The sequence below is a fragment of the Caballeronia calidae genome (genome assembly GCF_900044055.2).
Lineage (GTDB): Bacteria > Pseudomonadota > Gammaproteobacteria > Burkholderiales > Burkholderiaceae > Caballeronia > Caballeronia calidae.
In genome coordinates this window covers 224996-266124 of sequence record NZ_FCOX02000005.1, presented here as the reverse complement: position 1 = coordinate 266124, position 41129 = coordinate 224996, and the positions used below count along the sequence as shown (strand labels likewise).

The 41129-nt window shown below is 63.9% G+C and carries 44 protein-coding genes and 1 pseudogene (1 of these 45 cut by a window edge); 18 read left to right on the top strand and 27 right to left on the bottom strand.

Annotated features, from left to right (window positions below; translation table 11 throughout):
• Nucleotides 1–76: 76 nt before the first annotated feature.
• Nucleotides 77–397, bottom strand: a pseudogene (locus AWB78_RS08055) (nitrile hydratase subunit alpha); the annotation flags it as partial.
• Nucleotides 398–520: 123 nt separating this feature from the next.
• Between AWB78_RS08055 and AWB78_RS08050 the strand changes: the two are divergent.
• The gene (locus tag AWB78_RS08050; protein WP_062603951.1) at nt 521–715 is read left to right on the top strand and encodes a DUF1059 domain-containing protein; all 195 of its coding nucleotides are present in this window, start codon (nt 521–523) and stop codon (nt 713–715) included.
• Between the two features lie 16 nt (nt 716–731).
• On the opposite strand, the gene AWB78_RS08045 is transcribed toward AWB78_RS08050, so the two are convergent.
• From AWB78_RS08045 to AWB78_RS08025, 5 genes are all read right to left on the bottom strand, one after another.
• A complete protein-coding gene (locus tag AWB78_RS08045) occupies nt 732–1562 on the bottom strand; it encodes a GNAT family N-acetyltransferase (protein WP_374729450.1) in 831 nt (276 codons plus the stop codon).
• A 200-nt stretch (nt 1563–1762) separates the two neighbouring features.
• Complete coding sequence (locus AWB78_RS08040) at nt 1763–1999, bottom strand: DUF3622 domain-containing protein (protein WP_062603947.1); 237 nt, start codon at nt 1997–1999, stop codon at nt 1763–1765.
• 288 nt (nt 2000–2287) lie between these two features.
• A complete protein-coding gene (locus tag AWB78_RS08035; protein WP_062603946.1) occupies nt 2288–2794 on the bottom strand; it encodes a cupin domain-containing protein in 507 nt (168 codons plus the stop codon).
• Nucleotides 2791–3612, bottom strand: coding sequence for an alpha/beta fold hydrolase (locus AWB78_RS08030; RefSeq protein WP_062603944.1), 822 nt, complete (start codon nt 3610–3612; stop codon nt 2791–2793). The genes AWB78_RS08035 and AWB78_RS08030 overlap by 4 nt, the downstream gene beginning before the upstream one ends.
• Nucleotides 3609–4646, bottom strand: coding sequence for a M14 family zinc carboxypeptidase (locus tag AWB78_RS08025; RefSeq protein ID WP_062603942.1), 1038 nt, complete (start codon nt 4644–4646; stop codon nt 3609–3611). Before AWB78_RS08025 ends, AWB78_RS08030 begins: the two co-directional genes overlap by 4 nt.
• A 252-nt stretch (nt 4647–4898) precedes the next feature.
• Between AWB78_RS08025 and AWB78_RS08020 the strand changes: the two genes are divergently transcribed.
• Nucleotides 4899–5150, top strand: a complete 252-nt coding sequence (locus AWB78_RS08020) for a DUF4148 domain-containing protein (RefSeq protein WP_062603940.1) — start codon at nt 4899–4901, stop codon at nt 5148–5150.
• 12 nt (nt 5151–5162) lie between these two features.
• On the opposite strand, the gene AWB78_RS08015 is transcribed toward AWB78_RS08020, so the two are convergent.
• Together AWB78_RS08015 and AWB78_RS08010 are read right to left on the bottom strand one after the other, a co-directional pair.
• Entirely contained in the window at nt 5163–6344 is a 1182-nt protein-coding gene (locus AWB78_RS08015) for an acyl-CoA dehydrogenase family protein (protein ID WP_062603938.1), read from the bottom strand.
• A gap of 83 nt (nt 6345–6427) precedes the next feature.
• On the bottom strand, nt 6428–6808 hold the full coding sequence (locus AWB78_RS08010; protein ID WP_062603936.1) for a nucleotide pyrophosphohydrolase: 381 nt from the start codon (nt 6806–6808) through the stop codon (nt 6428–6430).
• A gap of 295 nt (nt 6809–7103) precedes the next feature.
• On the opposite strand from AWB78_RS08010, the gene AWB78_RS08005 reads away from it, so the two are divergent.
• Nucleotides 7104–8309 carry an NAD(P)/FAD-dependent oxidoreductase gene (locus tag AWB78_RS08005; protein WP_062603935.1) on the top strand — a complete coding sequence of 402 codons (1206 nt, stop codon included), beginning with the start codon at nt 7104–7106 and terminating at the stop codon, nt 8307–8309.
• A 7-nt stretch (nt 8310–8316) separates the two neighbouring features.
• On the opposite strand, the gene AWB78_RS08000 is transcribed toward AWB78_RS08005, so the two are convergent.
• Together AWB78_RS08000 and AWB78_RS07995 are read right to left on the bottom strand one after the other, a co-directional pair.
• A complete protein-coding gene (locus AWB78_RS08000) occupies nt 8317–9300 on the bottom strand; it encodes a 2-dehydropantoate 2-reductase (RefSeq protein ID WP_062603932.1) in 984 nt (327 codons plus the stop codon).
• Between the two features lie 70 nt (nt 9301–9370).
• Nucleotides 9371–9559 (bottom strand): DUF2970 domain-containing protein, encoded by a 189-nt coding sequence (locus tag AWB78_RS07995; protein WP_062603931.1) that lies wholly within the window; start codon nt 9557–9559, stop codon nt 9371–9373.
• 214 nt (nt 9560–9773) lie between these two features.
• Between AWB78_RS07995 and AWB78_RS07990 the strand changes: the two genes are divergently transcribed.
• The 10 genes from AWB78_RS07990 (at nt 9774) to AWB78_RS07945 (ending at nt 17964) form a co-directional block, all read left to right on the top strand.
• Complete coding sequence (locus tag AWB78_RS07990) at nt 9774–11531, top strand: nitrite/sulfite reductase (RefSeq protein WP_062603929.1); 1758 nt, start codon at nt 9774–9776, stop codon at nt 11529–11531.
• The gene (locus tag AWB78_RS07985) at nt 11528–11905 is read left to right on the top strand and encodes a DUF934 domain-containing protein (protein WP_062603927.1); all 378 of its coding nucleotides are present in this window, start codon (nt 11528–11530) and stop codon (nt 11903–11905) included. Before AWB78_RS07990 ends, AWB78_RS07985 begins: the two co-directional genes overlap by 4 nt.
• Before the next feature lie 204 nt (nt 11906–12109).
• Entirely contained in the window at nt 12110–12544 is a 435-nt protein-coding gene (locus AWB78_RS07980) for an Hsp20/alpha crystallin family protein (protein ID WP_062603924.1), read from the top strand.
• 13 nt (nt 12545–12557) lie between these two features.
• Nucleotides 12558–12962 (top strand): Hsp20/alpha crystallin family protein, encoded by a 405-nt coding sequence (locus AWB78_RS07975; protein ID WP_062603922.1) that lies wholly within the window; start codon nt 12558–12560, stop codon nt 12960–12962.
• Between the two features lie 146 nt (nt 12963–13108).
• A complete protein-coding gene (locus AWB78_RS07970) occupies nt 13109–13888 on the top strand; it encodes an ABC transporter substrate-binding protein (protein ID WP_062603920.1) in 780 nt (259 codons plus the stop codon).
• Nucleotides 13889–13895: 7 nt separating this feature from the next.
• Nucleotides 13896–14684, top strand: coding sequence for a class I SAM-dependent methyltransferase (locus AWB78_RS07965; RefSeq protein ID WP_062603917.1), 789 nt, complete (start codon nt 13896–13898; stop codon nt 14682–14684).
• 197 nt (nt 14685–14881) lie between these two features.
• Nucleotides 14882–16420, top strand: a complete 1539-nt coding sequence (gene hpnR, locus AWB78_RS07960; RefSeq protein WP_062603915.1) for a hopanoid C-3 methylase HpnR — start codon at nt 14882–14884, stop codon at nt 16418–16420.
• Between the two features lie 42 nt (nt 16421–16462).
• On the top strand, nt 16463–17113 hold the full coding sequence (locus AWB78_RS07955; RefSeq protein WP_062603914.1) for an H-NS histone family protein: 651 nt from the start codon (nt 16463–16465) through the stop codon (nt 17111–17113).
• A 79-nt stretch (nt 17114–17192) separates the two neighbouring features.
• The gene (locus AWB78_RS07950; protein WP_198399235.1) at nt 17193–17468 is read left to right on the top strand and encodes a hypothetical protein; all 276 of its coding nucleotides are present in this window, start codon (nt 17193–17195) and stop codon (nt 17466–17468) included.
• A 235-nt stretch (nt 17469–17703) separates the two neighbouring features.
• Nucleotides 17704–17964: a hypothetical protein gene (locus tag AWB78_RS07945; protein ID WP_062603910.1), complete on the top strand. Its 261-nt coding sequence runs from the start codon at nt 17704–17706 to the stop codon at nt 17962–17964.
• A gap of 43 nt (nt 17965–18007) precedes the next feature.
• Here the strand turns inward: AWB78_RS07945 and AWB78_RS07940 are convergent, their stop codons facing one another.
• Complete coding sequence (locus AWB78_RS07940) at nt 18008–19435, bottom strand: aminotransferase-like domain-containing protein (protein WP_062603909.1); 1428 nt, start codon at nt 19433–19435, stop codon at nt 18008–18010.
• A 147-nt stretch (nt 19436–19582) separates the two neighbouring features.
• Between AWB78_RS07940 and aptA the strand changes: the two genes are divergently transcribed.
• Nucleotides 19583–20911 carry an omega-aminotransferase AptA gene (gene aptA, locus AWB78_RS07935; protein ID WP_062603907.1) on the top strand — a complete coding sequence of 443 codons (1329 nt, stop codon included), beginning with the start codon at nt 19583–19585 and terminating at the stop codon, nt 20909–20911.
• A 55-nt stretch (nt 20912–20966) separates the two neighbouring features.
• Here the strand turns inward: aptA and AWB78_RS07930 are convergent, their stop codons facing one another.
• The 5 genes from AWB78_RS07930 to AWB78_RS07910 all read right to left on the bottom strand — a co-directional run bounded on the left by AWB78_RS07930 (nt 20967) and on the right by AWB78_RS07910 (nt 26665).
• A complete protein-coding gene (locus tag AWB78_RS07930; RefSeq protein WP_062603906.1) occupies nt 20967–21416 on the bottom strand; it encodes a PaaI family thioesterase in 450 nt (149 codons plus the stop codon).
• On the bottom strand, nt 21413–22876 hold the full coding sequence (locus AWB78_RS07925; protein ID WP_062603905.1) for an efflux transporter outer membrane subunit: 1464 nt from the start codon (nt 22874–22876) through the stop codon (nt 21413–21415). The genes AWB78_RS07930 and AWB78_RS07925 overlap by 4 nt, the downstream gene beginning before the upstream one ends.
• Nucleotides 22877–22903: 27 nt before the next feature.
• Complete coding sequence (locus tag AWB78_RS07920) at nt 22904–24478, bottom strand: DHA2 family efflux MFS transporter permease subunit (protein WP_062603903.1); 1575 nt, start codon at nt 24476–24478, stop codon at nt 22904–22906.
• Between the two features lie 11 nt (nt 24479–24489).
• Entirely contained in the window at nt 24490–25581 is a 1092-nt protein-coding gene (locus AWB78_RS07915) for an HlyD family secretion protein (protein WP_062603901.1), read from the bottom strand.
• A gap of 172 nt (nt 25582–25753) precedes the next feature.
• On the bottom strand, nt 25754–26665 hold the full coding sequence (locus AWB78_RS07910; protein WP_062603899.1) for a LysR family transcriptional regulator: 912 nt from the start codon (nt 26663–26665) through the stop codon (nt 25754–25756).
• Nucleotides 26666–26844: 179 nt separating this feature from the next.
• On the opposite strand from AWB78_RS07910, the gene AWB78_RS07905 reads away from it, so the two are divergent.
• On the top strand, nt 26845–27381 hold the full coding sequence (locus AWB78_RS07905) for a carboxymuconolactone decarboxylase family protein (protein WP_062603897.1): 537 nt from the start codon (nt 26845–26847) through the stop codon (nt 27379–27381).
• On the opposite strand, the gene AWB78_RS07900 is transcribed toward AWB78_RS07905, so the two are convergent.
• From AWB78_RS07900 to AWB78_RS07890, 3 genes are all read right to left on the bottom strand, one after another.
• Nucleotides 27378–28139, bottom strand: coding sequence for a slipin family protein (locus AWB78_RS07900; RefSeq protein WP_062603895.1), 762 nt, complete (start codon nt 28137–28139; stop codon nt 27378–27380). The genes AWB78_RS07905 and AWB78_RS07900 overlap by 4 nt on opposite strands.
• Nucleotides 28140–28142: 3 nt before the next feature.
• Nucleotides 28143–29558 (bottom strand): NfeD family protein, encoded by a 1416-nt coding sequence (locus AWB78_RS07895; protein WP_062603893.1) that lies wholly within the window; start codon nt 29556–29558, stop codon nt 28143–28145.
• Nucleotides 29559–29634: 76 nt separating this feature from the next.
• Complete coding sequence (locus AWB78_RS07890; RefSeq protein ID WP_062603891.1) at nt 29635–30126, bottom strand: hypothetical protein; 492 nt, start codon at nt 30124–30126, stop codon at nt 29635–29637.
• A 121-nt stretch (nt 30127–30247) separates the two neighbouring features.
• On the opposite strand from AWB78_RS07890, the gene AWB78_RS07885 reads away from it, so the two are divergent.
• The 3 genes from AWB78_RS07885 (at nt 30248) to AWB78_RS07875 (ending at nt 32424) form a co-directional block, all read left to right on the top strand.
• Entirely contained in the window at nt 30248–30667 is a 420-nt protein-coding gene (locus tag AWB78_RS07885; protein WP_062603890.1) for a secondary thiamine-phosphate synthase enzyme YjbQ, read from the top strand.
• Between the two features lie 88 nt (nt 30668–30755).
• Nucleotides 30756–31997, top strand: coding sequence for an aspartate carbamoyltransferase (locus AWB78_RS07880; protein WP_062604031.1), 1242 nt, complete (start codon nt 30756–30758; stop codon nt 31995–31997).
• A gap of 94 nt (nt 31998–32091) precedes the next feature.
• Nucleotides 32092–32424 carry a hypothetical protein gene (locus AWB78_RS07875; protein WP_062603888.1) on the top strand — a complete coding sequence of 111 codons (333 nt, stop codon included), beginning with the start codon at nt 32092–32094 and terminating at the stop codon, nt 32422–32424.
• A 4-nt stretch (nt 32425–32428) separates the two neighbouring features.
• Here the strand turns inward: AWB78_RS07875 and AWB78_RS46365 are convergent, their stop codons facing one another.
• The 8 genes from AWB78_RS46365 to AWB78_RS07840 form a co-directional block, all read right to left on the bottom strand.
• On the bottom strand, nt 32429–32605 hold the full coding sequence (locus tag AWB78_RS46365) for a hypothetical protein (protein ID WP_157697435.1): 177 nt from the start codon (nt 32603–32605) through the stop codon (nt 32429–32431).
• Entirely contained in the window at nt 32589–32864 is a 276-nt protein-coding gene (locus AWB78_RS43340; RefSeq protein WP_074173411.1) for a BrnT family toxin, read from the bottom strand. Before AWB78_RS43340 ends, AWB78_RS46365 begins: the two co-directional genes overlap by 17 nt.
• A 107-nt stretch (nt 32865–32971) precedes the next feature.
• Nucleotides 32972–33736 carry a CDP-diacylglycerol diphosphatase gene (locus AWB78_RS07865; RefSeq protein ID WP_232477635.1) on the bottom strand — a complete coding sequence of 255 codons (765 nt, stop codon included), beginning with the start codon at nt 33734–33736 and terminating at the stop codon, nt 32972–32974.
• A gap of 124 nt (nt 33737–33860) precedes the next feature.
• On the bottom strand, nt 33861–35324 hold the full coding sequence (gene hydA / locus AWB78_RS07860) for a dihydropyrimidinase (protein WP_062603882.1): 1464 nt from the start codon (nt 35322–35324) through the stop codon (nt 33861–33863).
• A 695-nt stretch (nt 35325–36019) separates the two neighbouring features.
• On the bottom strand, nt 36020–37507 hold the full coding sequence (locus AWB78_RS07855; protein WP_062603880.1) for an NCS1 family nucleobase:cation symporter-1: 1488 nt from the start codon (nt 37505–37507) through the stop codon (nt 36020–36022).
• Nucleotides 37508–37573: 66 nt separating this feature from the next.
• Entirely contained in the window at nt 37574–38860 is a 1287-nt protein-coding gene (preA, locus tag AWB78_RS07850) for an NAD-dependent dihydropyrimidine dehydrogenase subunit PreA (protein ID WP_062603878.1), read from the bottom strand.
• A gap of 19 nt (nt 38861–38879) precedes the next feature.
• A complete protein-coding gene (locus tag AWB78_RS07845) occupies nt 38880–40214 on the bottom strand; it encodes an NAD(P)-dependent oxidoreductase (RefSeq protein WP_062603876.1) in 1335 nt (444 codons plus the stop codon).
• Between the two features lie 87 nt (nt 40215–40301).
• Nucleotides 40302–41129, bottom strand: partial view of a Zn-dependent hydrolase gene (locus tag AWB78_RS07840; RefSeq protein ID WP_062603874.1) — the 3' portion only. The gene runs 453 nt beyond the window's last position; the window shows 828 of its 1281 coding nt (coding positions 454–1281); its start codon lies off the right edge, out of view — the gene reads right to left on this strand; its stop codon occupies nt 40302–40304.

Below are 41129 nucleotides of genomic sequence, written 5' to 3'. Positions count from 1 at the left end.
TCGCAATCTCTTTAAGGAAAGACACGTCCGTTACGCTGCCTGAGAAAAAAGAGCACTATTTGATGCACCAGTCAGTATGTACGTCCTCCGTGTTCTCGAGCGCGACCATGTGCTCGCCTTGCCGTCCGCTGTAGCCGAGCGATGCGATGGCCGCAGTGGCGTCATCCAGCAGCCATGCGCGATAGTCCGGATCGCGCCACGCCTTCGCGACGACGCGTGCGCCGTTGCGCGGCCCGACCTTGTGCTCGTAGGTTTCGACGAACACATCGAGCGCTTGCGGATCGATATAGCCTTTCTCGACCAGAAGCGATTCGAGCGCGCGCACGCGCAGGTCCATCTCCGGCAACGCGCTGCCGGCGTGATCGTGATCGTGATGATGAGGATGATCGTGGCTCATGGACAGGCTCGCGATTGGCACAGACGTCACACGTTACCGGAGTGCGCGCGCGCGTGCAAACGTCGATACGGGCCGCCGCGCGCCGCCTATACTGGGATCAGCGTCTCATGTGAGGAGGACGCCATGACACGCAAGTACATCGACTGCCGCGAATGCCCGAGCGATGTGAAGTGCAGCATCGTTCTGTCCGCCGATACCGAAGACGAGCTGATGGAAGCGGCCGTGCAGCACGCGGTCGCCGTGCATCAGCACACGGACTCGCCGGAACTGCGTTCGCAACTGAAGACCTTCTTCCACGAAGGCACGCCGCCGGGCTGATCGCGCTTTCCGGTCCTCAGCCGAGCTCGAAGGTCGTCACGCCGAACACCTTCACGAGCGGCACGTCCGGGGCCGCGCGCGTGTACATGCGCGCCGTCTCGAAGACGCTCTTCATGTCGTGCTCGACGGCGAGCGCGACCGCCGCCGGATTGCTTTCCGGCACATCGAGAAACACGGGCTCGCCCGGCAGCACGGACACGAGCGCGCGATAGAGCGCGCGCGCCGCATGCAGATCGTCGGCGAAGAGCGGGCCGATCTTGTGGCCCGTGCCGCAGCGCCGGATCACGGCGAGACCGCGCAACGCATCGCCGTCGAGCGCGGCGAGTGCGCGCGCATGCTCCGGCGGCAGCGACAGCCAGGCGCGCAGAAACGCGGCGCGATCGCAGGCGAACATGCGCGTGTCGTAGTCGAGCAGGCGCTCGAAGGGAACGCTTGCCGCGTCGGCGATCGTCACGCCGTCGACGACGTCTTCATCCGCGGACGCGACGCCCTCATAGCGCACGTTGCGATACGCGAGCACGAAGCCGGATTTCCGATAGTTGGGCTGTTGCGCGAGCACGCCGTCGAGCCCGATGTTGCGCCCGTCGAGATAAGTCATGCCGCTGTTCCACAAGCGCATGCCGAAGCCCTTGCCGCGCCATTCCGGATGCACGATATAGAGGCCGATGAAGCCGAACGCATCGCCATACGCGACCGCCGAAATGCAGCCGATGGGTGCACCGTCCCACGTGCCCACGAAAAAGCCGTGCGGGTCGGCACAGAAGAACGCGCGTGCGTCGTCGAGGCCGGGGTTCCATCCTTCGGCGGCGGCCCAGTCGAGGGCGACGTCGACATCGGACGGATTCATGCGGCGCACGACGTAGCGCGGATCATCGGGCGTCGCGCCGGATGGACAAGGAATGGACGACATATGCAGCGCCTTGTCGAAACGAAGGTGCGCTCAGTGTCGCGCGTTTTTGGTGCAGGGGAAAGATACAGCGAGGGGTGAGTGCAACGGGGGTGAGGAGAACAGCAGAAAAACATCGAGGCGAGCGCGTGCCGCCCCGATCAGGGATAACCTTGACGCCGCTCGCTGCGGCTGAAGCTCTGGCGCGAGCGCCAGTCTTCCGAGCGCAGCACGTGCTCGCCGTCTTCGCGCGCTTCTTCCTCGGAATCGAAGCCCTCGTCGCTATAAGCGACGACCTTCATTCCACCCGCAGCCCGTTCGACGGTGATGCCCCAATGCCACCCGCCTTCCTGATTGAAGACGTGCAGCGTCGGCTTCGACGATGTGCTCAGATCCATATTTGCGACTCCTTCAGGCAAATGCCCGTAAGGCTTACCGGCCCCCGCCCGATGAAACGCTGCTTGATCAACGGCGTTCGATTGTTCGTGTTGATGCATCCAGGCGGCGCTTGCCACCCAACCATGAACAGCATACGCAAGGCGATGCTGCGTTGCAACAGAGGTTTCCCTTAGGCGTCGCGCGATTGGCACGGGCTTAACAAGAATTAACAAGAAAGTCCGGACTGTTACGCGTCGTTACGCGCGATATGACGGAAGCGACGGCCGCGCGTCATATCACTGCCTGCTTCATTCACCGTCCCAGTAACCGAGCGAATCGCTGGCGCGAAACACCGCGCGCAAGCCTTTCACGCCCGGCTCGTCCGCGACGAGCACCGCCTGACGCCCCGTATCGGGATACTCGACGACTTCGGGCGATTGCATCGTACTGACCGCAAGGTAACGCAACGGCTCGCTGCCGGTATTGACGATCTGATGCGCCGTTTCGGCATCGCCCGGGACGCAGGCGATGACATCGCCCGCGCGGATCGCATGCGTCGCGCCGCCGATACGCACTTCGCCCTCGCCTTCGACGATGAAGAACATCTCCTCGTTCACCCGATGGTGATGAAACGGAAACGCGCGCTTGCCCGGTTCGAGCACGATGAGGCTATACCCTAGCTTCTTCGCACCGAGCATGCCGCCGATACGCGCGATGCGCGGCGCATAGCGTTCCGCCGCAGGGCCGGTCGGCGCGAATTCGGGCGGCAGCGGCTGCGGATTCAACGTGTCGAGATTGACGATGGGCGGTTTCATGTTCCGGTCAGATGTGAGTTCGTTGTCACGTGGTTGTCACATGCGCTCTCATTCTCGCGCGCTTCATCGAGCCATGCGGCGATGCTTCGGCACGTCCATTGCGCATCGTCGTGCGGCAGATCGTGGCCAGCCCACGGATGCACCGCATGCGAAGCGCGCCATCGACTCGCGATGCGTACGGAGCATACCGGATCGACGAGCCGGTCAGCCGCCGACGATAGCAGCAGCACCGGACAGCGCGGCGCGTCGCATGACGCACGAAAACGCGCCGCCGCCGCGAGCTGCCGCAGCGCGTTCGACGCGCTCGCGCCGTGCGTGCGGCGCAGCCCCGTCCATTGCGTGATGTCCGCGTCGCGCGTGTCGGCGCGATTGCATGTCAGGCGATATATCAGCGTTTCGCATCGTTCGGGCTGCGGCCAGTTCATCGCAATACGTGCAAGCATCGGCCATGCCGCGGGCCGCAGCCGTTCGTGCATGCGCGCGAACGGACGCATGCTCGTGTTGATGAGCACGAGCCGCTCGATGTCGTCGGCGTGATGCTGCGCCCACGCGGTCGCGACCATCGCGCCGAGCGACATCGCGAGCACACGGCACGGCAGGCGCACGTTCAGCGCGGCGGCGCGCGCGCGCACGAAGTCCATCATCGCGAGGACGGATCGCGGCGACGCATACGCGTGTTCGGCGCCATTGCCCGGCAGATCGATGCACACGGCATGCTCATCCGCACCGACGAGCCCATGCGCCGCGAGCGCCGCCTCGAACGCGTCCCAGTGGCGCGCTTCGCGTGTGAGGCCGCGCAACAGAATCCACTGGCTCATGACGCGCCCGTGCGCTGCCAGTGTTCACGCGCGCGCCTCAGCACTTCCTCGCGGAATTCGCCGTTCGGCAGCCAGCGGCGCGACGAGAAGGCGGCGCGCGTCAGGAAATCGAAGAAGTTCGGATGACGGCGCAGCACCCGCCGCGTGCGATGCGCCTTGATGGGATTGAAGATGCCGAGGCGCGAGAACAACTGCATCGGATTCTTGCGAATCCAGCGCCATGAGCCGAGCTCGAGCGTCATCGGCAAAAAGATGCTGGGCGCGCGCGAGCGGTCATACGCGAAGTCCCACAAGTCGCCGTGCAATAGATATTGATGGCTCTGCGGCTCGAATGCGTAGCCATGATGCGGATACGATTCCTCGAACATCGTCTTCAGCAGAAACATTTCGGGCAGATGCGCCATGTGCCGATCCGAGCCCGCGTAGGGAAACCAGATGCTGTCGTCCCAGCCGAAGCCCGAATGACAATCGAGCGCGAAGCTGAGCGGCCGCGACATCAACTGCTCTTCGACCACCGAAAGCAGCGCCGCGCTCTCCACTTCCATGCGGCCGTCGACGGGCCCGCGATACCACGGCAGCCACGGCCCGATGCGCTGCCCGCCCGCGAGAAACGGCACGCGTCCCTCGGCGCTTTGCGGCGCGTTGCGCATCAGATCGACGCCATTCGGATTCGCACGGGTGCGCGCGAACATGCCGCCGGGATTCACGATCGGCATGAAGATGAGACGAATCGCGCGCAATTGCTGATGCAGCGTGTCGTCCCATTCGAGGCGGCGCAACAGCGCACGCATATATTCGAGCACGAGTTGCGTGCCGATGCATTCGAGGCCGTGCACGCCGCCGAAAAAGCCGATCGCGGGCGCTTGCGGATCATCACAGCCGATCGATGCGGTCAGCAGCGGAAACGCATGCTTGCGCGCGTGCACTTCGCCGACGGTGCGCCACGCGAAACGCGCTCCGCCCGCGACGCGGATCGCGTTCAGTTCGTCCATCTCCGGAAAACTGCTGGTGACGGCAACGCCCGACGTGCTCATGACTGCGGCCTGTTTGTCTTGTGATCGTTCTTGTTCGCGATGTCAGGCCGTGGTTCCTTGCTTCGCTGCGTTCGATGAAAACGCGCCGGCACGTCCCGCCCGAAAAAATCGAGTATAGGGTGGACGGCCGGCAGGCGACATCGAATATCACGAGGCATGCCGTATGCGGCGCACCGGTGAAAGGTCTTCTGCCCTTTTCCGTCCTGTCACCTAGAATCAAATGACCGTGCTACGCGGTATGAGGTATTCGTCATGACATCCATCCCCCGTTTCATTCTCGGCGCGCTGACGTTGTGCTGCGCCGTATCCGCGCTCGCGCAACCGCAGGTTCAGACGAGCGATCCGAACGCGCCCAAAACGCGCGCCCAGGTCAAGCAGGAATTCCTGCAGTGGCGCGCGGCGGGCTACGATCCCAACGACTGGCTGAACTATCCCGAGAACGCGCAGCGCGCGAGCCGCATCGTCGCGCAACGGCAGGCGAGCGGCGACACCAGCGTCCACTGAGCCGGCGATTCGTCAGACGGACTCCTTGCGCGGCTTCTCGCCGCGCAGGATGCGCCGTGCGATGCTCCAGCGATGCACTTCCGACGGACCGTCGTAGATCCGGAATGCGCGCATGTCCGCGAAAATCCGCGCGACGACCGTTTCATGCGTGACGCCTTGCCCGCCGAGCACCTGCACGGAACGATCGACGACGCGCCACAACGCCTCCGACGACACCACTTTCGCGATGCTCGATTCGTGCTTGCCGAGCACGTCCTGATCGAGCACCCACGCGCAGTGCCAGATGGCGAGCCGCGTCACGTGCAGATCCATTTCGTTGTCCGCGAGCATGAAGCCGACGCCTTCGTGCTCGCCCAGTGCACGGCCGAACGCCTGGCGTTGCCGTGCGTGAGCCGTCGCGACATCGTGCGCGCGCCGCGCGGCGCCGAGCCAGCGCATGCAGTGCGTGAGACGCGCGGGCGATAGCCGCACCTGTGCATAGCGAAAACCTTCGCCCGGCTCGCCCAGCACGTTTTCCTTCGGCACGCGCAGGCCCTCGAAGCGCACGACGCCATGACCGCCGGGAAAGCACGTGTCGAGCGAATCCATCGCGCGCTCGATCACGATGCCGGGACTCGACATGTCGGCGAGGAACATCGTCGCGGGGCCGTCGGCGAACTTCGCCATGATGATCGCGACCGCCGCGCCTTCCGCGCCCGTGATGAACCACTTGCGGCCGTCGATCACGTAGTCGTCGCCATCCTGCACGGCGAGGGTCTGCAGCATCGCGGGATCGGCGCCCGCGCCCGGCGGCGGCTCGGTCATGCAGAAGCACGAGCGGATCGCGCCCGCCGCGAGCGGACGCAGCCAGCGCTCCTTCTGCTGCGGCGTGGCGATGGCTTCGAGCAGATGCATGTTGCCTTCGTCCGGCGCGGCGATGTTGAGCGCGACCGGCCCGAGCGGCGAATAGCCCGCCTCCTCGAACAGAATGGCTTTCGCGACGTGGTTCAGCCCGAGGCCGCCGAACTCCGGCGACACATGGCTCGACAGCAGCCCTGCCTTGCGGCCCTTCGCGATCAGCTCGGCACGCAGCGACTCGTTCGGGCCATGCGGCGTGCAGCGCGGATCGCGCTCGAGCGGCACGATTTCTTCAGCGATGAAGGCGCGCACGCGCGCCTGCAGATCGGTTAGCTCCGGCGAAAGCGAAAAGTCCATCGGCAATCCTCCAAGGAAACGAGCGGTCAGAGCCAAGCTTAACCGCGCGGGCGTGCCGCGCGCCAGAGGCTTTCCGCGCCGGGTTATTCGTCGTACTCGGTGTACTTGCGCGCGTCGCCCTTCACCTTGTGGGCCGGATACTTCGAGCGGTTCAACGCCATCTTTTCGATCAGCGCGCGATGCAGATCGACGTCGAGCGAATCCGCGAGCATCACGAGATAGGCGAGCACGTCCGCCATCTCGTGGCGGATGGCGCGCAGCTTCGTGTCGTCGAGCTCGGTCCTGTCGCCGGTGGCGAGCCACGTGAACGGTTCGAGCAGCTCGCTCGCCTCGACGGAAAGCGCCGCCGCCAGATTCTTCGGCGAATGAAAGCGGCTCCAGTCACGCTCGCGGACGAACTCGCGCAGCATGTCGCGCATCTCGATGAGCTCGCTTCCGCTTTCCTGCTGGTTTTGCTGTTCCATTCGCTTCCTCTGATGTTTCGTTGCGTGCGTTGCATAGATTAGCGCGGTGGGCGCCACATTGCGGCCTGTTCGCTTCGTCTACGCCTTTCCTTATCTCAGTTTCGGCATGTCTCGATATCAATATGCCCGGAACTCGCCTGAAATTTCGCCTTCGCCCCGCGAATCGGACAGATTTACATCCATCGAGTAAACCTCTTGCGTTTATCATCTACGACTCATAGAATCGCAGTTAAGTGATGTCGACGACAATCGTCCGTCGAACGAATCCAACATCGAATTCCCAAGGAGCATCGAAATGTCCAAGCGCATTCTCGTAGTCGGAGCCGGTTTCGCCGGCATGTGGAGCGCCCTTTCCGCCGCGCGGCTCATCGATCAGCACGGCAGGACGGATATCGAAGTCGTGCTGATTGCGCCGGAGCCGCATCTGCACGTGCGTCCGCGTCTCTATGAAGAAAATGCCGCGGGCATGAAGGCGCCGTTGCTGGACATCTTTGCGTCCACGGGTGTCGGGTTCATTCAGGGCACGGTCGAGCGCATCGATATCGAGCGCAATCAGGTCGACGTGATCGGCGCCGACGGCTCGCCATCGAAGCTGAACTACGATCGTCTCGTTCTGGCTACCGGCAGCCGCCTGTTCCGTCCGCAGATTCCGGGGCTCGCGCAACATACGTTCAGCGTGGATCAGGTCGACGAAGCCGCCGCGCTCGAAGCGCATATCAAGCATCTCGCGACGCAACCCGATACGCCCGCGCGCAACACGGTCGTCGTCGCGGGCGGCGGCTTCACGGGTATCGAAACGGCGGCGGAGATGCCGGCACGGCTGCGCGCGGCGCTCGGCGAAGAGGCCGATGTGCGCGTCATCATCGTGGAGCGTGACGAGGAACTCGGGCCGGATCTCGGCGCGGGGCCGCGTCCGGTCATCGTCGAGGCGCTCGAATCACTCGGCGTGCAGCGGCGGCTCGGCTCGGCCGTGGCATCGGTCGATGCGAACGGACTCACGACATCGGACGGCGAGCGCATCGAAGCGAGCACGGTGATCTGGACCGCCGGCGTGCGCGCGAGCGCGCTGACAGCGCAGATTCCCGCCGAGCGCGATGCGCTGGGCCGCCTGCATGTGGATCGCAATCTGCGCGTGCTGGGCGTCGACACGGTCTATGCGACGGGCGATGTCGCCTACGCCGCCACCGACGACGAAGGCAACCACGCACTGATGTCCTGCCAGCACGCGATGAACCTCGGCCGCTCGGCGGGCCACAACGTCGCGGCGGATATGCTGGGCGAAGCGCCGATTCCGTACAGCCAGCCGAAATACGTGACGTGTCTCGATCTGGGACCGTGGGGCGCGGTCTATACGGAAGGCTGGGAGCGTGAGGTGAAGATGTCGGGCGCGCAGGCGAAAGCACTGAAGACGCGCATCAACACCGAGTGGATTTATCCGCCGAGCGCGGAGCGGGCCGAAGCGTTCGCGGCTGCGGACCCGCTGCGTATCGTCGTCGCGTGATGCAGGCTCAGTCGGCGGGATAGAGGCCGAGCGTGCGGGCATGCAGGCGCGCGAGCCCGAGCAGAGCATCGGTGAACGGCGTGGGCACGCCGGTCATCGCACCCAGTTCGCGCACCGAAGCGACGAGCGCATCGAGCTCGACCGCCTTGCCCGCCTGCACGTCCTGCAGCATCGATGTCTTCATCGCGCCGAGCTTGAGCGTCACGGCGTGACGGTCTTCCGGGTCCTGCTCGATCGGAATGCCGAAGCGCGCGCCGATTTCCTTCGCCTCCAGCATCACGCCGGTCACGAAGCCGCGCACGAGATCGTCGCTCAGGATGCGGTCGGTGGTTGCGCCGGTGATCGCGCTGATGGGGTTCATCGTCATGTTGCCCCACAGCTTGAACCAGACATCGCGTTGAATCTGCCGCGAGAGCGTGGCGTCGAAGCCCGCCTTCGCGAAGAGCGATACGAGCGCTTCGGTGCGTGCGGTGGGCGCGCCTGTCGCTTCGCCGAGAATGAGTCCCTTGCCCTGGTGATGGCGAATGACGCCCGGCGCCTCGACGAAGCAGCTCGCATGCACGACGCAGCCGACCGTCTGCGCGCCTGGTATAGCGCCGGCGATCGCGCCGCGCGGATCGACCGACGAAAGACGCTTACCCGTGAACGGCGCGCCGAGGCCGTCGCAGAACCACCAGGGGACGCCGTTCATCGCGGTCAGCACGGCCGTGTCGCCGGAAAGGAGCGGCGCGATATGCGCGGCGACCGATTCCATCGCGGGCGCCTTAACCGCCACGACGACGAGGTCCTGCGCGCCGAGGTCCGCGGGCTCGGCGCTCGCGGCGACCTTCACGATATGCGTCGCATCCTTCTCGACGAGCTTCAGCCCTTCCTTCCTCAACGCGTCGAGCGTGGCGCCGCGTGCCACCACGCTCACATCGCAGCCCGCCTGCGCGAGCTTCACGCCGATCCATCCGCCGATGGCGCCCGCGCCATATACGCATACTTTCATCGTCCCGGTCCTCGCTCGTGGCAATCATCCGATCGCCATTGTAAGAGCGGGATGCGAGGCGTGCCGCAAATCAATGCGCGATGCCCGTGGCGATTTTCGCGACCATCAGCAGCGTCAGTCCGAACGTGCCCGCGAGCATCACGGCGATGACGGGCAACAGCGGCAGCTTCACTTGCGCGAAGTCCGCGTTGTGCGACGCGCGCTTGCGCACGCCGAAAAAGCTCCACAGCACGATGCGCATCATCTTCAAGAGTTCCATGACCGGCTCCTTCCCTCAGCTCTGAATTGATCTTCCACGCGTTCATGATGAGCGTCGCGCCGCATGAAAAACAGCAGCAGTTGCGATGTATTCGGCGATAGCAGAATGGCGCGCGCTCCGGCACTGCTACCGTCGAATCGATCGCAACTGCTGCTTGTCGCGATGCCGCCCAGCGCTCTATCGTTGGTCCTCTCTCCGATAAGCCGCCGCATCCATGTACCGATACACCGAGTTCGACAAATCATTCGTGAAGAGCCGCGCCGCGCAGTTTCGCGACCAGCTCGAGCGCTGGCAGGATGGCCGCCTGAGTGAAGACGCATTCCGTCCGCTGCGCCTGCAGAACGGCTGGTACGTGCAGCGTCATGCGCCGATGCTGCGCGTGGCCGTGCCCTACGGCGAACTGTCGAGCGCGCAGTTGCGGGTGCTCGCACGCATCGCGCGTGAATACGACGATCCCGATCCCGAGGTCTATCGCGCGGCGAGCATCGCGCAAGGCAAGCTCGGCACCGCTCGCCTGCCGACGCATTGCGCGCACTTCACCACGCGCACCAACGTTCAATTCAACTGGATTCCGCTCGACAAATCCGCAGACGTGATGGACCTGCTCGCGACCGTCGACATGCACGGCATCCAGACGAGCGGTAATTGCATCCGCAACATTTCCTGCGATGAACGCGCGGGCGTCGCGCCCGATGAAGTGGCCGATCCGCGCCCCTTCGCGGAGATCATGCGGCAATGGACGACGCTGCATCCCGAGTTCGCGTTTCTGCCGCGCAAGTTCAAGATCGCGATCTCGGGTGCGAGCGAAGATCGCGCGGCGACCGCATGGCATGACGTCGGCCTGCAACTGGTGCGCGACGAACAAGGAGAACTCGGCTTTCGCGTGAGCGCGGGCGGCGGCATGGGACGCACGCCCGTGATCGCCACACCGATGCGCGAGTTTCTTCCGTGGCGGCACATCATGAATTACATCGAGGCGATCGTGCGCGTGTACAACCGCTACGGCCGCCGCGACAACAAGTACAAGGCGCGCATCAAGATACTGATGAAGGCCGAAGGCCAGCGCTATATCGACGACGTGGACGAGGAATTCCGGCAGATCGTCGAGCATGACGGCGCGCCGCATCTCATCACCGAAGAGGAACTGGCGCGCGTGAGTGCCTCGTTCGTGCCGCCTGCGTTGAATGCCCACGACGCGGCATTCGATGCAACCGATGCCGATGCCCATCCGCTCTTCGCGCGCTGGCTGCAACGCAATGTCGCGCGGCACAAGGACCCGGCGCTGCGCATCGTGACGCTGTCGTTCAAGCGTCTGCTGCAATCGCCGGGCGACGCGACCGGCGATCAGCTCGACATCATCGCGGATCTCGCCGAACGGTTCTCGGCGGGCGAAGCGCGCGTCACGCACACGCAGAATGTCGTGCTGCCGTGGGTGCGTGCAAACGAGCTCTTCGCGCTATGGCAGGCCGCGCGCGATGCGGGCTTCGCGAGCGCGAACGTGCAGCTTCTCACCGACATGATCGCGTGCCCCGGCGGCGACTTCTGCGCGCTTGCGAATGCGCGTTCGCTGCCGATCGCGCAGGCCATCGCCGAGCGCTATCAGGATCTCGACGAACTCGACGATATCGGCGAAATCGATCTGCATATCAGCGGCTGCATCAACTCGTGCGGCCATCATCACAGCGGGCATATCGGCGTGCTCGGCGTCGACAAGGACGGACGCGAGTGGTATCAGATCACGCTCGGCGGATCGGACGGCAGCGCGGCAAGCGGCGCGCCACAACCGGGCAAGGTGATCGGGCCATCGTTCAGCGCGGCGGAAGTGCCCGATGTGATCGAGGCCATCCTGACGACGTATCGCGACATGCGCGAGCGCGATGAGCGTTTCATCGGAACCGTGCGGCGCGTGGGACTCGATCCGTTCAAGGCCGCGGCCCATGCAGCCCGCATGAACGATGAGGTGACGGCATGAATGGCGTACAACGCATGCGCATTCTCACGCAGCAGGATCACGATGCCGATAAGAACGAACACGTCGCAAGCCTCGCGAACGAGGACGATCCGCTCACGCTGAAGGATCGATTGGCCGCGCTCGATCGTATCGAGCTGCACTTTCCGCATTTCACCGATGGCCGCGCGTATAGCCAGGCTTATCTGCTTCGTAGAAGACTCGGCTTCAAAGGCGATTTGCGCGCGACGGGCGATGTGCTGATCGATCAGCTCGTGCAGATGGAACGGACGGGGTTTTCGAGCGCGGTGCTCAAGGAAGGCGCGGATGCCGCGGATGCCGAACGACAGTTCGCGCGTTTCGCGGGCTACTATCAGGATGATCTGGCTGCGCAGTGAGCGCGCATTCGAACTGATATAAGCTCGCTCCGACATCTTTCAAGAGCCGCCTCGCGAAAATAAATCGCACTGGAAACATAGGCCTCCGGTATTGAAACGATAGCCTTCGCACCTACCTTGGATGCACAGGCAGCGATAACAACCGCGCTGTCGTTTCAACTTTCCTGCTGCCGGCCGTCGGGCCGCACTATCGGAGACTGGACCATGAGTGACTTCTATTTTGGCGGCGATGTTTTCTCGGAGCTGGACCGCATGCAGCGGCACATGTCCTCGCTCTTCGGCAATCTTCCTTCGAGCATTCGTTCGAGCCGAACGGATACGTTTCCTCAACTGAATATCGGCAGCACGGACGATGCGATTCATATCGTCGCATTCGCGCCGGGCGTCGAGCCTGCTTCGCTCGATGTGACCGTCGACAAGGGCACGCTCACCATCAGCGGCGAGCGTCGGGCGCAAGCCAGCGTCGAAGGCGCGCGCACTTACGCGAAAGAGCGCTTCACCGGCAGTTTCCGCCGCGTGATCGAGCTGCCGCAGAACGCGGATGCCGACAAGGTCGAAGCGCGCTATGAGAACGGCACGCTGTCCATCACCATCGGCAAGCGCGAAGCGTCGAAGCCGCGTGCGATCACCATTCAGTAAGAGGGAGCTCATCATGACCGACAACACGCAAGTCACCCCGCAAAACATGAACGAAGTGGCGCGCAAGAACGAAGACACGGTGCGCCGCGCGACGGTGACGCCCGCTGTCGATATCGTCGAGGATAGCCACGGCATCACGCTGTGGGCCGACCTTCCCGGCGTGCCGCGCGAGAAGCTCGACGTGAAGGTGCACGATGCGCGCCTCACCATCGAAGCCGAAGCGGAATTGCCGGTGCAAGGCGCGGTGCGCGTGCATCACGCCGAATTACGCGCGCCGCGTTTCGCGCGTGCCTTCAGCGTGAGCGATGACTTCGACACCACGAAGATCGATGCGAATCTCACGAACGGCGTGCTCAGGCTCACGATTCCGCGTCGCGAGGAAGCGCGTCCGCGCCGCGTCGAAGTGCGCGCGGGTTGAGCGCCGGAAGCAGCCGTAACTTTTCATTCGAACGGCCGCGATCTTTTCGCGGCCGTTTTTCTTTTGCGCCACACGCCCGCCTCTATAATCGTCAGCGGCGGCGCATGCTGTCCACACTTATAAACTCAGAGAATGAAGGGACTATCGTGAAGAGGCTGTTGACGGTGTTGTTGGGTTCGATGCTGGCCGTATCGGTCGGAGCGCATGCAAAAGAATGGTCGACCATCCGCTTCGGCGTCGATGCAAGTTATCCGCCTTTCGAATCGAAAGCACCCGACGGCACACTCGTCGGCTTCGATATCGATGTCGGCAACGAATTGTGCCGGCGCCTCGAAGCGAAGTGCGTGTGGGTCGAAAATGCATTCGACGGCATGATTCCGGGCCTCAAGTCGCGCAAGTTCGACGGCGTGCTCTCCACGATGTCGATGACCCCGGCACGCGTCAAGCAGATCGCGTTCTCCAGCAAGCTCTTCCACGTGCCTACTCGTCTCGTCGCGAAGCGCGATTCGAACATCCAGCCGACCGCGGAATCGCTCGCGGGCAAGACGGTCGGCGTCGAGCAGGGCTCGATGCAGGAAACCTATGCGAAGGTGCACTGGGGCGCGAAGGGTGTGAAGGTCGTGTCCTACGCGGATCAGGATCAGGTCTATGCGGACCTGCTGGCGGGCCGCCTCGATGCATCGCTGCAAAACGCCGTGCAGGCGGAACGCGGCTTTCTGGAAACGCCGCGCGGCAAGCCCTACGGCTTCGCGGGCGGCGCTCTCGAAGACAGCGCGATCTTCGGCCCCGGCACGGCGATCGGCTTGCGCAAGGAAGATACCGACCTGAAGGAAAAGCTCGACGGCGCCATCGCTGCGATGATCAAGGACGGCACTTACAAGCGTATCGAGAAGAAGTACTTCGACTTCGATATCTACGGCGAGTAATCCACTCATGACCCAGCCCGCGCACAACCCATCCAATGTGCACCGCGCAGCCGCCGAAGGCTATACGGCCAACGCGGACAGCTACGTGCGCGGGCGGCCGGACTATCCGCCTGAACTCGCGGGCTGGCTCGTCGATGCGCTCGGGCTCGGACCCGGTGCGAGCGTCGTCGATCTCGGCGCGGGCACCGGCAAGTTCACACCGCGCCTCGTGCAAACGGGCGCGCGCGTCATCGCGATCGAGCCGGTCGACTCCATGCGCGCGAAGCTCGCCGCCGCGCTGCCCGAGGTTCAGGCGCTCGCGGGCACGGCGCAATCGATGCCGCTCGCCGATGCATCGGTCGATGCCGTCGTGTGCGCGCAGTCGTTTCACTGGTTCGCCAATCGCGCGGCGCTCGACGAGATTCATCGCGTGCTGAAGCCGGGCGGCAAGCTCGGCCTCGTGTGGAATCTGCGCGATGCGCGCGTGCCGTGGGTCGCGAAGCTCGACGCAATCGTCAACCGGTACGAAGGCGATACGCCGCGCTATTACAACGGCGCCTGGCGCAACGCGTTTGCGCATGAAGGCTTCGGCCCGCTCGTCGAAACGCATTTCTCGTTCGGCCATACGGGCTCGCCGGAAGACGTCATCGTGCATCGCGTGCGCTCGACGAGCTTCATCGCTTCATTGCCCGACGCAGCGCGCGACGGCATCGATGCGGCTGTGCTCGCGCTGATCGATGCAGAGCCGGAGCTGAGCGGCAAGCATGAAGTAACCGTGCCTTACGAAACGGCGGCGTTCGTCGCGACGCGCGGATAGCCCATCGGCGCATCGGTTCATCGGGACGTTTCGGCACGCAATCGGGCAGCGCGCCCGAGCCGACAGTAGAATGAACATGGCCTCGGCATTCCCTTGCGCCGAAGGCCCCGTCAGGACAACGGCCCTGCTTCAGAAGAGGCCGCGCACGAATGGAGATTTGATCCGCACGATGTGATTCTTTCTCGCGAGGAGAGTCCATGAAGGTGCTCGCCGTTCATCCCAGTGGCCTGATGTACACCCGCGTATTCCTCCGACTCGAGCCGCTCGGGCTCGAAACCGTGGCGGCAGCCGTGCGTCAGGCCGGTCACGATGTCCGCCTCATCGATCTGCAAGTCGAAACCCACCGCGACCTTCACCGGCTCGTGCGCACATGGCGCCCCGACGCGCTCTGCTTCTCCGGCAACTATCTTGCCAACATTCCCGAAATCATCGACCTCGCCAAGGCGGTGAAGACGCGCTTGCCGCAATGCTTCATCTTCGTCGGCGGACACAGCGTATCGTTCACCGCGAACGACATGCTGCGTCACGCGGAAGGCGCGATCGATTGCGTGCTGAAGGGCGAAGGCGAGGCATCGGTGAACGCGCTGCTGCATGCCGTTGCGACGAAAAGCGATCTGCTCGCCGTTCCGGGCGCGGTGACGAGCGACGGCTCGGGACCGCCGCCGCATTTCGTCGAAAGCCTCGACGATATCCTTCCCGCGCGCGATCTGCTGCGGCATCGCCGCAAATATTTCATCGGCACGCTGGACCCGTGTGCGTCGATCGAATTCGCACGCGGCTGCCCGTGGGACTGCACGTTCTGCAGTGCATGGACGTTCTATGGCCGCAGCTACCGCTCGCGCAGCCCGGAAGTCATCGCGAACGAGCTGGCGTCGATCCGCGAGCCGGGCGTGTTCATCGTCGATGACGTCGCGTTCGTGCATGCGGAGCACGGCATGGAGATCGGCCGCGCGATCGAGCGGCGCGGCATCCGCAAGCAGTATTACCTCGAAACGCGCGGCGACGTGCTCCTGCGCAACAAGGACGTGTTCCGTTTCTGGCGCACGCTCGGCTTGCAGTACATGTTCATCGGCATGGAAGCGATCGATGCGGAAGGACTGAAAGCATTTCGCAAGCGCATCACGATCGACAAGAACTTCGAGGCGCTGGCGTTCGCGCGCTCGCTCGGCATCACCGTCGCGATCAATCTCATCGCCGATCCCGAGTGGGACCGCGCGCGCTTCGAGACCGTGCGCCAATGGTGCCTGGAGATTCCGGAGATCGTGAATATCAGCGTGAATACGCCCTATCCCGGCACGGAAATCTGGCTGCGCGAACAGCGGCGTCTCACGAGTCTCGATTACCGCCTCTACGACATTCAGCACGCGGTGCTGCCCACGCGCCTGCCGCTGCCCGAGTTCTATGCGGAGCTCGTGCGCACGCAGCAAGTGCTCAATCGAAAGCACATGGGCTGGGCCGCATTGCGCGGCGCGGCGGGCCGGGCCATGCATTTGCTGATGCATGGGCAGACGAATTTCATCCGCATGCTGTGGCGCTTCGATTCCGTGTTCGACCCGCGCCTGCAACTGGCCGATCACGCGCGCGAGCTTCGTTATGCGATGACACCGCCGCCCGCGCCCGACGCATCCGCGGACGTCAAGGCCGTCTATGTGCACGGGCCTGCCGGACGCAAGTCGCGCCGCATCGACGATGCGACGGAGAAGTTCGTCGACGAAACGAGAATGGGCGCGGGTTAGCGCCTTCACGAAGACGCGGCATCGATCCGAGAGGAGACAGCCATGGCGACACTCAAGCAAATACAAGCCAGATTGAAGAAACTGCAGGCGCAGACCGAGCGGCTGATCGCAGCGCGCGCGCAAGCCGTGCTCGACGATATCCGCGCGATGATGGAACGGCACGGCCTCACCACCGCGGATATCGACCGCCACGGCAACAAGGCCGGGCGCGCCGCGAAGCCGCACGTCGCTTATCCCGCCCCGGCGGGCCGTCACGAAGCGATGACGAAGCTCGCGAAGAAGGGCAAGCTGCCCGCGAAGTACCGCAATCCGAAGACGGGCGAAACGTGGAGCGGCTGGGCGCGCCCGCCCGCGTGGATCGCGAACGTGAAGGACCGCAGCAAGTTTCTGATCGATGCGGAGAGCGCCGAAAGCTCGGTCGAGCCGAAGACGGCGGCCAGGAAGGCCGCGGTCAAGAAGGCGACTGCCTCTGCGGCTGCAGTGAAAAAAACCAAGGCGCGCGCCCCCGAAGCGAAGAAGAAGGCAGCGGCGCCCGCCGTGAAAAAAACGAGCGCGACAAGGCCGGCTACGAAGCGCAGTGCGCCACGCAGGCAAATCGAGGAAGCCGCGCCGAACCCGATGGCCGACGCCCCTTCCGAACCGGAGACGACGAGCACGCAGCCCATGCCTGCGAGCGACAGCGCATCCGCATGATGCGCAACGCAACGCAACTCGACCTCGGCACGGTGTTTGCGTGAATGTTGATGCACATGCCGAGTATGTCGAGGACATCATGCATCATTCGATCGAACCTCATGAACTAACGAAGATCGATCTCGCGCGCTATCAGGTCGTCCAGGTTTCCGACGGCACCTTCACCGTCGTGCTGTGGGAAGCGCCCGAGCCCGACGCGGACGATCCGCCGATGCTGCACGCGACGACGTCCACGCTCACGATTCGTCTATGCGATCCGCTCAATCCCGTGCGTAGAAAAGACGTCTGCGAGCATTTGCAGGCACATCTCGCGGCGACGCGTGCAAAGCGGTCGCAAGCCGAGGCCGTCGCGTAACAGCGCGAGCGATTCGTGAAACGCCGCGTGAATACGCGCGGCGCTATCCCATTGTTTGAGATCGGCGAAAACTCAATTGGCTTCTCGCGCGATTAAAAATCGGCGAAGGGCTTCTACACTGCGTTCTCATGTCGGGGGCGTTTCTTATCTTCTTATCGAACGACTCGCTTCTCCGATTGCGGTTGCTGCATGCCGGACAACTGCCTCTCCTCATTTATTTCGTTGGAGCATTCTCGTGAACAAGCGACTCGTAGTGAGCTTTGCCATTGCATTGAGTTCTCTCTTCGCCGCTTCGGCTTTTGCGAGCGGCTATGGTCCCGCGCCGCATTATCGGCCCGATGTCGGCGCGCCTGCTTCGCAACATGGCGTCAGCGCGCAAACCTTCGCGGCGGAAGAAGCCGCGCAAGGACGCAGTGATTTCGGAAATACGGAACGCACCGCGCAGATTCATCGCGGACAGGTTTCGGCATCTGCTTCTTCTCAGGTCGCGCAATAGCAATGCATGGCGGACACGGCGCTTTCGATGCGCCGTGTCCGCTTTAAAGATCTTTAATCGTTCTTTGCAGAAAAGTCCAAAGCGCATCGTCCACTGAATAAGGGACGTTGAATCGAAAGCACGCGCTTTCCGCGTCATCCGGACGAAAATAAGAACCCGGCGCGAGCCATATGCCGTGTTGCAATGCGCGCGTGGCAACGGCGCTTCCCTCAGCCGGATCGATCGGCAACGCGGCCCACACGAACAGGCCCGCGCGCGGGCGTCGAAACAAGTCGATGCCCAACGCGTCCATGCGTTCTTCGACGAGCGCATGCGCATCCTTCAGCTTCTCGACGACATATTCCACATGCCGCACATAGCGCCCTTCGGTGAGCACTTTCTCGACGATGCGCTCCGTCGCTTCCGATGACGTGAGGCCCACGGCCATCTTCGTGCGCGCCAGCTCGCGCAACACGTCGCGTTCGGCGACGACATAGCCGCAGCGCAACGCGGGCGTGATCGTCTTCGCGAAGCCGCCGACATACAACACGCGATTCAGCCCTTCCATCGACGCGAGCAAGGGCGCGCCGGGCGGTGCGAGCTCGCGGTTCACATCGTCTTCGACGACCCACAGGCCGTGACGCTCCGCGATCTGCATCAGACGAAACGCCGCCGCCATGCCGAAGGTCGCGCCGGTCGGATTCTGCAAAGTCGTGTTGAGGAAGACAGCTTTCGGCCGATGCTCGATCACGATGCGCTCGAACACGTCCGTATCGATGCCCGCGACGGTGCGCGGCACGCCATGCACCTGAAGGCCGGCGAGCCGCAGAATCTGCAGCAGATTGCAGTAGCCGGGATCTTCGACGACCACGGCATCGCCCGGACGCAATAGCGTACGCACGATGAGATCGAGCGCTTGCGTCGCGCCCGCGGTCAGCAGCACGTTCGACGATGCATCGACCGGCAGGCCGTGATGATCCAGTTGCTCCGCGATCCGCTCGCGCAAGGGCGCGAAACCGTACGGATGTCCGTAATCCGCGATGCGCGCCGCCGGCACGCGACTCACCGCGCGCAGCGCATGCTGCAGGCCGCTTTCGTTGACCCATTCGTTCGGCAGCCAGCCGCAGCCGGATTTGATCGGCACGGAATGATCGGCGAAGACGTCGGAAAGCAGCCAGGTCGCGGTGAGGCTCGGCGGCTGCCAAACCGGCTGCAATTCGACTTCGCGCACACGCTCGCTGCGCCCGCGCACCGCCACGCGATAGCCGGAGCCGCGCCGCGCGGTGACGAGTCCCATCGACACGAGCCTGCCGTACGCTTCCGTCACCGTGAATGTGCTGAGGCGCTCGGCCTCGGCGAGCCGCCGCACCGACGGCAACAGCGCGCCGGCGCGCAGCGTCTGCTCCTCGATCGCCGTGGCGAACGCGCGCACCAGTTGTTCGACGAGCGTCGGCGCCTGACGCGAGCCGCGCTCCAGCTTGAATTCGATCATGGATTCGAGAATAGCGCGGCACACGCGCGCGAGCCAATACAGTTTGCAGCATTTTGCCAGCACAGTTAGCAGCGCAGTGAAGCAACTGTCTATGCCGTGCAAATTTGCGCAGGAATACAGTGGCCGTACTTCTTCAGGAGACCCGTTATGAATGCTCGCCCCGTCATCGACGACCTCTCGTCGTTCTGGATGCCGTTCACCGCCAATCGCCAGTTCAAGGCCGCGCCGCGCCTGCTCGAAAGCGCGAAGGGCATGTACTACCGCTCGACCGATGGCCGCGACGTGCTCGACGGGACCGCGGGCCTCTGGTGCGTGAACGCAGGCCATTGCCGCGATGAGATCGTCGATGCGGTGCAAAAGGCGCTCGGCACGCTCGATTTCGCGCCGACCTTCCAGATGGGCCATCCGCTCGCGTTCGAAGCGGCGACCAGGGTTGCCGAAGTGATGCCCGAAGGCCTCGACCGCATCTTCTTCACGAACTCGGGTTCGGAGTCGGTCGATACGGCGCTGAAGATCGCCCTCGCCTATCATCGCGCGCGCGGCGAAGGCCAGCGCACGCGGCTGATCGGCCGTGAGCGCGGCTATCACGGCGTCGGCTTCGGCGGCATTTCGGTGGGCGGCATCGCGCCGAATCGCAAGACGTTCTCGGGCGCGCTGCTGCCGTCGGTCGATCATCTGCCGCATACGCACGATCTCGCGCGCAACGCGTTCACGAAGGGCCAGCCGTCGTGGGGCGAGCATCTCGCCGAGGACCTGGAGCGCATCGTCGCGCTGCACGATCCGTCGACGATCGCGGCCGTGATCGTCGAGCCGCTCGCGGGCTCCACGGGCGTGCTCGTGCCGCCGAAGGGCTATCTGCAGAAGCTGCGCGAAATCTGCACGAAGTACGGCATTCTGCTGATCTTCGATGAGGTCATCACCGGTTTCGGCCGTCTCGGCAAGGCGACCGCGAGCGAGTACTTCGGCGTGACGCCCGACCTCATCACGATGGCCAAGGCGATCAACAACGCGGCCATTCCGATGGGCGCTGTCGCCGCGCACCGCAACGTGCACGACACGGTCGTCAATGCGGGCGCGGCCAACGCCATCGAGCTGTTCCACGGCTATACGTACTCGGCGCACCCGGTTGCGATGTCCGCGGCCATCGCGACGCTCGATCTGTATCAGCGCGACAAGCTGTTCGAGCGCGCTGCCTCGAAGGCCGAGAAGTTCGAAAGCGCCGTCCACGCGCTGCGCGATGCGCCGTTCGTGAAGGACATCCGCAATCTCGGACTCGTGGCGGGCATCGAGCTCGAACCGCGCGAAGGCGCGCCGGGCGCGCGTGCGTACGAGGTGTTCGTCAAGTGCTTCGAGGCGGGCGTGCTCGTGCGTTACACCGCCGATATTCTCGCGTTCTCGCCGCCGCTCATCATCGAGGACGATCAGATCGATCAGATCTTCGGCACGGTGAGAAAGGCGCTGGAAAGCGTGAAATAAGCGGTTTTATCGACTATCGACCAGCCCGGCTTCTCGCGATGAGAAGCCGGGCTTTTTATCGCTCCATGACGAGCAACGTCGATGTCGCCGATGCGAACAATCGCCCGCTCATATCCTTGAGCGTCGCTTCGGCGAATGCGGCGCGACGTCCGATCGACAGCACGCGCCCTTCCGCCTTCAGCAAACCCGAATCGCGCGTGGCGGCCTTGTGATACGCGACCTTCAGTTCGAGCGTCGTATACGCCTGCGTCGCGGTGAGGCACGAATGCACCGCGCATCCGCACGCGGAATCGAGCAAGGTCGCGGCATAACCGCCGTGCACCGTGCCGATCGGGTTATACGCGTGATCGCCGGGCACGCCCGCGAACACCGCCCTGCCCGCTTCGACCTCGATGAAATCGAAATCGAGCGACACGAGTATGCCCGGCTTGCGCCCGCACGCGATCAGCTTGCGCAGTTGCGCGAGACCGTCGAGTCCGGCGGCGGTTTCTTCGATCAGGCTCATTTCGTCGCCTCCGCTTTATTGCTGGCCGTCCTGATCACATCGTCATCGCCGGCCGTGCTCCATCCACCGCCCAGCGAGCGATAAAGCGCCACCGCCGCGAGCGCATGCTCACGCTTCGACTGATTGAGCGCATCGGCGTCGCGCAGATAGGATTGCTGCGCGTCGAGCACATCGAGAAAGCTCGCCGCGCCGCCCTTGTACAACTGCGTCGACAACGTGAGCGATTGATCCGATGCCGCGAGGGCATCGGTCAAACGCGCCGTCGATTCGGTCGTGCTGACGAGATCGCTGCGCGTATCCTCGACATCCTTCAGCGCTTCGAGCATCGTCTGACGCAGATGCAGCTCCGACTCGCGCAGCTTGCTCTCGTTCTGCTCGATCTCCGCCGTGATGCGGCCCGCGTTGAAGATCGGGCTCGTCGCGTTGAGCGCGGCGGAAAAGAGGTTGTCGGTGAGCGTCGGCAAGCCGAGATACGACGACGCCAGCAAGCCATCCGACAAACGCAGCGAGAACTTCGGATAGCGCTCCGCACGCGCGACGCCGACTTCCGCCGCGCGCTGCTGCACGGTCGCATAGGCAACGAGCACGTCCGGGCGGCGCAATAAGGCTTCGGAAGGCAGCATCTGCGGCGCGCCGTTCGCGGGCACCGGAATGACGGGCGCCGTGCCCGCATTCGCGAGCATCAGCTTGTCGATGGACTCCGGCGTGCGGCCCGAGTACACCGCGATCAGGCTCAGCTGATGCTGGATCGTCGCCTGCGTGCGCGGGATGCGCGACAGCAGATCGCTCAACTGGTTCTGCGCGCGCGCGACATCGAGCTTCGTCGACAAGCCATATTGCAGGCGGCGTTGCGTGAGCCTCAACGCGCGCTCGCGAATCTCCCGGTTGTCTTGCAGGATCTTCAGCTCGGCTTGCGCCCAGCGCAGATCGACATACGCGGCGGCCGTGTCGGCGGCGAGCGCGAGCCTGATCTGATCCGCCGCATGTTCACGGCCGACGAGCTGCGCCTGCGATGCCAGCAACTCCAGACGCTCGCCGCCGAACACGTCCGGCGTCCAGCTGAGCGTCAGGCCGAAGCCCGCCTGCTTCACATAGCCGAGCGGCGGCGGCGTGTTCTGACGCGAGTACGATCCGCCTGCGCCCGCGTCGAGTTGCGGCAGGAGCGCGGCGCGTCGTTGCGTCGTGAGCGCCTGCGCCTGCTTCACGCGCTCGACGGCCGCCTGAACGTCGAGGTTGTCATTGAGCACCGACGCGACGAGTTCATGCATCACAGGGTCGTTGAACTGATTCCACCACGCCGTGGGATCGACGGCCTGTCTCGGCGCATCGACGCTCCAGTCCGCGGGCGCGGTCGCGTTGACCGTCGCGGGAAGATCGGCGTGCGTGGCGGGCTGCACCGCGCACGCGGCAAGCGCCAGCAATGTCACACCTGCAAGTATGTCGGCGAAAAGTTTCTTCATGATCGAAGTATCCGGATAAGGCCTGGTTCAATGCGCATCGGACGAAGGCGGCGCGCTCGTGATCGGCTTCGCGAACATCACCGTCATAAGGCCGAAGAGAAAGCACAGCGCGAGCACGTAAAAGCAATCGGCGAAGGTCAGCACGAGCGCCTCGCGCATCACGAGCGCATGCAGCGATGCGAGACCCGCTTGCGACGCATCCAGCGCATCGCCCGCGACGGCTGCAAGATGCGCCGACGAGCGCGCGAGCAGATCGTCGATGACAGGCCGGCCGATCGTCACGTTCTCGTTCAGGCGCAGGTAATGCAGGTTGAGACGATCGTTGAGCATGGTCGCGCTCACCGCGATGCCAATGGCCCCGCCGAGATTGCGCATCAGATTGAACAGCCCGCTCGCCGATTTGAGCCGCGACGGCGGCAGCGAACCGAGCGCCATCGTGACGATGGGCGGCACCGCGAATTGCTGGCCGATGCCGCGCAACGCCTGCGGCAGCAGGAATTGCTGCCAGCCCCAGTCGTGCGTGAGCGGCGTGTAGAAGTAACAGCCCGCGCCGAAGCAGACGAGACCGAATGCGAGCAGCACGCGCATGTCGATGAAGCGCGAAGCGAAGCCGTACACGCCTATCGAAAGCAACTGGAAACAGCCGACGGAAAGCAGCGCGAGCCCCGTATGCAGCGAATCGAAGCCGCGCACGCGGGCGAGAAACACCGGCGTCAGGAACACCGAAACGAAGATGCCGATGCCCGTCACGAACGACAGCAGACTGCCTATCGCGAAGTTGCGCACCGCGAGCGCGCGCAGATCGACGACCGGGTCCTTCGCCGTGAACGCATGCACGAGAAAGAGAAAGCCGCAGATCGCGGAAATCCACGTGCACACGACGATCACGTCATCGCCGAACCAGTTCTTGCGCGGACCTTCCTCCAGCACGTATTCCAGACAGCCGAGAAAGCCCGACATCAGCGCGATGCCGAGATAATCGCCCTTCTTCAGCAGCGCGAGATCGGGCTCGTCGATATGCACATACTTCGGCACGAGCAACGCGACGGCGAGACCCGGCACCACGTTCAGATAAAAGAGCCAGTGCCACGACCACTGATCGGTGATCCAGCCGCCGATGACCGGCCCGACCGCGGGCGCGAGCGAAGCCAGCGCGCCGATAGTTGTCGATGCAATCAATCGCTGCTTGCCGGGGAACAGCACGAAGGCAGTCGTGAACACGGTGGGGATCATGGCGGCGCCGAGCGCGCCTTGCAGGCCGCGAAAGAGGATCATCGAATCGATGTCCCACGCCATGCCGCACAACATGCTCGTGACCGTGAAGCCGACCGCCGACGCGACGAAAAGCCAGCGCGTGGAGAATACTTTGGAGAGCCAGCCCGACATCGGAATGACGAGAATCTCCGCGATCAGATAGGACGTCTGCACCCAGGACAACTCGTCCTGACTCGCGGACAATCCGCCGCCGATATCCTTCAGCGACGAAGCCACAATCTGGATATCGAGCGTCGCCATGAAGAAGCCGAGGCACATCAGCGCGAATGCGAACACGCGCTGTCTGATCGGCTGTTGCGCGGGATCGAAGTGAACGGAATGAGTCATCGCCCCGCTCCTCAGCCGTTCGACCGCTTGCCGATATGAACCTTGACCGTCGCGGAAAGGCCCGGACGCAGCACGGATTCCATGCCCTTCGGCACATCGAGACGGATGCGCACGGGCACGCGCTGCACGATCTTCGTGAAGTTGCCCGTCGCGTTCTCGGCGGGCAGCACGCTGAAAGTGGCGCCGGTCGCGGGTGCGAGGCTTTCGACGTGACCCGTGAGCGGCACGCTCGATGCATCGAGCTCGACGTCGGCTTCGTCGCCCGCGCGCATCTTCTTCAGCTGATCTTCCTTGAAGTTCGCATCGACCCAGAGGCCCGTCGACGGAACGATGGTGAGCAGCGACGTGCCCACGTTCGCGAGCACGCCCACACGGGCCGTGCGATTGCCGACGTAGCCATCGACGGGCGAGCGGATCGTCGTGTACTCGACGTTCAGCTCCGCGACGCGGCGCGCCGCTTCGGCCGTCGCGACGCGCGCCTGCGCATCCGCGATCTGCGCTTCGATCACGCTCAACTGGCGCTTCGCCGCGACGAGCGATGCGCCGCTGCGATCCACCGCCGCCTGCGCCTTCGTGTAGTCCGCATCGGCACGCTCGACGATCTGGTTCGACACCGCATCGTCCTTGACGAGCTCGCGATAGCGCGATCGGTCCTGCCCGCTGCGCGTCAACTCCGCCGCCGAAGCCCGCACTTCCGCCTGCTGCTGATTGATCACGGCCGCCTGCAACGCATCCTTCGCCTGCCACTCGATCACCGCCGCCCGCGCGCTGGACAATTCGGCGTCCGCTTGCGCGAGGCGCGCGTCGTAGTCGCGCGAATCGAGAGCGATCAGCACCTGCCCCGCCTTCACGCGCTGGTTGTCCTGCACGAGCACATCGGTGACGAAGCCGTTCACCTTCGGCGCGAGCACGGTGACATCGCCGCCGACATAGGCATCGTCGGTGGTCTGAACGAAGCGCAGCACCAGCGCCCAGTAGCTCGCCGCGGCGATCAGCGCGAGCCCGACCAGTCCGAGCGCGAGCAGCATCCAGGGAATCCGGCGCGCCGGCCGCGCGAGGGCCGGCGCCGCCACCGAAGGTAGTTCCGTCGTAGGAGTCGTCATCTGCGATTATAGTGCATATGCACAATTTGAAGTGAGGAAAGGGCGAATGCGTCGCCCGTCATAGCCCGGAAGACTAGTTGTGCATATGCACCAAGTCAACACTCACGCAACACACGAATGAAAACCGCTGGCGGAAAGAATCGCGCTGAGCCTTGCGGGACAAGGCTCGGACTTAGTTTCGCGGGGCGCCTTCGTCTGCACAGAAGCGCGCCGCATGCTCGATGAACGCGCGCACCTTCGCCGGCAGCAGCGCGCGCGTGCTGTAGGCGATGCGGATCTCGATGCTCGCATCGACGCGCTCATAGGCGTCGAGCAGCGTGACGAGCCGCCCCGCCGCCACTTCATGCGCGACGAGCACGGTCGGCAACACCCCGATGCCGAAGCCCTGCAGCACCATCTCCCGATTGAACACCGCGCTGTTCGACGCGATGTCGTGATTGAGCGGCACGCGCAGTTCCTCCCCGCCGATGCGAAACGTCAGCGCGGGTTTGCGGATCGACGGCGACATCGGGACGAACTGATGATCGACGAGTTCGGACGGATGGCGCGGCGCGGGACGCTGCGCGAGATACGCGGGACTCGCGACGAGCACGAGCGGAATGGTTTCGAGCAGGCGCGTGACGGCGGTATCGGTGGAGAGCATGAAGGGCAGCACGATCGCGAGATCGTAGCCTTCGCCGACGAGATCGACGGGCCGCTCGGTCAGCGTCACGTCGAGACGCACGTGCGGGTGCACGCGCCTGAAGCTCGCGACGAGCGGCGCATAGCGGCTCATCATCACGGTCGTGTGCGACACGAGCCGCAGCAGGCCCGTTGCCTCGCTCGCGCGGTTCGATGCGCGCTCTTCCATCGCCTGGAGTTCGTCGAGCAGGCGCGAGCAGTCGGCGAAGAAGCGCTCCGCGGTCTCCGTCAACGAGATCTGCCGCGTCGTGCGATTGAAGAGCCGGCTGCCGAGCCGCTCTTCCAGACCCGCGATCGCGCGCGATACGACCGGCGGCGACAAGCCGAGTATGTCGGCCGCACGCGCGAAGCTCTTCGCTTCGACCACCGTGCAAAACACCTTCAGGCTCGTCAGATAGTCCATATGCGCGTGTATGCGTGATGCGTGCCGGGAGCCACGATCATGGCACGAAGACGCGGCATACGCACGTTGAGACGATCGCGCGGTTTTACGAGCCGCGCGAGCATTCACGCGAGACAGGCGCGCGCCTAAAGTTCACCCATGCCATCGAGATGGCCAACCACTGAACGAAGGAGCACACCATGTCACGTCTTTCCCAAGTCAACGTCAACGAAGCCACGGGCGCGACCGCCGATCTGTTCGCCGCGATCAAGAAGGCCGCGGGCAAAGTGCCGAACGCCTATGCGACCATCGGCACGCATAGCCCGGCCGCGCTCGGCGCCGCGCTCAACGGCGATGCGATCCTCGCGAAGAGCAGCCTCGACAAGGCCGATGTCGAAGCGATCAAGCTCGCCGTCAGCGAACTCGCGGGTTGTGATTACTGTGCCGCCGCGCATACGGTCGTCGGCAAGATGGTCGGGCTCTCGCAAAAGGAAACGCAACAGATCCGCGCGGGCGAAGCGACCGGCAATGCGAAGCGCGACGCGCTCGTGCGCTTCGTGCGGCATGTCGCGGGTTCGACCGGCACGATCGACGCTTCGCGTCTGAACGAAGTGCGTGAAGCGGGCTACTCGGAAGCACAGGTCGTCGACACGCTGTTCGCGATGAGCGTCATCAACTTCACGAACCTCGTGAACCGCGTGAACGATACGACGCTCGACTTTCCGAAGCTCGTTTAAGCCTTCGTGAAGCGGTCGATGACAGCGGAAACGATATCGACCGGAACCGGAAAGACGATCGTCGAATTCTTGTCGCCGGCGATCGTCGTCAACGTCTGCAGATAGCGCAGCTGCATCGCCTGCGGTTGCTGCGAGAGCATCTGCGCCGCCTGCAGCAGCTTCTCGGACGCCTGCAACTCGCCTTCCGCATGAATGATCTTCGCGCGGCGCTCGCGCTCGGCTTCGGCCTGGCGGGCGATCGCGCGGATCATCGTCTCGTTGATGTCGACGTCCTTGATCTCCACGTTCGATACCTTGATGCCCCATGCATCCGTCTGCGAATCGAGCACGCGCTGGATGTCGCTGTTCAGGCGCTCGCGCTCGGACAGCAGCTCGTCGAGCTCGTGCTTGCCGAGAATCGCGCGTAGCGTGGTTTGCGAAAGCTGGCTCGTCGCTTCGAGAAAGCGCGCGACCTGGATCACCGCCTTCTCCGGATCGACGACGCGAAAGTACACGACCGCGTTCACCTTCACCGACACGTTGTCGCGCGTGATGACGTCCTGCGGCGGCACGTCGAACACGACGGTGCGCAAGTCCATGCGCACGACCTGCTGCACGATCGGAATGATGAGCACGAGGCCCGGACCCTTCACTTTCCAGAAGCGCCCGAGCATGAACACGACACCGCGCTCGTACTCGCGGAAGATGCGCACCGCCGACGCCACGAGGAAAATGAAGAGCGCGATCAGGATGCCGCTGAAACCGAATGTAAGCCCCATTTTTCAAGCCTCGTCGTGGATGTGTTCAGGAGTCTCGCGTGCGTCTTCGATCGGCTCGACGGTCAGCGTGAGGCCGTGACGCGAAATCACGCGCACGCGCGCGCCTTCCGGCGGCAACGCTCGCGGCGCGGCAGCCTGCACGCGCCATCGTTCGCCCTGCACGCGCGCCCAGCCGCTGCCGGGCTCGTGCGTCAACATCACGCCGATGCTGCCGAGCATCGCTTCGCCGCCGCTCACGACAGGCCGCCTGCGCGCCTTCAACGCGACGCCCGACACGGTGAACACGAACAGCGCCGTGAAGAGCGCAAGACCGATGACGAGACCGACCGGAATGCCGAAGCCGGGCACATCGGTATCGATCAGCATGAGCGCGCCGATCGCGAACGCGATGACCCCGCCGATGCCGAGCGAGCCGAACGTCGGCAGAAACATCTCCGCGACGAGAAAGCCGAGACCGAGCACGATCAATCCCAGTCCGACGAAATTGATCGGCAGGAGTTGCAGCGCGAACAATCCGACGAGCAGACAGATCGCGCCCGCGACGCCCGGCAGCACCATGCCCGGATTCGCGAACTCGAAGAAGAGCCCGTACATGCCGATCATCATCAGGATGAGCGCGACGCTCGGGTCGGTGATCGTCGCGAGAAAGCGGCTGCGCCAGTCCGGTTGCAGCACCACGACCGGCGCGTTCTTCGTCGCGAGCACGTGCGCGCCGCTCGCGGTCGTCACGTGACGGCCGTCGAGCTTCGCGAGCAGATCGGGAACGTCGTTGGCGGTCAGGTCGATGACTTTCTGCTCCAGCGCTTCCGTCGCCGACAGCGCGACCGCCTCGCGCACCGCGCGCTCGCCCCATTGCACGTTGCGTCCGCGCAATTGCGCGAGGCCGCGTATGTAGGCGGCGGCGTCCTGCATCTGCTTTCTCGTCTCGGTCGATTGCGTGTCGGTGCCCGATGCGGCCTTGCCCGCGCCCGGCTCGCGCTCCGTTCCGCCCATGCCGAGCTGCACCGGCGATGCCGCGCCGAGGTTCGTGCCGGGCGCCATTGCCGCGATGTGGCTCGCGTACGTGATGTACGTTCCCGCGCTCGCCGCGCGCGCACCCGCGGGCGCGATGAACACGGCCACCGGCACCGGCGAGGCGAGGATCGCCTGGATGATCGAGCGCATCGAGAGATCGAGTCCGCCGGGCGTGTCGAGTTCGAGGATGGCGAGTTGCGCGTGGTCGTCGGCGGCGCGGGCGAGCGAGCGCACGACGAAATCCGCGCTCGCCGGGCCGATCGCGCCTTTCAGCGGGATCACGACGGCCGGCGCGGCCGCGCCGGTGGCGGCACGCATCGGCATGAGCGCGAACGCCAGCAGCAACAGCACGCGCAGCGCACGTCGAGTGCGACGCCACAGCCAGTCAGCGAGGTTCGTTCTCATCGGCGAAAACCAGCGGCACGCGTGCGCCGCGGCTCCTCGTGTTTGGTCTCTCTTTTAGATTAGGCCAATTACGCAATCACGGCCGCCGTGTCGTGCGGTCGATGACTTTTTCGACATCGGCCGTCTCGCCGAGCGCGGACACGAAGCGCGCCTTGTCGAAATCGCGCGACACGCAGCCGTCGAGATAGATGAAGCGGCGCTGCAGCGTGAGCCACAGGCTCGTCTTCTCGCGCCACTGCAGCGACGCGTTCAGCGCATTGAGCCGCCGCGTGACGCTTTCGGCGATCTCCTTGTCGTAGCTGTAGCTGTTCGCGAGACGGCAGCGGCCCGCGATCCAGCAGCTATTGCCGCGTTCGATGCGGTAATGCGCCTCGTCGAGCCATTCCTGCTCCGTCTCGAACGGGCCGCGCGGCGCTTCGCAGCCCGCGATGGCGCTCGACACGTGCAGGAAAGGATCGTTGCCGCGGTTCTCGCGCGTGTCGTCGGCGCGGGTCGCGGCCGGAAACGCGATCGCCACGGCGATGAGCATTGCGCAGGCCGTTTGCCTGTTCGAAAGCCTGTCGGTCATCGTTCGCGCCTTTCGTCGAGCCGTCGTCCAGACAGGATAGTTCATGGAACCGGAACGAATCGGCGGGCCGGGAAGCCGGTAAACTCACGAAGTGGCGCCCACTTTCCACGCAGAGGCCGACATGAAACAGGCACTCCACCATCTGACGGTCGCGACAGGTTCGCGCGGCCTGCACGAAGTCACCCGCGACATCGATCACTGGATCGATCTTCAGGACATCCGCACCGGCGTACTCACGCTCTTTTGCCGGCACACGTCGGCATCGCTGCTGATTCAGGAGAACGCCGATCCCGACGTGCGCGCGGACCTCGAGCGCTATTTCGAGTCGGTCGCGCCCGAAGCCCCCGGCCGCTACGTGCACGACACCGAAGGCCCGGACGACATGCCCGCGCACCTGCGCACCGCGCTCACCACCGTGCAGCTTTCCATTCCCGTCGAGGCCGGCCGCATGGTGCTCGGCACGTGGCAGGGCATTTATGTGTTCGAGCATCGGACGGCGCAGCATCAGCGCGAACTCGTCTTGCATCTGATCGGCGAGTGACCTAATATACGCACCGCGTATATTTTGGAGCGGTGACGTGAGTCCACAGCACGAGCAGCATCAGCAGCAGACGATTCTTCGCGACGCCATGCGGCGCCTGAACATGACGCGCGATGCGTTCGCGTCGCGCATCGGCGTGTCGCGCCGCGCGCTCGACACATGGCTGCTGCCGGACGAATCGCCGGAATCGCGTGCAATGCCGGAAATCGCCGCGCGCTACGTCGGCGAAATTCTCGCGGGTATGCCGGAGAACGGCGCATATACGCAAAGCGCATACCCGACAATCGAATTCGAGGGCCGGCCGCAACTGCTTTCGATCGACCAGTTCTCGCGCGAGTCCGCCGAAGCACTGTTCCGCACGGCGGACATGATGCAGCCCATCGCGCGGCGCAAGAAGATCACGCGCGTTCTGGAAGGCGCCGTGCTTGCCAATCTGTTTTTCGAGGCCAGCACGCGCACGCGCGTGAGCTTCGGCGCGGCGTTCGCGCGGCTGGGCGGCTCGGTGTGCGACACGACCGGCTTTACGTTCTCGTCGATGGCCAAGGGCGAGTCGATCTACGACACAAGCCGCGTGATCAGCGGCTACGCGGATGCGATCGTCGTGCGTCATCCGGAGCAAGGCTCGGTCGCCGAATTCGCGCGGGCGACGAATATTCCAGTCATCAACGCGGGCGACGGCCCCGGCGAGCATCCGAGCCAGGCGCTGCTCGATCTCTACACGATTCAGCGCGAATTCTCGCGTCTCGGGAAGATCGTCGACGGCGCGCATATCGCGATGGTCGGCGATCTCAGGTACGGCCGCACCGTGCATTCGCTCGCCAAGCTGCTTTCGCTTTACAAAGGGCTGAAATTCACGCTCGTGTCGCCCCGCTCGCTGGAAATGCCGGCGCATATCGTCGACCGCCTCGCGCGCGGCGATCATGTGATCGAGCAGACGAGCGACCTGCGCGCGGGCCTCGCGGGCGCGGACGTGGTCTATGCGACGCGCATTCAGAAGGAGCGTTTCGCCGATGAGTCCATCGAAGGCTATACGCCCGATTTTCAGATCAATCAGGCGCTCGTCGACGATGTGTGCGGACGCGACACGCTCATCATGCATCCGCTGCCGCGCGACAGCCGCCCCGGCGCGAACGATCTCGCGACCGATCTGAACCACGACTCGCGCCTCGCCATCTTCCGCCAGACCGACAATGGCATCGCGGTGCGCATGGCGATTTTCGCGGTGCTGCTCGGCGTCGAACATCAGGTGCGCCATTCGATGCGCGACGCGGCGTGGAAATCGCCTGCGTCCATCGGCCCGGACGATGCCGTGTTTCAGGGCTTCGATTGATACGTTTTTTACACGTCGCGAACCTCTCTTTGCGTGACGTTGACGAAAGCCGGCCTATGCTTCTACACAAGGGAAACGTGATGGAGCAACGGTCATGGACATGTCGCTTGCGTGGGCTGCCAGCCGCAGAAACTTACATGATGAAGGGATTGGCGCGTGTCAGCGCGTGCGCATCATGGCGCTGGCGCATTTCGCGGACGGCGAAGCATCACGCGAGCGCATACGCGCGCTGTTTCACTCGCCGCTCGGCATTTATGTGAGTCAGGCACAACGCGAAGGCTGCGAGCTGCGGCTCGAAATCGACACGGCCAGCGAAGACCTCGCGTTCACGCTGCGCACGTTGAAGCGCGTGATGCCGGAAGCGCGTGTCGAGGGGATTGCGCCGCGGGTGTTTGTGCATCGGGTAGGCACGCGCGGCGCGAGTTGAGCGGTCATGTTGCGGGCGGCAACGCTCCGGCCGGCTCGCTCATCGGGAGGACGACTGGTGTCAATTGCTCGAACTCTTCGTAGGAGAGATTCCAGGTGTCCGGGTCGAGTTCGATGCCCCGCTGGATCTCGGCTTCTTCCTCAGCCGTGGGAAGGATGAACCCTTTATACGTTTGTTGCATATCGATGTATCTCTCTTTTGTTGGCGCGGCGCAGGCTGATGATGCGCCGCATTTCGTTTCTTCGCGTGAACACCACGCAGAAAACACGGCCACGAATTCGCACAAAGCCGACTTCGCGAACCTCTCCATAATCTCGACGACCATCCACCTTCGGCAAGAGATCGTGCCAGGCGATCTCGCTCGCAAGGCCGAGCGACACGCCATGCTGGATGCGATTGATCGCGTCCTTCAACGGGTCAAACGTAATCTCGAAGCGCATTCATTGTGGTTCCCAGAAGTAGAAGTGACAAGACTAGAAAGTTCCGAATTGCGGACCATTTGATCCGAACTCCGAACCATTCCAGCCACTTCATTCTTCTGCGACCGTCACGGTTTTTCTATAGACCGATCGGCCAACGAACACGTGTGATCCTGCAGCTCTTCCGACGACGCCCAGTTGCCCGGCTGAACGTGATCATTGAGGAGATAGAACGCGGGCGCGCCGTCGCTGCGCACCGCGCCCGCTAGCAGCAGCGTCTGTTCGCCCATCGTCTGGCCGCGGCTTGCGGCGTAGGGCGCGATGAGCTTGAAGGGATCGGTGTGCGCGAGATCGGCGTCGTCGATTCGCATGGCGCTGTACATATGCCCGCGCAATCTCACCGGCAACGGCGCCCACTCCCTGCCGATGCCCGGCCCCACTTCACGCAGCGCTCGCACGACATCGGGCGCGAGGCAATCGATATGAATGTGCAGCTGGTTCTGCGTGCGCCCGCTCGCGGAATTGATGGCAAGCGAAACTTCATCGCGCGGCAGCGTGCGACGCAGCGCGCGATTCACGTAGACGCGCGCGTTCCATGCATCGCGAAAGTAGTTCGGCGCGTTCGGCTCGAGCAGCTCCGGACTTTCGATGCCGCTCACGCGCGCCGTCGGAATCAGCAGATATTGCGCGACGCCGACGATATCCTTCAGCACCGCATAGCCGCCGGAGAGATTCACATCGGCGCATTTCTGCCGAACGTGCGCGCCCTCGGCCGCGGGCTCGCAAAAGTCGTGGACGATCTCCCACAGCGCGTTCGGATTGGCCGCGCAGGTGAGCGGCAGCGAGAGTGCGCCGAGCGCAACGAAGCAGCGGAGTAGCTTGGTGATTTTCATCGGCATGATCCGGTGGCGCAAAGACAGACAGCCTGCCGGATTATGCTTGCAAGCGTGTGAAAGCGCCCGAAACGCGACAAAGCCCCGCGTCGCAGGGACGCGGGGCTTTGTCACCGAACGCGAATCATGCGGCTTCGGCGCGATTCACCGGATGCGGCTCCTTCAGCTTGTTGGCGACGCGCGCCGCCTCGAAGTACGACGCGTTCGGCGGACGCTTCAGATACTGCCCTGCGCCACGCACCGCGCGCAGATCGCCGTTCGCCCACGCAAGCGCGCCGCGCGTGAGCGTGTGCGTCGCGACGCCCTGCACCGTCATGCCTTCGAACACGTTGAAATCGACCTGCTGATGGTGCGTCTTCACGGAAATCGTGCGCGTCGCGTTCGGATCCCAGACGACGAGATCGGCGTCCGCGCCCACCTGCACCGCGCCCTTGCGCGGATAGAGATTGAAGATCTGCGCGGCATTGGTCGAGGTCACGCGCACGAACTCGTTCGGCGTGAGACGGCCCATGTTGACGCCGTGATGCCACAGCACCGACATGCGATCCTCGACGCCGCCGCAGCCGTTCGGGATCTTCGTGAAGTCTTCGCGGCCCATCGCCTTCTGTGACGCGCAGAACACGCAATGATCGGTCGCCGTCGTGTGCAGTTGACCCGATTGCAGCCCGCGCCACAACGCCTCGCGATGCTCGCTCGTGCGAAACGGCGGGCTCATCACGTGCGCCGCGGCGCGCGTCCAGTCGGGATCGCGATAAACCGATTCATCGATCACGAGATGCCCCGGCAGCACTTCGCCGAACACGCGCAGTCCGTCGTTGCGTGCTTTCGCGATGACATCGACCGCATCTTTCGCCGACACATGCACGATGTAGAGCGGCACGCCGAGCACCTGGGCGATGCGAATCGCGCGATTGGCCGCCTCGCCTTCCACTTCGGGCGGACGCGACAATGGATGCGCCTCCGGTCCTTTGAAGCCTTTGGCCAATAGTTGCTTCTGCAACTGAAAGACGAGTTCACCGTTCTCCGCGTGCACGGTCGGCAACGCGCCGAGTTCGAGCGAGCGCGTGAAACTGTTCACGAGCACTTCGTCGTCGGCCATGATTGCGTTCTTGTAGGCCATGAAGTGCTTGAAGCTCGACACCCCGTGCTCGTGCACGAGCAGGCCCATGTCGCGATGCACGGACTCGTCCCACCACGTCACAGCCACATGGAAGCCATAGTCCGCCGATGCCTTTTCCGCCCAGCCGCGCCATTCCTTGAACGCATCCATCAACGGCTGTTTCGGGCTCGGGATGACGAAGTCGATGATGCTCGTCGTGCCACCCGACAGACCCGCCGCGGTGCCCGTATGGAAGTCGTCGCTCGCGGTTGTGCCCATGAAGGGCAGTTCCATGTGCGTGTGCGGATCGATGCCGCCGGGCATCACGTACTGGCCGCCGGCGTCGATGGTTTGCGCATCGGAGGGGGCTTCTATGTCGGGGCCTATGGCCAGGATGGTGCCGCCGGCTTGCGGGTCTGCACAGAGTACATCGGCGCGATATGTGCGGTCAGCGTCGATGATGGTGCCGCCGCGGATCAATGTTGGCATTGAAGTGTCCCTCCGGTTGTTTGCTTTCGCTTTCGCTTTCGCGGAATCCTGTATTCGTGTCGGTCTATTTGCGTTGCCCCTATGCGGGGCGGCAGTCACTTTCTTTGCTGCTGCAAAGAAAGTAACCAAAGAAACAGCTTTCCCCATCCAAAGTACTTCATGCCGGCCCCGGCACAGAAGCACTCTCGTGGTCCGGCAGTAGCGAGTGCCCTCACAAAACTCCCCGGGCTTGGATCGCGCACGGTCTGTCACATCGCACCACTCAACTGACTGGTAAGGCGCCAAATAGCTCCGGCCCGCTTCGCGGCCGACCGGTCCATCGGGAATGCGCGCGCTTCTTTGCTAACGCTTCTATCTCACTACATCTGCTTTCCGTTGGTTTCCCTCGCATCCCCAGCGGCAGCGCGTAGCGCTGTGCCGGAGCTATTTGGTGCTGAACCAGCGCCCTTAAACAACTAGCTTGTCAGACCGTGCGCGATCCAAGCCCGGTTAGACCTATGAGGGCACTCGCTACTGCCGGACCACTTGCTATCTTCTGTGCCGCGGCCGGCCTGAAGTGCTTAGGCTGGGGATAGCTGTTTCTTTGGTTACTTTCTTTGCAGCAGCAAAGAAAGTGACTGCCGCCCCGCACAGGGGCAACGCTAATAGACCGACGCGAAAACAGGATTCCACGAAAGCAAAAGCGAAAGCAAAATTCAAGCACTCAAAACCCCCGCCCGAGGGCTCCCCCGCAACTTCATCCAAGACCCATAAACGACAGCGGCGAGCACGAGCCCCACGAACCACGCATACGTATAGAGCGTATTGAAGAAAGCAGGCACGCCAGGAAACGACGACGGAAACGCCGTATGCAGAAATCCAGGCAGATTAGGCAACACGCCGACGAGCAGCGCCACGACCGCTGCAACATTCCAGCCACCGCTATACGAATACTCACCGTCTTCGGCAAAAAGCTCACGATGATCGAGCCGCGTGCCGCGGATGAAGAAGTAATCCACCATCATGATGCCCGCGACAGGCCCGAGCAACGCCGAATAACCGACGAGCCACGTAAAGATATACCCCTGCGTGGTCGCGAGAATCTTCCACGGCATCATGACGATGGCGATGGTCGCCGTAATCATCCCGCCCGCGCGATAGGAGATGCCCTTCGGCCAGAGGCTCGAAAAGTCGTACGCCGGCCCCACGAGGTTGGCCGCGAGATTGCAGCACATCGTATCGAGCGTAAGAATCAAAAGCGCGATGCCCACGCCGATGCCCGTCATGCGGCTCGTCAGATCGATCGGGTCCCAGATCGCCTTGCCGTAAATCACGACCGTCGCCGACGTGACGACGACCGAGATCACGGAGAGCAACGCCATCGGCACCGGCAGGCCGATCGATTGCCCGATCATCTGATCGCGCTGCGAGCGGGCAAAGCGTGTGAAGTCGGGAATGTTGAGCGCGAGCGTCGCCCAGAAGCCGACCATCGCGGTAAGGCCCGGCCAGAACGTCGCCCAGAAAAGCCCCTCCTTCTTGCCGCCCGCGACGAATTGCGACGGCGCCGAAAGCATCGAGCCGATGCCACCCGCCTTCGTCGTCGCCCACCACACGAGCGCGACGCACATCACGACCTTGATCGGCGCGGACCAGCTTTCGAGCCAGCGGATCGAATCGGTGCCGTGCCAGATGAAGTAAAGCTGCAGCGCCCAGAAGACGAGAAAACACGCGAGCTGCCCGAGCGAAATGTCGAGCAGCGGCAACGCCGCGCCATGCAATGCATTGCCCGTGAGGATGTTCAAAAGCGTATAGATCGCGCTCCCGCCCAGCCACGTCTGAATGCCGTACCAGCCGCACGCGACGATCGCGCGCAGCAGCGCGGGCAGCTTCGCGCCCTGCGTGCCGAACGACGAGCGCACGAGCACCGCGTACGGAATGCCATGCTTCGCGCCCGCATGACCGATCAGCAGCATCGGCACGAGCACGATCACGTTGCCGAGCAGAACCGTCATCACCGCCTGCCACGGCGACATGCCCTGATCGGTGAGGCCCGCGGCCAGCATGTATGAAGCGATGTTCATCACCATGCCGACCCACAACGCCGCGAAGTGATACCACTTCCAGGTGCGCTGCGCAGGGCCGGTCGGCGCCAGGTCCTCGTTGTAAAGGCTGCTCGTCTCGACGTTATGCGCTGTCTGATTCATCGGATGCACTCCGGTTGAGTGTGCGGTTGATCATGGGATTCAACGACGACGAGCGCTAAGTTATGTTTATGCCGCTTTCGCGGGTACTTCCGCATCGACACGCGCGGGGTTGTTCGGATGCGTGGTCCAGTTCGCGTATTCGCCCGCATCGACGCGTTCCATCGTGATGCACTGCTCGACCGGGCACACATGCATGCACAGATTGCAGCCGACGCATTCCGAATCCACCACTTCGAAATGCCGCTTGCCGTCCTTCTCCTTCAGGATCGCCTGATGCGACGTGTCCTCGCACGCGATATGACACAGACCGCACTTGATGCACTTGTCCTGATCGATGCGCGCCTTGATGTCGTACTTCAGATTGAGGTACTTCCAGTCGGTGACGTTCGGCACCGCGCGGCCGCGAATGTCGTCGAGCGTGGCGTAGCCTTTTTCGTCCATCCAGTTCGAGAGGCCATCGGCGAGATCGGACACGATGCGAAAACCGTAGTGCATCGCCGCCGTGCACACCTGCACGCTGCCCGCGCCGAGCACCATGAACTCGGCGGCATCGCGCCACGATGAAATGCCGCCGATGCCCGAGATCGGCAGGTTCGGCGTCTCGGGATCGCGCGCGATTTCGGCCACCATGTTCAGCGCGATCGGTTTCACGGCGGGACCGCAATAGCCGCCGTGCGTGCCCTTGCCGTCGACGGTCGGCATCGGTGCCATCTGGTCGAGATCGACGGCGACGATCGAGTTGATCGTGTTGATCAGCGACACACCGTCCGCGCCGCCCTTGAAAGCGGCGCGCGAGCCCATGCGGATATCGCTGATGTTGGGCGTGAGCTTCACGAGGCACGGCAGCTTCGTGCCTTCCTTCACCCAGCGCGTGACCATCTCCACATATTCGGGCACCTGTCCCACCGCCGAGCCCATGCCGCGCTCGCTCATGCCGTGCGGACAACCGAAGTTCAGTTCGACGGCATCCGCGCCCGTGTCCTCGACCTGCGTGAGAATCCACTTCCAGTCCTTCTCGTTGCACGGGACCATCAACGAGACGATCAGCGCGCGGTCGGGCCAGTCGCGCTTCACCTGCTCGATCTCGCGCAGGTTCACGTCGAGCGGACGATCGGTGATCAGCTCGATGTTGTTCAGCCCCGCGATGCGCTGCCCGTTCCATTGCACCGCTCCGTAACGCGAGCTCACGTTGACCACGTGCGGATCGAGGCCCAGCGTCTTCCACACGACGCCGCCCCAGCCCGCCTCGAATGCGCGGTTGACGTTATAAGCCTTGTCGGTCGGCGGCGCGGACGCGAGCCAGAAAGGATTCGGCGATGTGATGCCGGCGATGTTGCAAGTCAGATCGGCCATGTTCGTTTTCTCCTTATGTTCAGGCGGCTTTGATCGCAGTCAGCGCGAACGACGCGTCGATGGACGCCGCCGCGAGCTTGCCGTCCTGCACGGCCTGCACGGTGAGATCGAGTCCTTCATGGGTCGCGCAATCGCCGCCGGCCCATACTTTCGCGAGCGTCGTCTGACGGTTCTCGTCAGTGACGATGCGACCGCCGTCGAGCGTCAGCAATTCGCGGTCGATGCCGACGGGCACGAGCGTCTGACCGATCGCCTTCAGCACCATGTCCGCTTCGATCACGAAGCGCTCCGTCTCACGCTCGAATTCGACGCCGGTCACGACACCGTTATCGCCGATCAGGCGCACGGGTTTGGCATACGTGACGATCGTCACGCCGTTCGTCTGCGCGAACTCGCGTTCGGCCCACGTCGCGCTCATGTTTTCGATGCCGCGCCGGTACGCCAACGTCACGTTCGTCGCGCCGAGCTTGGCGGCCTGCACGCAGGCATCGACAGCCGTGTTGCCGCCGCCGATCACGACGACGCGCCGCCCGACCGGCACGCTCGCGAGATCATCGGCCTGACGCACCTGCTCGATGAAATCGACCGCGTTCATCACGCCATCGAGCGATTCGCCTTCGAGCGCCAGGTCACGCACGCCCGCGAGACCGAAGCCGATGAATACCGCGTCGTACTGCTTGCGCAGTTCGTCGAGCGTGAAGTCGCGGCCGAGCGCCTGGCCCGTTCTGAGCTCGATGCCGCCGATCGAGTACAGCCATTCGACCTCGCGCTGCGCATAGTCCTCGACCGTCTTGTACGCGGCGATGCCGTATTCGTTGAGGCCGCCGGGCTTCGCGCGCGCATCGAAGATCACCGCGCGATGTCCGGCCAATGCGAGCCGATAGGCACAGGCAAGCCCTGCCGGTCCCGCACCGACGATCGCAACGCGCCTGCCGGTTTCCGGCGCGCGCTTGAATAGAGGATCACCCTTCGCCATCGCGAAGTCGGTCGCGTGACGCTGCAACGCGCCGATCTTCACCGGCTCGTCGCCCTGATGGTTGCGCACGCAACTACCTTCGCAAAGAATCTCGGTCGGGCACACGCGCGCGCACATGCCGCCGAGCGGATTGGCCGAAAGAATATCGACGGCCGCGCCCTTCAGGTTGCCATTGCCGATCTTGCGGATGAAGCCGGGAATGTCGATCTTCGTCGGACAAGCCTGTACGCACGGCGCGTCGTAGCAGTAGTGACAACGGCTCGCGGCAGCGGCTGCGGCGGTCGCATCTAGCAGCGGCGCGATATCCGAGAATTCGCACGCGAGCTGTTCTTGCGTAAGGCGATGGCTCGCGATGTCGCCTGTCGTTTTGATGGTCATACGCATTCCTTCGGGACGTGATGGTTCCGTCGTCCGCGTGTGGGGCACGCGGACGCTGCGTTTGAAGCGAAAGGAAAAGTGCCAGCCTTACGAAGCGGGTTCCGACGCGCGCTCCAACATCGCGTGCAACAGCACATTCGCGCCCGCCTCGATCCACTCCTGCGTCGCGTCTTCGATTTCGTTATGGCTGATGCCGTCGACGCAAGGCACGAACACCATCGATGTCGGCGCGACCTGCGCGAGATAGCAGGCATCGTGGCCCGCGCCCGACACCATGTCGCGATGCGAATAACCGAAGCGTTGCGCCGCCGCGCGCACGGACGCGACGCACGCGGCATCGAACTTGACGGGTTCGTAATAGAAGATCTGTTCGAGCTCGGTCTGCAAGCCGATCTCGCCCGCGATGCGCTCGACGCCCGCGCGCAACGCGGCGTCCATGCGCGCGAGCACGGCATCGTCGGGATGACGGAAATCGACGGTGAAGAACACGCGGCCGGGAATCACGTTGCGCGAGTTCGGATGCACCTGCATCATGCCGACCGTCGCGCAGGCGAGCGGCGCATTGTCGAGGCCGATGCGATTCACGAGATCCACCACGCGCGATGCGCCGAGCAAGGCATCCTTGCGGCGCGGCATCGGTGTCGGGCCGGCGTGCGCTTCCTGGCCCGTCAACGTGATCTCGTACCAGCGCTGACCTTGCGCATCGGTCACGACGCCGATCGTCTTATCTTCCGCTTCGAGAATCGGACCTTGCTCGATGTGCAGTTCGAACGCCGCATGCAGCTTGCGCCCGCCGCACGGCAGATCGCCCGCATAGCCGATGCGCTTCAGCTCCTCGCCGATCGTCTTGCCGTCGACGTCCTTGCGCGAGAGGCCGTAATCGAGCGAGAACACGCCCGCGAACACGCCCGATGC

Coding starts and splice junctions, on each gene's coding strand:
- AWB78_RS08050 (WP_062603951.1), top strand. CDS start 521: ATGACACGCAAGTACATCGACTGCCGCGAATGCCCGAGCGATGTGAAG.
- AWB78_RS08045 (WP_374729450.1), bottom strand. CDS start 1,562: ATGAATCCGTCCGATGTCGACGTCGCCCTCGACTGGGCCGCCGCCGAA.
- AWB78_RS08040 (WP_062603947.1), bottom strand. CDS start 1,999: ATGGATCTGAGCACATCGTCGAAGCCGACGCTGCACGTCTTCAATCAG.
- AWB78_RS08035 (WP_062603946.1), bottom strand. CDS start 2,794: ATGAAACCGCCCATCGTCAATCTCGACACGTTGAATCCGCAGCCGCTG.
- AWB78_RS08030 (WP_062603944.1), bottom strand. CDS start 3,612: ATGAGCCAGTGGATTCTGTTGCGCGGCCTCACACGCGAAGCGCGCCAC.
- AWB78_RS08025 (WP_062603942.1), bottom strand. CDS start 4,646: ATGAGCACGTCGGGCGTTGCCGTCACCAGCAGTTTTCCGGAGATGGAC.
- AWB78_RS08020 (WP_062603940.1), top strand. CDS start 4,899: ATGACATCCATCCCCCGTTTCATTCTCGGCGCGCTGACGTTGTGCTGC.
- AWB78_RS08015 (WP_062603938.1), bottom strand. CDS start 6,344: ATGGACTTTTCGCTTTCGCCGGAGCTAACCGATCTGCAGGCGCGCGTG.
- AWB78_RS08010 (WP_062603936.1), bottom strand. CDS start 6,808: ATGGAACAGCAAAACCAGCAGGAAAGCGGAAGCGAGCTCATCGAGATG.
- AWB78_RS08005 (WP_062603935.1), top strand. CDS start 7,104: ATGTCCAAGCGCATTCTCGTAGTCGGAGCCGGTTTCGCCGGCATGTGG.
- AWB78_RS08000 (WP_062603932.1), bottom strand. CDS start 9,300: ATGAAAGTATGCGTATATGGCGCGGGCGCCATCGGCGGATGGATCGGC.
- AWB78_RS07995 (WP_062603931.1), bottom strand. CDS start 9,559: ATGGAACTCTTGAAGATGATGCGCATCGTGCTGTGGAGCTTTTTCGGC.
- AWB78_RS07990 (WP_062603929.1), top strand. CDS start 9,774: ATGTACCGATACACCGAGTTCGACAAATCATTCGTGAAGAGCCGCGCC.
- AWB78_RS07985 (WP_062603927.1), top strand. CDS start 11,528: ATGAATGGCGTACAACGCATGCGCATTCTCACGCAGCAGGATCACGAT.
- AWB78_RS07980 (WP_062603924.1), top strand. CDS start 12,110: ATGAGTGACTTCTATTTTGGCGGCGATGTTTTCTCGGAGCTGGACCGC.
- AWB78_RS07975 (WP_062603922.1), top strand. CDS start 12,558: ATGACCGACAACACGCAAGTCACCCCGCAAAACATGAACGAAGTGGCG.
- AWB78_RS07965 (WP_062603917.1), top strand. CDS start 13,896: ATGACCCAGCCCGCGCACAACCCATCCAATGTGCACCGCGCAGCCGCC.
- hpnR (WP_062603915.1), top strand. CDS start 14,882: ATGAAGGTGCTCGCCGTTCATCCCAGTGGCCTGATGTACACCCGCGTA.
- AWB78_RS07955 (WP_062603914.1), top strand. CDS start 16,463: ATGGCGACACTCAAGCAAATACAAGCCAGATTGAAGAAACTGCAGGCG.
- AWB78_RS07950 (WP_198399235.1), top strand. CDS start 17,193: ATGCATCATTCGATCGAACCTCATGAACTAACGAAGATCGATCTCGCG.
- AWB78_RS07940 (WP_062603909.1), bottom strand. CDS start 19,435: ATGATCGAATTCAAGCTGGAGCGCGGCTCGCGTCAGGCGCCGACGCTC.
- aptA (WP_062603907.1), top strand. CDS start 19,583: ATGAATGCTCGCCCCGTCATCGACGACCTCTCGTCGTTCTGGATGCCG.
- AWB78_RS07930 (WP_062603906.1), bottom strand. CDS start 21,416: ATGAGCCTGATCGAAGAAACCGCCGCCGGACTCGACGGTCTCGCGCAA.
- AWB78_RS07925 (WP_062603905.1), bottom strand. CDS start 22,876: ATGAAGAAACTTTTCGCCGACATACTTGCAGGTGTGACATTGCTGGCG.
- AWB78_RS07920 (WP_062603903.1), bottom strand. CDS start 24,478: ATGACTCATTCCGTTCACTTCGATCCCGCGCAACAGCCGATCAGACAG.
- AWB78_RS07915 (WP_062603901.1), bottom strand. CDS start 25,581: ATGACGACTCCTACGACGGAACTACCTTCGGTGGCGGCGCCGGCCCTC.
- AWB78_RS07910 (WP_062603899.1), bottom strand. CDS start 26,665: ATGGACTATCTGACGAGCCTGAAGGTGTTTTGCACGGTGGTCGAAGCG.
- AWB78_RS07905 (WP_062603897.1), top strand. CDS start 26,845: ATGTCACGTCTTTCCCAAGTCAACGTCAACGAAGCCACGGGCGCGACC.
- AWB78_RS07900 (WP_062603895.1), bottom strand. CDS start 28,139: ATGGGGCTTACATTCGGTTTCAGCGGCATCCTGATCGCGCTCTTCATT.
- AWB78_RS07895 (WP_062603893.1), bottom strand. CDS start 29,558: ATGAGAACGAACCTCGCTGACTGGCTGTGGCGTCGCACTCGACGTGCG.
- AWB78_RS07890 (WP_062603891.1), bottom strand. CDS start 30,126: ATGACCGACAGGCTTTCGAACAGGCAAACGGCCTGCGCAATGCTCATC.
- AWB78_RS07885 (WP_062603890.1), top strand. CDS start 30,248: ATGAAACAGGCACTCCACCATCTGACGGTCGCGACAGGTTCGCGCGGC.
- AWB78_RS07880 (WP_062604031.1), top strand. CDS start 30,756: ATGCGGCGCCTGAACATGACGCGCGATGCGTTCGCGTCGCGCATCGGC.
- AWB78_RS07875 (WP_062603888.1), top strand. CDS start 32,092: ATGGACATGTCGCTTGCGTGGGCTGCCAGCCGCAGAAACTTACATGAT.
- AWB78_RS46365 (WP_157697435.1), bottom strand. CDS start 32,605: ATGCAACAAACGTATAAAGGGTTCATCCTTCCCACGGCTGAGGAAGAA.
- AWB78_RS43340 (WP_074173411.1), bottom strand. CDS start 32,864: ATGCGCTTCGAGATTACGTTTGACCCGTTGAAGGACGCGATCAATCGC.
- AWB78_RS07865 (WP_232477635.1), bottom strand. CDS start 33,736: ATGAAAATCACCAAGCTACTCCGCTGCTTCGTTGCGCTCGGCGCACTC.
- hydA (WP_062603882.1), bottom strand. CDS start 35,324: ATGCCAACATTGATCCGCGGCGGCACCATCATCGACGCTGACCGCACA.
- AWB78_RS07855 (WP_062603880.1), bottom strand. CDS start 37,507: ATGAATCAGACAGCGCATAACGTCGAGACGAGCAGCCTTTACAACGAG.
- preA (WP_062603878.1), bottom strand. CDS start 38,860: ATGGCCGATCTGACTTGCAACATCGCCGGCATCACATCGCCGAATCCT.
- AWB78_RS07845 (WP_062603876.1), bottom strand. CDS start 40,214: ATGACCATCAAAACGACAGGCGACATCGCGAGCCATCGCCTTACGCAA.